At 69.5% G+C, this 54865-nt stretch carries 59 protein-coding genes, 1 tRNA gene and 2 pseudogenes (1 of these 62 cut by a window edge); 25 read left to right on the forward strand and 37 right to left on the reverse strand.

Going from position 1 to position 54865, the window contains the following annotated elements; all coding sequences use genetic code 11:
• Positions 1–242, reverse strand: a pseudogene (locus ATM97_RS16275) (hypothetical protein); the annotation flags it as partial.
• 71 nt (positions 243–313) lie between these two features.
• Here ATM97_RS16275 and ATM97_RS16280 point away from each other — a divergent pair.
• The gene (locus ATM97_RS16280) at positions 314–817 is read left to right on the forward strand and encodes a low molecular weight protein-tyrosine-phosphatase (RefSeq protein WP_218718870.1); all 504 of its coding nucleotides are present in this window, start codon (positions 314–316) and stop codon (positions 815–817) included.
• Positions 817–1686, forward strand: coding sequence for an SURF1 family protein (locus tag ATM97_RS16285; protein WP_218718871.1), 870 nt, complete (start codon positions 817–819; stop codon positions 1684–1686). The genes ATM97_RS16280 and ATM97_RS16285 overlap by 1 nt, the downstream gene beginning before the upstream one ends.
• 10 nt (positions 1687–1696) lie before the next feature.
• Here the strand turns inward: ATM97_RS16285 and ATM97_RS16290 are convergent, their stop codons facing one another.
• The gene (locus ATM97_RS16290; protein ID WP_218718872.1) at positions 1697–2248 is read right to left on the reverse strand and encodes a dihydrofolate reductase family protein; all 552 of its coding nucleotides are present in this window, start codon (positions 2246–2248) and stop codon (positions 1697–1699) included.
• A 55-nt stretch (positions 2249–2303) separates the two neighbouring features.
• Positions 2304–3203, reverse strand: a complete 900-nt coding sequence (locus tag ATM97_RS16295) for a cobalamin biosynthesis protein (protein ID WP_374104869.1) — start codon at positions 3201–3203, stop codon at positions 2304–2306.
• 150 nt (positions 3204–3353) lie between these two features.
• Here ATM97_RS16295 and sigJ point away from each other — a divergent pair, with 150 nt between their 5' ends.
• A complete protein-coding gene (gene sigJ / locus ATM97_RS16300) occupies positions 3354–4292 on the forward strand; it encodes an RNA polymerase sigma factor SigJ (RefSeq protein WP_218718874.1) in 939 nt (312 codons plus the stop codon).
• A gap of 14 nt (positions 4293–4306) precedes the next feature.
• Here sigJ and ald read toward each other — a convergent pair whose 3' ends face one another.
• Positions 4307–5419, reverse strand: coding sequence for an alanine dehydrogenase (gene ald, locus ATM97_RS16305; protein ID WP_218718875.1), 1113 nt, complete (start codon positions 5417–5419; stop codon positions 4307–4309).
• Positions 5420–5500: 81 nt separating this feature from the next.
• Between ald and ATM97_RS16310 the strand changes: the two genes are divergently transcribed.
• Positions 5501–6121 carry a hypothetical protein gene (locus ATM97_RS16310; protein WP_218718876.1) on the forward strand — a complete coding sequence of 207 codons (621 nt, stop codon included), beginning with the start codon at positions 5501–5503 and terminating at the stop codon, positions 6119–6121.
• A gap of 41 nt (positions 6122–6162) precedes the next feature.
• On the opposite strand, the gene ATM97_RS16315 is transcribed toward ATM97_RS16310, so the two are convergent.
• A complete protein-coding gene (locus tag ATM97_RS16315) occupies positions 6163–6933 on the reverse strand; it encodes an MBL fold metallo-hydrolase (protein ID WP_218718877.1) in 771 nt (256 codons plus the stop codon).
• A 71-nt stretch (positions 6934–7004) separates the two neighbouring features.
• On the opposite strand from ATM97_RS16315, the gene ATM97_RS16320 reads away from it, so the two are divergent.
• Together ATM97_RS16320 and ATM97_RS16325 are read left to right on the forward strand one after the other, a co-directional pair.
• Positions 7005–7961, forward strand: a complete 957-nt coding sequence (locus tag ATM97_RS16320) for a GlxA family transcriptional regulator (protein ID WP_218718878.1) — start codon at positions 7005–7007, stop codon at positions 7959–7961.
• 7 nt (positions 7962–7968) lie between these two features.
• The gene (locus tag ATM97_RS16325; protein ID WP_218718879.1) at positions 7969–8484 is read left to right on the forward strand and encodes a gamma carbonic anhydrase family protein; all 516 of its coding nucleotides are present in this window, start codon (positions 7969–7971) and stop codon (positions 8482–8484) included.
• 4 nt (positions 8485–8488) lie between these two features.
• On the opposite strand, the gene ATM97_RS16330 is transcribed toward ATM97_RS16325, so the two are convergent.
• On the reverse strand, positions 8489–8815 hold the full coding sequence (locus ATM97_RS16330) for a hypothetical protein (protein ID WP_218718880.1): 327 nt from the start codon (positions 8813–8815) through the stop codon (positions 8489–8491).
• Between ATM97_RS16330 and ATM97_RS16335 the strand changes: the two genes are divergently transcribed.
• Positions 8796–9419, forward strand: coding sequence for a TetR/AcrR family transcriptional regulator (locus ATM97_RS16335; protein WP_218718881.1), 624 nt, complete (start codon positions 8796–8798; stop codon positions 9417–9419). The two genes, ATM97_RS16330 and ATM97_RS16335, sit on opposite strands and share 20 nt — an antisense overlap.
• Here the strand turns inward: ATM97_RS16335 and ATM97_RS16340 are convergent.
• Both ATM97_RS16340 and ATM97_RS16345 read right to left on the reverse strand, forming a co-directional pair.
• Positions 9413–11266: an Eco57I restriction-modification methylase domain-containing protein gene (locus tag ATM97_RS16340; protein ID WP_218718882.1), complete on the reverse strand. Its 1854-nt coding sequence runs from the start codon at positions 11264–11266 to the stop codon at positions 9413–9415. The genes ATM97_RS16335 and ATM97_RS16340 overlap by 7 nt on opposite strands.
• A gap of 204 nt (positions 11267–11470) precedes the next feature.
• On the reverse strand, positions 11471–11632 hold the full coding sequence (locus ATM97_RS16345; protein WP_218718883.1) for a hypothetical protein: 162 nt from the start codon (positions 11630–11632) through the stop codon (positions 11471–11473).
• Between the two features lie 266 nt (positions 11633–11898).
• Here ATM97_RS16345 and ATM97_RS16350 point away from each other — a divergent pair, with 266 nt between their 5' ends.
• Positions 11899–12594 carry a nitroreductase gene (locus ATM97_RS16350; protein ID WP_218718884.1) on the forward strand — a complete coding sequence of 232 codons (696 nt, stop codon included), beginning with the start codon at positions 11899–11901 and terminating at the stop codon, positions 12592–12594.
• 88 nt (positions 12595–12682) lie between these two features.
• Here ATM97_RS16350 and ATM97_RS16355 read toward each other — a convergent pair whose 3' ends face one another.
• A complete protein-coding gene (locus ATM97_RS16355; RefSeq protein WP_218718885.1) occupies positions 12683–13147 on the reverse strand; it encodes a helix-turn-helix domain-containing protein in 465 nt (154 codons plus the stop codon).
• A gap of 456 nt (positions 13148–13603) precedes the next feature.
• On the opposite strand from ATM97_RS16355, the gene ATM97_RS16360 reads away from it, so the two are divergent.
• Positions 13604–14002, forward strand: a complete 399-nt coding sequence (locus tag ATM97_RS16360; RefSeq protein WP_218718886.1) for a DUF4279 domain-containing protein — start codon at positions 13604–13606, stop codon at positions 14000–14002.
• 75 nt (positions 14003–14077) lie between these two features.
• Here the strand turns inward: ATM97_RS16360 and ATM97_RS16365 are convergent, their stop codons facing one another.
• The 6 genes from ATM97_RS16365 to aceE form a co-directional block, all read right to left on the reverse strand.
• Entirely contained in the window at positions 14078–15508 is a 1431-nt protein-coding gene (locus ATM97_RS16365; protein WP_218718887.1) for an acyl-CoA carboxylase subunit beta, read from the reverse strand.
• Positions 15509–15713: 205 nt separating this feature from the next.
• Complete coding sequence (locus ATM97_RS16370; protein WP_218718888.1) at positions 15714–16964, reverse strand: KasA/KasB family beta-ketoacyl-ACP synthase; 1251 nt, start codon at positions 16962–16964, stop codon at positions 15714–15716.
• A 10-nt stretch (positions 16965–16974) separates the two neighbouring features.
• A complete protein-coding gene (gene acpM / locus ATM97_RS16375; RefSeq protein WP_019046010.1) occupies positions 16975–17274 on the reverse strand; it encodes a meromycolate extension acyl carrier protein AcpM in 300 nt (99 codons plus the stop codon).
• A gap of 81 nt (positions 17275–17355) precedes the next feature.
• On the reverse strand, positions 17356–18270 hold the full coding sequence (locus tag ATM97_RS16380; RefSeq protein WP_218718889.1) for an ACP S-malonyltransferase: 915 nt from the start codon (positions 18268–18270) through the stop codon (positions 17356–17358).
• Between the two features lie 127 nt (positions 18271–18397).
• The gene (locus ATM97_RS16385) at positions 18398–19699 is read right to left on the reverse strand and encodes a CdaR family transcriptional regulator (protein ID WP_218718966.1); all 1302 of its coding nucleotides are present in this window, start codon (positions 19697–19699) and stop codon (positions 18398–18400) included.
• Between the two features lie 44 nt (positions 19700–19743).
• On the reverse strand, positions 19744–22527 hold the full coding sequence (gene aceE, locus ATM97_RS16390) for a pyruvate dehydrogenase (acetyl-transferring), homodimeric type (RefSeq protein ID WP_374104870.1): 2784 nt from the start codon (positions 22525–22527) through the stop codon (positions 19744–19746).
• Positions 22528–23019: 492 nt separating this feature from the next.
• Here aceE and ATM97_RS16395 point away from each other — a divergent pair, with 492 nt between their 5' ends.
• The 6 genes from ATM97_RS16395 (at position 23020) to ATM97_RS16420 (ending at position 26888) form a co-directional block, all read left to right on the forward strand.
• The gene (locus ATM97_RS16395; RefSeq protein WP_218718891.1) at positions 23020–23577 is read left to right on the forward strand and encodes a hypothetical protein; all 558 of its coding nucleotides are present in this window, start codon (positions 23020–23022) and stop codon (positions 23575–23577) included.
• 117 nt (positions 23578–23694) lie between these two features.
• Positions 23695–24117 carry a DUF3052 domain-containing protein gene (locus ATM97_RS16400; protein ID WP_218718892.1) on the forward strand — a complete coding sequence of 141 codons (423 nt, stop codon included), beginning with the start codon at positions 23695–23697 and terminating at the stop codon, positions 24115–24117.
• 73 nt (positions 24118–24190) lie between these two features.
• Positions 24191–24655: a peroxiredoxin gene (locus ATM97_RS16405; protein ID WP_218718893.1), complete on the forward strand. Its 465-nt coding sequence runs from the start codon at positions 24191–24193 to the stop codon at positions 24653–24655.
• Positions 24656–24687: 32 nt separating this feature from the next.
• A tRNA-Val gene (locus ATM97_RS16410) sits at positions 24688–24759 on the forward strand.
• A 580-nt stretch (positions 24760–25339) separates the two neighbouring features.
• Entirely contained in the window at positions 25340–26161 is an 822-nt protein-coding gene (locus ATM97_RS16415; protein ID WP_218718894.1) for a hypothetical protein, read from the forward strand.
• Positions 26162–26273: 112 nt separating this feature from the next.
• Positions 26274–26888 carry a histidine phosphatase family protein gene (locus ATM97_RS16420; RefSeq protein WP_308248515.1) on the forward strand — a complete coding sequence of 205 codons (615 nt, stop codon included), beginning with the start codon at positions 26274–26276 and terminating at the stop codon, positions 26886–26888.
• An 80-nt stretch (positions 26889–26968) separates the two neighbouring features.
• Here the strand turns inward: ATM97_RS16420 and ATM97_RS16425 are convergent, their stop codons facing one another.
• The 5 genes and pseudogenes from ATM97_RS16425 to ATM97_RS16445 form a co-directional block, all read right to left on the reverse strand.
• Entirely contained in the window at positions 26969–27259 is a 291-nt protein-coding gene (locus tag ATM97_RS16425) for a hypothetical protein (RefSeq protein WP_218718896.1), read from the reverse strand.
• Entirely contained in the window at positions 27240–27818 is a 579-nt protein-coding gene (locus ATM97_RS16430) for an RNA polymerase sigma factor (RefSeq protein ID WP_218718897.1), read from the reverse strand. The genes ATM97_RS16425 and ATM97_RS16430 overlap by 20 nt, the downstream gene beginning before the upstream one ends.
• Before the next feature lie 151 nt (positions 27819–27969).
• Complete coding sequence (locus tag ATM97_RS16435; RefSeq protein WP_218718898.1) at positions 27970–28770, reverse strand: class I SAM-dependent methyltransferase; 801 nt, start codon at positions 28768–28770, stop codon at positions 27970–27972.
• 218 nt (positions 28771–28988) lie between these two features.
• On the reverse strand, positions 28989–29564 hold the full coding sequence (locus tag ATM97_RS16440; protein WP_218718967.1) for a hypothetical protein: 576 nt from the start codon (positions 29562–29564) through the stop codon (positions 28989–28991).
• Between the two features lie 189 nt (positions 29565–29753).
• Positions 29754–29888 (reverse strand): annotated as a pseudogene (locus tag ATM97_RS16445) (NAD(P)-binding protein); the annotation flags it as partial.
• A 230-nt stretch (positions 29889–30118) separates the two neighbouring features.
• Between ATM97_RS16445 and ATM97_RS16450 the strand changes: the two are divergent.
• On the forward strand, positions 30119–31024 hold the full coding sequence (locus ATM97_RS16450) for an ADP-ribosylglycohydrolase family protein (RefSeq protein WP_218718899.1): 906 nt from the start codon (positions 30119–30121) through the stop codon (positions 31022–31024).
• A gap of 3 nt (positions 31025–31027) precedes the next feature.
• Here ATM97_RS16450 and ATM97_RS16455 read toward each other — a convergent pair whose 3' ends face one another.
• Positions 31028–31369, reverse strand: a complete 342-nt coding sequence (locus ATM97_RS16455; protein ID WP_218718900.1) for a DUF4377 domain-containing protein — start codon at positions 31367–31369, stop codon at positions 31028–31030.
• A gap of 173 nt (positions 31370–31542) precedes the next feature.
• Between ATM97_RS16455 and ATM97_RS16460 the strand changes: the two genes are divergently transcribed.
• Together ATM97_RS16460 and ATM97_RS16465 are read left to right on the forward strand one after the other, a co-directional pair.
• Positions 31543–32358, forward strand: a complete 816-nt coding sequence (locus ATM97_RS16460) for an SDR family oxidoreductase (protein ID WP_218718901.1) — start codon at positions 31543–31545, stop codon at positions 32356–32358.
• A gap of 144 nt (positions 32359–32502) precedes the next feature.
• A complete protein-coding gene (locus ATM97_RS16465; RefSeq protein WP_308248506.1) occupies positions 32503–33081 on the forward strand; it encodes a GNAT family N-acetyltransferase in 579 nt (192 codons plus the stop codon).
• A 24-nt stretch (positions 33082–33105) separates the two neighbouring features.
• On the opposite strand, the gene ATM97_RS16470 is transcribed toward ATM97_RS16465, so the two are convergent.
• The 3 genes from ATM97_RS16470 to ATM97_RS16480 form a co-directional block, all read right to left on the reverse strand.
• Complete coding sequence (locus tag ATM97_RS16470; RefSeq protein ID WP_218718902.1) at positions 33106–33474, reverse strand: hypothetical protein; 369 nt, start codon at positions 33472–33474, stop codon at positions 33106–33108.
• Positions 33475–33519: 45 nt separating this feature from the next.
• On the reverse strand, positions 33520–34059 hold the full coding sequence (locus ATM97_RS16475) for a DUF3145 domain-containing protein (RefSeq protein ID WP_218718903.1): 540 nt from the start codon (positions 34057–34059) through the stop codon (positions 33520–33522).
• 101 nt (positions 34060–34160) lie between these two features.
• Positions 34161–34976, reverse strand: coding sequence for a serine hydrolase (locus tag ATM97_RS16480; RefSeq protein WP_218718904.1), 816 nt, complete (start codon positions 34974–34976; stop codon positions 34161–34163).
• 38 nt (positions 34977–35014) lie between these two features.
• Between ATM97_RS16480 and ATM97_RS16485 the strand changes: the two genes are divergently transcribed.
• On the forward strand, positions 35015–36211 hold the full coding sequence (locus ATM97_RS16485; protein ID WP_218718905.1) for a serine hydrolase domain-containing protein: 1197 nt from the start codon (positions 35015–35017) through the stop codon (positions 36209–36211).
• A 48-nt stretch (positions 36212–36259) separates the two neighbouring features.
• Here ATM97_RS16485 and aztD read toward each other — a convergent pair whose 3' ends face one another.
• The 3 genes from aztD to aztB form a co-directional block, all read right to left on the reverse strand.
• Positions 36260–37426, reverse strand: coding sequence for a zinc metallochaperone AztD (aztD, locus tag ATM97_RS16490; RefSeq protein ID WP_218718906.1), 1167 nt, complete (start codon positions 37424–37426; stop codon positions 36260–36262).
• 26 nt (positions 37427–37452) lie between these two features.
• Positions 37453–38358, reverse strand: a complete 906-nt coding sequence (aztC, locus tag ATM97_RS16495) for a zinc ABC transporter substrate-binding protein AztC (protein WP_374104871.1) — start codon at positions 38356–38358, stop codon at positions 37453–37455.
• Between the two features lie 128 nt (positions 38359–38486).
• Positions 38487–40667, reverse strand: coding sequence for a zinc ABC transporter permease AztB (gene aztB / locus ATM97_RS16500; RefSeq protein WP_308248507.1), 2181 nt, complete (start codon positions 40665–40667; stop codon positions 38487–38489).
• On the opposite strand from aztB, the gene aztA reads away from it, so the two are divergent.
• Together aztA and ATM97_RS16510 are read left to right on the forward strand one after the other, a co-directional pair.
• Positions 40629–41303: a zinc ABC transporter ATP-binding protein AztA gene (gene aztA, locus ATM97_RS16505; RefSeq protein ID WP_218718907.1), complete on the forward strand. Its 675-nt coding sequence runs from the start codon at positions 40629–40631 to the stop codon at positions 41301–41303. The genes aztB and aztA overlap by 39 nt on opposite strands.
• Positions 41304–41352: 49 nt before the next feature.
• Entirely contained in the window at positions 41353–41709 is a 357-nt protein-coding gene (locus tag ATM97_RS16510) for an iron chaperone (protein ID WP_218718908.1), read from the forward strand.
• Position 41710: 1 nt separating this feature from the next.
• Here ATM97_RS16510 and ATM97_RS16515 read toward each other — a convergent pair whose 3' ends face one another.
• The 3 genes from ATM97_RS16515 to ATM97_RS16525 form a co-directional block, all read right to left on the reverse strand.
• Positions 41711–42841 (reverse strand): NDMA-dependent alcohol dehydrogenase, encoded by a 1131-nt coding sequence (locus ATM97_RS16515; protein ID WP_218718909.1) that lies wholly within the window; start codon positions 42839–42841, stop codon positions 41711–41713.
• A gap of 105 nt (positions 42842–42946) precedes the next feature.
• The gene (locus tag ATM97_RS16520; protein WP_218718910.1) at positions 42947–43471 is read right to left on the reverse strand and encodes a DinB family protein; all 525 of its coding nucleotides are present in this window, start codon (positions 43469–43471) and stop codon (positions 42947–42949) included.
• Between the two features lie 70 nt (positions 43472–43541).
• On the reverse strand, positions 43542–44606 hold the full coding sequence (locus ATM97_RS16525) for a phosphotransferase family protein (protein ID WP_374104872.1): 1065 nt from the start codon (positions 44604–44606) through the stop codon (positions 43542–43544).
• Positions 44607–44655: 49 nt separating this feature from the next.
• Here ATM97_RS16525 and pabB point away from each other — a divergent pair, with 49 nt between their 5' ends.
• A complete protein-coding gene (gene pabB / locus ATM97_RS16530; RefSeq protein ID WP_218718911.1) occupies positions 44656–46704 on the forward strand; it encodes an aminodeoxychorismate synthase component I in 2049 nt (682 codons plus the stop codon).
• On the opposite strand, the gene ATM97_RS16535 is transcribed toward pabB, so the two are convergent.
• Positions 46701–47189 (reverse strand): hypothetical protein, encoded by a 489-nt coding sequence (locus ATM97_RS16535; RefSeq protein WP_218718912.1) that lies wholly within the window; start codon positions 47187–47189, stop codon positions 46701–46703. The genes pabB and ATM97_RS16535 overlap by 4 nt on opposite strands.
• Positions 47190–47441: 252 nt before the next feature.
• Between ATM97_RS16535 and ATM97_RS16540 the strand changes: the two genes are divergently transcribed.
• Entirely contained in the window at positions 47442–49220 is a 1779-nt protein-coding gene (locus tag ATM97_RS16540; RefSeq protein WP_218718913.1) for a TerD family protein, read from the forward strand.
• Here ATM97_RS16540 and ATM97_RS16545 read toward each other — a convergent pair.
• Positions 49217–49507: a hypothetical protein gene (locus ATM97_RS16545; protein ID WP_110040221.1), complete on the reverse strand. Its 291-nt coding sequence runs from the start codon at positions 49505–49507 to the stop codon at positions 49217–49219. The two genes, ATM97_RS16540 and ATM97_RS16545, sit on opposite strands and share 4 nt — an antisense overlap.
• A 205-nt stretch (positions 49508–49712) precedes the next feature.
• Here ATM97_RS16545 and ATM97_RS16550 point away from each other — a divergent pair, with 205 nt between their 5' ends.
• Positions 49713–49985 carry a hypothetical protein gene (locus tag ATM97_RS16550; protein ID WP_110040220.1) on the forward strand — a complete coding sequence of 91 codons (273 nt, stop codon included), beginning with the start codon at positions 49713–49715 and terminating at the stop codon, positions 49983–49985.
• A gap of 166 nt (positions 49986–50151) precedes the next feature.
• On the opposite strand, the gene ATM97_RS16555 is transcribed toward ATM97_RS16550, so the two are convergent.
• On the reverse strand, positions 50152–50640 hold the full coding sequence (locus ATM97_RS16555) for an FBP domain-containing protein (RefSeq protein WP_218718914.1): 489 nt from the start codon (positions 50638–50640) through the stop codon (positions 50152–50154).
• A gap of 288 nt (positions 50641–50928) precedes the next feature.
• Between ATM97_RS16555 and ATM97_RS16560 the strand changes: the two genes are divergently transcribed.
• Positions 50929–51255, forward strand: coding sequence for a putative quinol monooxygenase (locus ATM97_RS16560; protein ID WP_218718915.1), 327 nt, complete (start codon positions 50929–50931; stop codon positions 51253–51255).
• A 69-nt stretch (positions 51256–51324) separates the two neighbouring features.
• Here the strand turns inward: ATM97_RS16560 and ATM97_RS16565 are convergent, their stop codons facing one another.
• From ATM97_RS16565 to ATM97_RS16580, 4 genes are all read right to left on the reverse strand, one after another.
• A complete protein-coding gene (locus ATM97_RS16565; protein WP_308248508.1) occupies positions 51325–52575 on the reverse strand; it encodes a VWA domain-containing protein in 1251 nt (416 codons plus the stop codon).
• A gap of 87 nt (positions 52576–52662) precedes the next feature.
• Positions 52663–52926, reverse strand: a complete 264-nt coding sequence (locus ATM97_RS16570) for a hypothetical protein (protein ID WP_218718916.1) — start codon at positions 52924–52926, stop codon at positions 52663–52665.
• A gap of 435 nt (positions 52927–53361) precedes the next feature.
• Complete coding sequence (locus ATM97_RS16575; RefSeq protein ID WP_218718917.1) at positions 53362–53982, reverse strand: response regulator transcription factor; 621 nt, start codon at positions 53980–53982, stop codon at positions 53362–53364.
• Positions 53979–54865, reverse strand: partial view of a histidine kinase gene (locus tag ATM97_RS16580; protein WP_308248509.1) — the 3' portion only. Its footprint extends 256 nt past the window's final position; only the last 887 of its 1143 coding nucleotides appear in the window; the start codon falls outside the window, past its right edge; its stop codon occupies positions 53979–53981. Before ATM97_RS16580 ends, ATM97_RS16575 begins: the two co-directional genes overlap by 4 nt.

The raw sequence follows: 54865 nt of genomic DNA on the forward strand, positions 1-54865 counted from the left end.
AGCAGGGCGAAGCCCTCGGCGGCGCCGGCGAGCAGCAGGACCTCGTCGGGGCGGCGGCCGTGGCGGGCGGCGACGGCGGCGCGGGCGGCGGCCTCGTCCTCGGCGCTCGGGTAGCGGCCCAGGTCGTCCAGGCGGGCGGCGAGGCGGTCGCGCAACCAGGCGGGCGGGGCGGTGCCGCGCACGTTCACCGCGAAATCGAGCATGCCAGGGCGCGCGTCCACGTCGCCGTGGTGGCGCAGCATCGCGGAGTCGACGGAGTCCTGGAACACAACTGAACACCCTACGTGGCGGCGATTCGGCGGCACGGGCGACAATGGCAGGCGTGGGTCAGCTGCACGTGTCATTCATTTGCACAGGAAACATCTGCCGGTCGCCGATGGCGGCGAAGATGTTCGAAGCGCACCTGTACCGTGCCGGTCTCGCGAACCGGGTACGGGTGACCAGCGCGGGCACCGGATCGTGGCATGTCGGCGATCCGGCCGATCCGCGTACCGAGACGACGCTGCGCCGGGCGGGCTACCCCACCGAGCACACCGCGGCCACCTTCGGTCCCGAGCATCGCGACGCCGACCTGATCGTCGCCCTGGACACCGGGCACGACCGGGAGCTGGCCCAGCGCGGCGTCGCCACCGACCAGCGCAGGCTGCTGCGCAGCTTCGACCCGGCCGCCGACGGCCGTGACGTGCCCGACCCGTACTACGGCGACCAGACCGATTTCGACCTGGTCCGCGACCAGATCGAAGCCGCCATCCCCGGCCTGCTCGACTGGGTGCACGCCGAACTCGACGCCCGCGCCACCGCCGACGCGCACCGCTGATGCGCAAACTCACCTTCCTGCTGCGCCCGAGCTGGCTCATCCTCGCGGTGATCGTCGTGGCGTTCGCCTATCTGTGCTTCACCGTGCTCGCGCCGTGGCAGCTGGGCAAGAACACCAGCACCGAGCACCGCAACCAGCTGATCGCCGACTCCGTGCAGGCCGATCCGGTGACCGTCGACAGCGTCCTCGACGGCGACCCGAGCGCGCACACCGAATGGCGCAAGGTCACCGCGAGCGGCACGTATGTCCCGGAGTCGACCGTCCTGGTCCGGTTGCGTCATCTCGACGGCGCCCCCGGCTACGCCGTGCTCAACGCGTTCCGCCTCGACGACGGCCGCACCCTGCTGGTCGACCGTGGCCTGGTCGCCGCCGTCGACGGCACCCGTCCCCCGGCGATCGCCGCGCCGCCGACCGGCCCGCAGCGGCTCGAGGCCCGGGTGCGCGCCTCCGAAGGCGTCGTCGCGGACAAGCCGCCGAGCACCCAGGACGGCTATCGCCAGGTCTACACCGTCGACACCGGGCAGGAATCCACCGTCCTCGGCACCGCGCTGACGCCCATCCCCACCGGCACGGACAAGGGCGGCTACCTCCAGCTCGCCGCGGGCCAGCCCGGCGCCTTCACCCCCAGCCCGCTCCCCCAGCTCGACGCGGGCCCGTACCTGTCCTACGGCCTGCAGTGGCTGGCGTTCGGCATCATGGCCCCGCTCGGCCTCGGCTATTTCGTCGTCGCCGAACTGCGCGCGCGCCGTCGCGACCGCGCGCAAGCGCCCGCGGCACCCGAGTCCGCGACCGTCTCGACCGAGCCGAGCACGCAGGCCGCGCCCACCACCGAGGCCCGTCTGGCCGACCGCTACGGCCGCAACCGCTGAGTTCCGCGTCTCATTCGGCGAGGTAGCGCAGCAGCACCGCGGTCGCGAAGTGCCGCGTCTCCACCAGCCGGAGCCCGATGCGCTGATCCAGCGCGGGGAACATCGGCGTGCCGCCGCCCAGCAGCACGGGCGAGATGTACACCTGGTACTCGTCGATGAGCCCGTGCGGGATCAGCGAGGACGCCAGGCTCGCGCCACCGACCTCCATCACGCCGTCACCGTCGGCCTTGAGCCTGCGGACCTCCTCGACCGCGTTCGCCGCGACCAGCCTGCTGTTCCACCGGACCTCGGTGAGCGTGCGGGAGAACACGACCTTGGGTTTCTCCGTCCAGAGCCGGCCGAAGTCCCGTTGGATCGGCGGGGCGTCCTCGGGGACGTGCGGCCAGTAGTCGGCCATCAGCTCGTACAGCCGACGGCCGTTCAGCACGATCTCGAGATCGCGGAACCGATCGTTGTGGAACTGGTGCAGTTCGTCGTCGGGTTCGGTCCAATCGATGTTGCCGTCGCGGTCGTTGACGTAGCCGTCCAGGGACACGCCGAATCCATAGATCAGTTTCCTCATGCGGGGTAGACCTCCTCCACGCTCGAAACTCATCGGTCCAGCGAGAGATAGCAGGCTAACCGCGACGCGCGCGCCGCAACACTCCGGCGACCGCCACCGCGACCACCAGTGACCCCAGCTGCACCGCCTCGGACATGCGCACCGCGCGCCGCAGATCGGCGGTGCTCGGCGCGGGCCCGTCGCCGAGCGTCGGCCGCAGTTCGGCACCATGCCGGTACTGGGTGCGGCCGCCGAGCCGGACGCCGAGGGCCCCGGCCATGGACGCTTCCACCACGCCCGCGTTCGGGCTCGGATGCTTGCTCGCGTCGCGCCGCCAGGCCCGCCATGCGGCGGCGGGCGTGCCCCCGACCAGCGGGGCGAGTGCGGCGGTGAGCAACCCGGTCGCCCGGGCGGGCACCACGTTCGCCAGGTCGTCGGTTCGCGCGGCGGCCCAGCCGAACCGCAGGTAGCGCTCGTTGCGGTAGCCGATCATCGCGTCGAGCGTGTTGACCGCCCGGTACCCGAGCAGTCCGGGCACCCCGGCGACAGCGCCCCACAGCAGTGGCGCGACGGTCGCGTCGGAGGTGTTCTCGGCCACCGACTCCAGCGCGGCCCTGGCCAGCCCGTCCGCGTCCAGGACCGACGGGTCGCGTCCGCACAGCGACGGCAGCAGTTGCCTGGCCCCGTCGATGTCGCCGGCGTCGAGCCGCTCGGCCATCGCGTGCCCGGCACGCGCCAGACTGCGCCCGCCCAGCGCGGTCCAGGTCGCCAGCGCGGTGGCGACCACGCCGCCCCGTGCCGCGAGCACCCCGAAACCCAGCACCGAACCCACCGCGACCACCTCGTGGACCACCCCGGCCCGCCGCTCGTCGGCGTAGGTCACCTGTTCCAACGCCGCTGCCGCGGAGCCGAATCCGGCTACCGGATGCCACCGGCGCGGATCGGCGAACACCCGATCGAGCGCGAACCCCAGCATCAGCCCGACCGCGGTCGATGTCCCCTTCTGCACCCGGCCGAGGGTAGTCGACCGCGGGAATGTCACACCCGTGCCCGCTGGTTCGTCCTCTCTGCGACACCCTCATACACTCGCCCGGACCCGGGCCAGACGACCGAACGGCGAACCACGATGACCGACGTACCCTCGCAGATCGACCAGGCACAGCTGGCCCGCCGTTTCGAAGAACACCGCCCCTACCTGCGCCGACTCGCCTACAGCACGCTCGGCAGCCTCACCGACGCCGAGGACGTCGTGCAGGACGCGTGGCTGCGCCTGCAGCGCCACCACGAGGCGGGCAGGGCGGGCGAGATCGACAACCTGCGCGCCTGGCTCACCACGGTCACCGGTCGGCTGGCGCTGGATCAGCTCGGCTCGGCGCGCGCCCGTCGCGAGCAGTACGTCGGCGAATGGCTGCCCGAGCCGGAGGTCACCACCTGGGACGACCCCGCCGACCGCATCTCCCAGGACGAGCGGGTCACCACCGCGCTGCTGGTGGTGCTGGAATCGCTGTCGCCCGCCGAGCGCACCGCGTTCGTCCTGCAGGACGTCTTCGGCATGACCGGTCCCGAGGTCGCCGAGGTCGTCGGGCGCACCCCGGCCGCGGTCCGCCAGCTCGCCTCGCGCGCCCGCAAGCACGTCGAATCCGGGACCCCGCGGTTCCCGGCGTCACCGGCCGAACAGGAGAAGGTCGTCTCGGCGTTCGCGCTGGCCTGGCGTTCGGGTGATCTGAGCTCGCTGCTCGGCGTGCTCGACGAGAACGTGGTGCTCACCGCCGACGGGGGCGGCAAGGTGCCCGCCGTCCGCCAGCCGCTGCGCGGCGCCGAGCTCATCGCCAAGGCCCTGCTCGGCTGGTACCACGCGCCGTCGGCGTCCGGCGCCTGGGGCCGCGCGGTCCTGGTCAACGGGGTGCCCGGCCTGGTCGTCTTCGACGGCGCCAACACCGGCGTGTTCTCGTTCGTCGTCGACGCAGGCCGCATCGTCGCGATCAATATCGTCCGCAACCCCGACAAGCTCCACGATCTGCCCACCGATGGCGAGCCGGACTGGTACCTGGGCGCGGGCGATTAGCACGCGATCAGGCCTCACGCACTCAGCGAATACCCGTGCGCAGCGGCAACTTCGGCGGAGAGCAGTTTTCCGTCGACGGCAGTGAGACCGGCCGCCAGGCCGGGGTCGGCGGTGCACGCGCCGCGCCAGCCCTTGTCGGCGATCGCGAGCGCGTAGGGCAGGGTGGCGTTGGTGAGGGCGACCGTGGAGGTGTGCGGCACGGCGCCGGGCATGTTCGCGACGCAGTAGAACAGCGAATCCGCCACGGGGAAGGTCGGATCGGCGTGCGTCGTCGGCCGGGTGGAGGCGAAGCAGCCACCCTGGTCGACGGCGATGTCGACGAGCACCGAACCCGGCCGCATCCCGGCGACGAGCTCGTCGGACACCAGCTTCGGCGCCTTGGCGCCGGGCACCAGCACCGAGCCGATCACCAGATCCGCGGCGAGCACGGCCTTTTCGATCTCCAGCGCGTGCGAGGCGAGGGTGCCGACCCGGCCGCCGAAGCGGGCGTCGAGCTCGCGCAGGCGCGCCAGGTTGGTATCGAGCACGCTCACTCGCGCGCCCATCCCGACCGCGACGCTCGCCGCGTTGGTGCCGGCCACCCCGCCACCGAGCACCACCACATCGGCGGGACGGACGCCGGGCACGCCGCCGAGCAGCACGCCCTCGCCACCCATCGGCGCCATCAGGTGATACGCGCCGACCTGGGTGCCGAGCTTGCCCGCCACCTCGCTCATCGGCGCGAGCAGCGGCAGCGAACCGTCGGCGGCCCGCACGGTTTCGTAGGCGATGGCGGTGATCCCGGAGTCCAGGATCGCGTCGGTGCATTCCTTCGACGCGGCCAGGTGCAGATAGGTGAACAGCACCTGGTCGCGCCGCATCCGCAAATACTCCTGCGCGATGGGCTCTTTCACCTTGAGGATCAGCCCGGCCGTGGCCCAGAGCGTATCGGCGTCGGGCACGATCCGGGCGCCGGCGGCGAGATAGTCCTCGTCGCCGAAGCCCGATCCGGTTCCGGCACCGGCCTGCACGAGCACCTCGTGCCCGTGCGCGGTCAGTTCGGTGGCACCGGCCGGGGTGAGCGCCACCCGGAACTCCTGCGGTTTGACCTCCGCCGGCACACCCACCGTTCCGCCTGTTCCCGTCATTGCGCCAGCTTAGGACGCCCACCGACGGGAATCAGGGGGTTACCGGTCGTGTGTCGTCGCTAGGCGGGCGGCGCCGTCGCGGTGGTCGTCACCGCCGGGTCGGGCGCGGCCGTGGCCGAGGTGGTCGCCGGGGCCGTGGTGGTCGCCTCCGGCGTCGTCGCCGGGGGCGAGGTGGTGGTCGGGGTGGGAGCGACCGTGGTCGTCACGGGCGGCACGGTCGTGCCGCACTGGTCGTGCTGGGGGCCGCAGCTGTCGATGCCGCAGATCGGAACGCCCGGCGGGCATCCTTCCGTCGTCATGCCGCATTCGGTGGGGCCGCAGCTGTCGGTCCCGCAGTCCGGTCCCGGCACACAGTTGTGGCCCGGCGGGATGGTCGGCTCGGTGCCGCCCGGCGCGGCTGTCGGCGCGTTCGTCGCGGGTCCCGGCGGGGAATCGTGGCTCGGTCCCGAGGTGCCGCCGTCACCCGGGTTCGCCGAGGGCGGGGTCGAGCTCGTCGCCGCAGTGGTCGCGGTGACCGAGGTCTTCGACGCGGTGGTCGTGGCGGGTCGGTCCGAGCCGGACCCGTTCGACGAACACGCCGACAACGCCAGCACCAACGCGACCAGGGCCAGCAGTAACCGCACCATCGTGCGCGATCGGCTGCCCATCCGTGTGTTCGGCAAGTCTGCTCCTGCGATCGTGGGAAAAACCCGCGCCCGATGATTCGGGCGCGGGTGACGGAAATCGGTGCCGGGTACGGTCGCTCAGACCGCGAAGACCTCGCCCCGCACCGGAATCCGGAGCTGCGCGGCGCGATCGGCGTAGGCGAAGGTGCGCTCAAGGTAGTCCAGCGACTCGCTGAAGTGACCCCAGCCCTCCGCGTGCACCGCCACCACGACGGCGTCACCGAGGACGGCGGCGGCCTCGACGGCGGTCCTGGCGTTGAGCGTGACGTCGCTGTCGCCGAACCGGCCGACATTGGCGGCGCCGATATTGAGCACCGCGACGTCGATCCGCCCGATCCGCTCGACGATCCGCCCGACCAGCTCCACCGACGCGTTGTCACCGGAGACATAGACCGTCGGCTCGCCCGCCGCGCGCAGCACGAACCCGGTCACCACACCGCTGAGCGGCTCGCAGCCCTCGGGACCGTGCAGCGCGGGCACCGCGGTGACCTCGACCTCGCCGATCGTCACGACCTCCCACGGCACCAGCCCGCGCACGCCCGCGATCCGGCCGGCGGCGTCCGGGGTGGAGAGCACGGTCGCGACGTCGGCCAGCAGGGCGCGGCCCGCGGTATCGAGGTTGTCGGCGTGCTGATCGTGCGAGAGCAGCACGACGTCGATCGCGCCGATCGACTCCACCGGCACCGCGGGGCCGCTGAGCTTGTGCAGCGTGATCGGGCCGGGGTAGTCGCCGGGCTCGTCGAAGGTCGGGTCGGTGAGCCAGGTCAGGCCGCCGTACCGGAAGCGCAGGGTCGGACCACCGATGTGCAGGACGTCGAGCAGGGTGGGGCGGGTGATCGTCTCGGTCATGTCGACAACTGTCGCCGACCGCGACACCCCACGACAGTGGCCTCCAGGCCGACCATCGCTAAGATCGGGCCATGCGTTCGGTGGCGGTCGTCGCGTTCGACGGGATCAGTCCCTTCCACCTGTCGGTGCCGACCCTGGTGCTCGGCCGCTCCGGCACCGGTGTCGACGACGCGTCGCCCTACGACGTACGGGTCTGCACCGAACATCCCGGAACCCTGTCCACCGCAGCCGGTTTCGACATCACCGTGCACCACGGCCTGGACACCGTCGCCGGCGCCGACATGGTGGTCTTCCCCGGCTGGCATCGCGACCTGGAGGTCTCCCCCGCGCTCAACGACGCCGTGCACACCGCGCACGCGAACGGCGCCCGGCTGGTCGGTCTGTGCCTGGGCTCGTGGGCGATCGCGGCGACCGGCCTGGCCGACGGCCGCGAACTCACCACGCACTGGGCCGCCGCCGAGGCGATGGCCCGCGCCTATCCGCGGGTACGGGTGCGCGCGGACACGCTCTGGACCGATCTCGGCGACGTGATCACCTCCGCGGGCGTGGCCGCCGCGCTGGACTGCTGCCTGCACATCGTGCGCGGCGATCTCGGCGCCCGCGCCGCCACCGATCTGGCTCGCGCGCTGGTCACCGCGCCGCACCGCAACGGCTCGCAGGCGCAGTTCATCCCGGTCGCGGTCCCCGCCGAGGACAGCGACGACCCGATCGAGCACGCCATGATGTGGGCGCGCACGCACCTCGAGACCGGCATCGACCTCGATCTCTGGTCGCGCGAGGCGCTCATGTCGCGACGCACCTTCACCCGCCGGTTCCGCGAGCGCACCGGCACCAGCCCGCAGCAATGGCTGTTGCAGCAGCGCACCGACCATGCCCGGCTGCTGCTGGAATCGACCGACGAGACCGTCGACCGGATCGCGCGCGACACCGGTTTCGGCAGTGCCGTGAGCCTGCGGCACCATTTCCATCGCATGCTCGGCACCAGTCCGGCGGCCCACCGCGCCCAGTTCCGCGGCGCGGCGCAATAATCACCGCATGATCATCAAGGTGTCCGGGTTCGCGCCGGAAATCGACGACACTGCCTGGATCGCGCCGAACGCGACCGTCATCGGCCGGGTGCGCCTGGCCGCCGAGGTCGGCATCTGGTATTCGGCGGTACTGCGCGGCGACCTCGAACAGCTCACCGTTGGCGCGCGCACCAATATCCAGGACGGCTGCGTGCTGCACGCCGACCCCGGTTTCCCGCTCACCGTCGGCAGCGGAGTCTCGGTGGGGCACAACGCGATCCTGCACGGCTGCACCGTCGGCGACGACGTCCTGGTCGGCATGGGCGCCACCGTGCTCAACGGCGCGGTGATCGGCGCGGGCAGCCTGATCGCGGCCAATGCCCTGATCCCGGAGGGCGCCCAGATTCCACCCGGTTCGCTGGTCGCCGGCGTGCCCGGCAAGGTGCGCCGCGAGCTCACCGAGGCCCAGCTGGACGGGATCAAGCTCAATGCCGCCGTGTACCTCCACAATCTGGCGACTCATCGCGACGCCGAGGTGTTGTGACACGTCACACTGAGCAAGTGACCAGTAGGGATACCTGATAACATTTGCCCTGCGTATTGCGTCCGGCCATGAGTGTGGCGGCCGGCACCGGGTACGCGAGGTAGGAGGTATCACGGTGGCATACGTGCAGTCCGGTGTGCACCGAGCGGGGGGACGGCTCAGCGTGGCCGATATTGCCGCCCAGCCGGGCGGAATCGAGGCACTCCAGTGCCGGGTCCACGAACTCCGCTCCCGCGGCGTCCATTTCGCGGCGAACGCGATCGAACAAGAGATGGCCGCACTGGATCTGTCCCCACAGGGATAATGGGGCCATGCCCACTGTCTCGTCCATCCTCGCGCGGATACTGGAAAAGCCCGTCACCGACGGGGAGAAGCTGCTCGACAGCGCGCTGTCGGCGTTTCTCGATTTCGGGATCAAACGCACGAGCATGGGCGAGATCGCCCGGCGGGCGGGGATCAGTCCGGCCACCCTGTACCGGCGCTTCGAATCCAAGAACGACCTGGTCGAAGCGGTCGGGGTGCGGGAGGCGCAACGCTATGTGGCCGAGATCGATGAGCGGGTACGGGCGGTCACCGAGCCGGGCGAACAGCTCGTGGAGATCTTCGTCGCGTTCGTGACGACCCTGGCGGGCAACGAACTACTACGCAGGCTGCTCAGCACCGAGCCGGAGGCCATCCTGCCCAAGCTCACCACCGAAGCAGGCCCGATCCTCGCGGTCGGCCGCGGATATCTCGCCGACAAACTGCGCGAACTCCAGGCAGGCGCGACGGTGCCCGACTTCGAACCCGATCTCGTCGCCGAGATCATGGCCCGGCTCGCGCTGTCGCTGGCGCTCACCCCCGACGGCCTCATCCCGCTCGACGACCCGGCCGCGGGCCGCGACTTCGCCCGCCGCACCCTGCTGCCGATGGTCGGCATCCGCGTCGCTCACTGAGCGGGCACGCCGAACGCGGCGGCCACCGCCTCGTCGATGCCCGCCGCCGCCGCGGGGACCCCGTCCTCGAGCACGCCACGCACCCGGCCGACGATCGCTGCCGCGGCCGGGTCCGCCGGATCGGGCAGCGGCAGCCGGGCCACGTACTGGGTGATCCAGCGCCGTCGGCCCGAATACAGCCGGTTGCCGCACACCGCGTCGTAGAACCGCAGTCCCAACGCCGAATTCGCCACGCCCATCAGCAGATACGCGAGTTCGGTCGCCTGCTCGCCGATGCCGAGATCGGTGAGCGAGATCCAGTAGCAGTCCCCGTTGACCACCGCGCCGGAACGGTCCAGCGCGAACCGCGGCCGCTCACTGATATCCGGGAACACCAGTTTCGGCGCACCCCACAGGTGCGGTCGCTGCGGCACCCAGATCTCGAACCACTTCCGCCCGCCGTCGAGCACATACCGGCGACCGGCGAGCACCTCCTCGTGCGACCGCAGATACTCGGCGGCACCGGGGAATTCGGCGAGATCGATGGGCGTGCGGCGCGGCTGCCCGAGATCGTAGGGATAGAGCACCCTGGTGCCGCGATCCCGCCCGATCCGCCACGGTTGCAGATCGTGGTGAGTGATCAACTGCCGCAACAGTTCCGGCTCCGGCCTCGGATCCATCTGATCCCAGTGGTCGGAGATGAACACCCGGTCCGCGGTGGTCTTGATGCCGACGCGGATGCGGGCGGTGTCGCCGAAGGTGCGCCACGTGCGCTCGGCGATGCGGCCGAGCCAGCGGTCGACAACGGGGCGCGACATGCGCCAGGCGGTATCGCCCGGGGCCACGACACTCGACCGGTCGAGCTCGCCGGATCGACTCCGCGCTCCGGCGCGCCGGTCGGGGTCCGGTGGCGCCGGTCCCCGACGACCGCTCCGGAGTGCCGAGGGCGCCCCCACCTCCATGGAGCCCACGCCGGGTCGAACGCTCGGTCCGCCGCGCCCGATCGATGTGTTGTCCGCGGACGGCGCCGACATCCGAGCACCGACCGGGCCGGTGGACAGCACACCCACCTCGACCGCGAACACCCGCCCGCCCGCGCCGACCACGCAGGCCGCGTCCCCGGCCAGCGCGTCGAACAGGTCGGTCGCGCAATCGGGTTCGGCCCCGAGCTCCTCGTAGACCGAGACGTACCGGCAGTCGCACTCCTGGGGCGCGCGCGTGGCGACGGTGACGGCGGGCAGCACCGCGGCCGCGAAGAGCTTGGTGTCACCGAGGTCGTAGAGCTCGGCGGGATGCAGTTCGCTGGTGAGGATCCGGCGCAGATTCGCCCCGGCCCTGGTGGTGAGAAATCGGTTGGCGCACAGCAATCCGAGCACGCCGTCGGCGGCGAGCAGCCGGGGTGTGATCGCCACGAACGGATGGGTGAGGTCGATGCGCCCGCGCAGCCCGAACCGCTTGCTCAGCAGCTGTGCGGTCGACCCGCCGAGCTGCTGGGTCCGCACGTACGGCGGATTGCTGATGACGAGATCGAAGGAACCGTCCGCGATCCGGGTCGACGCGGCGAGGAAATCCCCGGCTCGGCAATCGATCTCGACCCCCTCGGCGGCGGCGCGCGCTGCGGTGTCGCCGACCGCACGCCGGTCCAGGTCATAGCCGGTCAGCCGTGCCGTGACGCCGGACGACGCCAGCTCGCGATGTACCGCCAGCAGCAGCTCGCCGTCACCGCAGGCCGGATCGAGCACCCGGAGCTCGCCGGTGCGCGGTGCGTGCAGCAGCGCCCGTCGCGCCAGGAACCGCGCGAGCGCGGGCGGGGTGTAGTGCCTGCCGTGCCGTTTGCGCTCCTGGGCGTCCCGGGCCTGCGAAGCCATGCGCTCGATTCTGCCCCGGGAGGCCGGTGTCGTGCCGTAGGCGCGAGGCCGCGGACCGGTATCCGAGCGAAAAACCGATCGTTACCTGACGAAACATCATTTCGTCCGGCAAACAGTGGCTCGTGCCACCGATTTTGGGGTTACGCCCGGCCATGACCCACTCCGAGCTCACCTGGGACGAGGCCCGGCTGGCAGGCCACGCGGCTAGTGGTCGGCATGGAGCCCGGGGGGCACCGATTCCGGCCCGAGCTCGGTCACCGCGGAGACCTGGTTCGCCGAACCGGCGGACCCTGCGACGCCGGCCAGCGGCGGCGGATCGTTCACCGTCGCCAGCGCGCTCGACGCCAACGGCGCGTACACCGACACGATCCGGTCCGGCTGGTACGTCTTCTACAAGTGCGCCTGAATTGGGACCAGGGGCTGGCCAATCACGTGCGGTTCGCCGAGATCGGCGGCGCGGGATCGGCATCGGCGTCGCTTTCCGGGTGCTCTCCCGACCTCGCGCCTGAGCGCACCGCCGAACCCGCTCGTACCTGTCTTCGTAGGTGCCGGCGGGTTCCGCGTCGCACGCCCGGCTGCTAACGTGGTCTCAAAATGAGACTAGTTCTCCGGATCGACCGAGGAGCCGCGCCATGGCGCCGACCGACCACGACAACGGCGACTTCGCCGCCCTGCAGCGCCTCGCCGACGAGCGCTGGACCTGCAGGCAGTTCCTGCCCGACGAGGTCGACCGCGCGACCATCGACCAGTTGCTGAGCCTGGGCGCGCGCACCCCGTCGTGGTGCAACACCCAGCCGTGGCAAGTCGTCGTCACCGCGGGCGAGGGCACCGAGAGCTTCCGCAAGGCGTTGCTCACCCACATCCAGACCAGCGGCGCCGCACCGGATTTCGAATTTCCCGCGCAGTACGCCGGTGTCTATCGGGAGCGCAGGCGCGCGTGCGGCTTCCAGCTCTACGACAGCCTCGGCATCGCCAAGGGCGACCACGAGAACACCATGCGCCAGATGGTGCGCAACTTCGAGTTCTTCGACGCACCCCACGTCGCCGTCGTCACCTCCGAAGCCGACCTGGGCACCTACGGCGCCGTCGACTGCGGCCTCTGGCTCCAGAGCTTCCTCCTCGGCGCCCAGGCCCTCGGCCTCGGCGCCGCCCCCCAGGCCGCCCTGGCCTCCTACTCCCCCTTCATCCGCGAGTACTTCGGCCTCCCGGACCACCGCAAGGTCGTCTTCGGCGTCTCCTTCGGTCACCCCGACCGCACCCACCCCATCAACACCTTCCGCACCACCCGCGCCGCCCTCCCCGACCAGGTCACCTGGCACACCAGCTGACCTCGCTCGAGATCACCACGCGCTGGGGCGACCGGTTCTCTGCCGATGGCACCCCAGAGCATGGTGCGCGTTTGTCCAGGTGATGGCGTCAGGCGGGCCGGGCGGTGGAGGTGATGCCGGGGCCCGGTTCGGGGACGATGTCGCGGGCGGTGACCTCGGCGGCGCACTCGTCGCAGCTGAGGTGGACGTGGGCCTCGCCGGTGCAGCCACGGTGACGGTATTCGACCGGGGGGCCGTCGGGGGCCATGTAGGTGTCGCCCCAGTCGCGGATGGCCATCAGGATCGGATAGATGGCGTGCCCCTTCTCGGTCAGGCGGTATTCCTCGTAGGCGCCGTCCTCGGCGGGCCGCTTCACCAGGATCTCGTGCTCGATCAGCCGGTCGAGACGGTCCTGGAGCCGACCGCGCGAAATCCCGAGCGCGCTCTGGAAGGCGTTGAAGCGCCGGATCCCGGTGAAGCAGTACTTGAGGATCAGCAAGGTCCAGCGATCCCCGAAGATCACCAACGGCCGCGTGATCGAGCACGGGACCTCGGCGAGTTCTTCGTAGCGCACCCTGCCATTATGCGCGCCCGTTCCCCGAACGCGCGGCGGCGGATTGATGAGGTCTCGTTCGCGAAGTGATGCGTCTGGACACCGTCCAGCACAGTCGAACTCGGAAAGGTCTGCGCACCGGGCGCTTCGTCCGGATACGGATGCCCCTCCCGCGGCCACGGTCCCGGACCGTGCACAGCGGCGAGTGCGAGCGCATGAGCGAGATACGTGGTCTGGTCAGCATCGGGAACCGGCCACGCGCCGGGTTCACCGGCAGGGGCGCCCAGCGCCCTTTCCACGAGAATCCTTCACGGCCACACCGTAACCGACTCCCTGCGCCACTTCGCCTGGTCGACAGCGGTCCGGCGCCCGAATTCGTGCGCGCGAAAATCGTTCGGCAACCGGCCGGCCGCGTGGTGGGATCTCGCGGTGATCAAGATCCGACGGTGTTCCTACTTCGCGCTGTACAGCGAGACGATGACCGCGGCCGATATGACCGTTCACCTGAGCATGGAGCCGGACGAGATCCGGGTGCTGGGAAGCAGGTCCGCGGAGCATCGCCTTCCCCGGTCTCACAGCTGGCAGATCCACCGGCACAGCCCCGAGAGCATCGACGAACAGATCGAGTACCTGATCGACCGGCTGACACCGGTACTCCCCCGCCTGCTCTCCCTGATCGACCGGCCGGATGTCGGCGCGAGTATGCAGGTCGTGCGCCATTACGACGATCCCGATGGTGTCCATGGTGCACCCGGCGGCACAAGTCTGGCCGATGTCCACAACTGGCCGCGTCCACTGGGTTGGCACCTCACGACGGCCGTGCTCGAATTCCTGGTGGCGACCGGAGCCGAGCTCGATATCGATGAATACAACTGAGGTGGGCGTGAAACGGCCGTCGGCTCGTCCTGATGCAGGACGAGCCGACGGGCGGGTAGGACTACCGCGCTGGGGTCAGAGCGGGATGTTCTTGTGGTGGCTCTTGCGGGCCGGGGCCGAGGCCAGGGCCGCGGCGATGATGCTGCGGGTCTTGGCGGGGTCGATGACCTCGTCGACGACGCCGATGGCCACGGCGCGTTCGACACCGCCGGCGATCTGCTCGTGCTCGGCGGTCAGGCGCTCGTGGAGGGCTTCGCGCTCGTCCTCGGGGGCGGCCGCGAGTGCCTTCTTGTGCAGGATGCCGACCGCGGCCTTGGCGCCCATGACGGCGACTTCGGAACCGGGCCAGGCGTACACGGCGGTGGCGCCCAGGGAGCGGGCGTTCATCGCGATGTAGGCGCCGCCGTAGATCTTGCGGGTCACCAGGGTGACGCGCGGGACGCGGGCCTCGGCGAAGGCGTGCAGCAGCTTCGCGCCGCGGCGGACCACGCCCTCGAGTTCCTGGCCGACGCCGGGCAGGTAGCCGGGGACGTCGGTGACCACGATCAGCGGGATGCCGAACGCGTCGCACAGGCGCACGAAACGCGAAGCCTTCTCGGCGCTTTCGGAGTTCAGGCAGCCGCCGAGGCGCAGCGGGTTGTTGGCGAGCACGCCGACGGTGCGGCCGCCGAGACGGCCGAGGCCGACGACCATGCTGCGGGCGTAACCACCCTGCAGTTCCTCGAAGGAGGATTCGCCGTCGACGTTGTCGAGCAGCTCGTGGATGATCGGCTTCACGTCGTAGGCGCGCTTGGCCGAGGCGGGCAGCATCGCCTTCAGGTCGACGTCACCGTGCTCGGCGACGGCCTGATCGAATTCGCCCTGCTCGGCGAACATCGAGACCAGCCGGCGAGCGCGATGCATGGCATCGGCCTCGTCGTCGGCGGCGATGTGGCACACGCCCGACTTCTTGAAGTGTGTGGTGGGACCACCGAGGGTCTCCATGTCGACGTTCTCGCCGGTCACCGAACGCACCACGTCCGGACCGGTGACGAAGACACGGCCCTCGGGCGCCATGATGACGATGTCGGTGAGCGCGGGGCCGTACGCGGCGCCACCGGCGGCGAAGCCGAGCACCACGGAAATCTGGGGAACCAGGCCGGACGCGCGGACCATGGCCTCGAAGACCAGGCCTACCGCGTGCAGGGCCTCGACGCCCTCGGCCAGGCGTGCGCCACCGGAGTGCCACAGGCCGACGACCGGGAGGCCGGAATCGATGGCGGTGTCGATCGCGTCGACGATGTGCTTGCAGCCCTCGACGCCCATCGCGCCGCCCATGACGGTGGCATCCGAGCAGTAGGCCACGGTGCGGACACCGTCGACCTCGCCGATCGCGGCCAGCACACCGGACTTGTCCCGCGGGTGCAGCGGAAGCACCGTGCCGGGATCGAAGAACCGCTGCAGGCGGCCGAGCGGGTCGCGCGGATCGGTCGTCGTGTCGTGAAACGCGGGAGCAATGATGGTCATCGCGTTCGTCTCCTGCCTTCGAAGAAGAGTTGCCGCTGCGGCGGCTGCGTATGGCGAACCGCCGGTGGGGTCGAACCATTTAGTTGGCGCGAACCCCACCGGGGATCGTGAATGCAGTCGATCGGTGCGGCTGTATCAACCAGCCCGACCTGGAGGGCCTACGTGGTGACGCAAGCTGCCTCCTTCGGCCCTTGACCAGGTCGAGCTATGCCCGACCGAAGGCGAGCGCGACGTTGTGCCCACCGAATCCGAAGGAGTTGTTGATCGCGTACTCGATTTCCTGGTGACGGGCCTGCCCGTGCACCACGTCGAGATCGATCTCCGGATCCTGGTTGTCCAGGTTCAGCGTCGGCGGAACGACGCCGTCCCTGATGGCGAGCACGGTGAGCACGGACTCGAGGGCACCGACGGCGCCGATCGAGTGGCCCAGTGCCGACTTCGGCGCGTAGACCGAAGCGTGGTTGCCCACGGCCAGGTTGATCGCGTTGGCCTCGGCGGTGTCGCCGATGGGGGTCGCGGTCGCGTGGGCGTTGATGTGGGTGATGTCCTGCTTGGTCAGACCGGCGGTCTGGATCGCGCGGGTCATCGCCCTGGCCGCACCGGTGCCCGCGGGATCGGGGGCGACCAGGTGGAAGCCGTCGGACGTGATGCCCGCACCCAGCAGTCGAGCGTGGATGGTGGCACCGCGAGCCTTGGCGTGCTCCTCGGTCTCGATGACCATCAGCGCGCCCGCTTCGCCGAAGACGAAGCCGTCACGATCCTTGTCGAACGGACGCGAGGCGCCCTTCGGATCGTCGTTGCGAGTACTCATCGCGCGCATCATGGAGAACGCGGCGATCGGCACCGAGTCGATGAAGCCCTCGACGCCACCGGTGACGACGATGTCGGCGTCACCCATCACGATCATCCGCCACGCGTTGGCGATGGCCTCCGAACCCGACGAGCACGCCGAGACCGGAGTGACCACTCCCGCCCTGGCCTTCAGCTCGAGACCGACGACGGCCGACGGACCGTTCGGCATGACCATCTGAACAGCCAGCGGCGAGATCTTGCGATAGCCGCCGTTCTTCAGCTTGTCGACCGAGTCGATCAGCGCGTCGCCACCACCGAGACCGGTGCCGATCGCGACGCCCAGGCGGTCGGGGTCGACCTCCGGGCTGCCCGCGTTCTTCCACACCTCGCGACCGAGGACGGTCGCCAGGCGCTCGACATACGCCATCCGGCGGATCTCGACCCGGCTCAGCAGGGTGTCGGGGCTGACTTTCAGGTGACCGCCGATACGCACCGGCAGGTCGTATTCCTCGATGAAGGAATCCTCGAGAACGTCGATTCCGCTCTCACCGTTGAGGAGTCCCTTCCACGTCGCATCGACATCACCCGCGATCGACGTGGTCGCCGCCATGCTGGTGACGACGACGTTGGGGAAATTCCCGTTCAAGGTGGAAGGAGTGGTCACTGGTTCAGCCCTACTCGGCGTCGAACTTGGCCTTGAGCTCCGCGGCGGCGTCGGAGTTCTCCGCCTCGAGCTTCTGGATGTAGGAGACAGCGTCACCCACGGTCTTCAGGCTGGCAAGGTCCTCGTCGGGGATCTTGACGCCGTACTTGTCCTCGGTCTGCACAGCGATCTCGACCATGGACAGCGAGTCGATGTCCAGGTCGTCGACGAAGGACTTCTCGATGGTCACCTCGGAGGGTTCGATACCCGTAACCTCTTCGATGATCTTGCCGAGTTCTTCGACGATCTGTTCCTGGGTCAGAGCGGCCACTTTGGTGGCTCCCTTCTTGTTCTCATTTGTAGGGGTCTTGTACGGCCGGCACTTCGTCGTGCGCGACCGCCGGGGGGAAAGCTAGCCGGAGATGGTCAGTTCGACCAACGCGGGGAGGTCTTCCGGAGTCTTCAGGGCCAGGTTGGGCGTGCCCTTCAGCTCCCGCTTGGCGATACCGACGAGGGTGCCCGCCGGCGGCAGTTCGGCCACCGCCGAGACGCCCGCCTCGCGAACGGTCTCGGTGCACAGGTCCCAGCGCACGGGGCGAGTGACCTGGGCGGCGAGCTTGTCGATCGCGTCGGCGCCCGAGGTGACCGGCTTGCCGTCGAAGTTCGACAGCAGCGTCCGGATCGGGTCGCTCGGCGAGATCTGAGCGATGGCATCGGCGACAGCAGCCTGGGCCGGGGCCATGAAAACGGTGTGGAACGCACCGGCGACGGGCAATGCGCGGACCCGTGCCTTCTCCGGCGGGTTCGCGGCGAGCTCCGCCAGAGCTTCCAAGCGACCCGCCGCCACGATCTGGCCGACCGCGTTGCGGTTGGCCGGGACGAGATCGAGCTCGGCGAGCCGTGCGAGCACGGTGGCTTCGTCACCACCGAGCACAGCGGACATACCGGTCGGCTCCTGCGCGCACGCCTTGGCCATCTCCCGGCCGCGGATGGCGGCCAGGGTGACCGCTTCGTCGGCAGTGATGACGCCGGCGACAGCGGCCGCGGCGAATTCGCCGACCGAGTGTCCGGCGACGATGGTATCCGCCGGAATCGCCTCGGGGGCGATTTCGGCGAACGCGAGCAGTGCGGCCGCGACGACGAGCGGCTGGGTCACCGCCGTGTCGACGATCTCCTCGGCCGTCGCGGTGGTACCGAGACGGACCAGGTCGAGGCCGGCGGCCTTCGACCACAGCTCGAGGCGGTCGGTCGCACCGGGGAGGGCGAGCCAGGGCGCGAGCATGCCGGGTGTCTGGGACCCCTGTCCAGGGGTGAACAACGCGATCACTCCCTAAGAAAACACTGTGACCCCCGCCGCACGAGATGTCGGCGCGAATGAAGCTTTCGAACGGGTTTTGTAGGGGTCCCACAAAATCCGAGGTGGAGTGTCCCGATCGACCGATTCCCCGATCTCGTTACAGGGGGTCGTAGCCCACTGGGGTAGGCGGTGTTTCTGTGACGGAGGGTGACGATTCGTTATGCGTTCGTGTCAAACGGCCCACGGTGGCCGCGATTCGGAGCACATACGCGTCTCGGGGATTCATGGGATCACGTCCGGTGATCTCGCCGATTCGTTTGAGACGGTACCGAACGGTATTTGGATGGACGTACAGCTGACGCGCGCACGTTTCTACTGCTCCACCACAATCCAGATAGGCGTCGAGTGTGTCGGATAACGAAGATCCGGCAGCAGCCAACGGGAGCACAAGATACTCGTTCAGCGCCTCGATCGCAGCTCTATCGCCCAGCAGGGCGCGTTCGGGGAGCAATTCCGAGGCGTGAACGGGCCTTGGCGCGGCGCGCCAGCCCACCACGGCCTCCATTCCGGCCAGCGCCTCGATCGCGCTGGCGTGCGCGGCGCCCAGCGTCCGCATGGTCGGGCCGATCACCACCGGGCCGTCGGAGAAGACGTCGGCCAGCAGATCGGACAGGAAGGGCGAGCCGATCCCGGCGTCGCCGAGATGCCCGCTGACCACCATCACCAGCCGCGCGCCCTGCACGACCGCCAGCGCGGCCCTGCCGTGCCGGGTCGCGATGGTGTGCACCGCGCCGACCGTCGACACGCCCTGATCGGCGGGCGGCGTACCGACGAGCACCGTGGCGGGCGCGGTGGCGTCCCAGTTCAACGTGGCGGCCCGGGAGAGCATGTCGGGACCGGTGTCGCCGCGGACGACCGCGTCGACCACCAGCGCCTCCAGGCGGGTGTCCCACGCGCCGCGCGACTCCGCGGCGCTGGCGTACACCGAGGCGGCCGCGAAACCGAGCTCACGCCCGTATCGCAGCACCGCCTCGGTGAGCGCGACCAACTGCCGGTCGTTGCGCGCCAGCGCGGGCAGCCACTGCTCGAAGAAGTCCATGGCCACCCGGACCATGTCCACGGTCTGGCGCAGCGTCAGCCGCCGCGCCAGATCCTGCGGAATCACCTGGAACGCGTCCAGGCTGAAGCGGATATCGGAATCGGGATCCTGCAACCACTCCAGGAAGTTCACGACCGCCGTCTGCACCAGCATCTGGACGCCCGCGCGCTGCGCGGCGTCCAGATCGGCGAAGAACGGCAGCCGGTCCTGCATCGACCCCACCGCCTCGGTCGACAGCCGGCCCGAGAACTGCTTGACCCGCTTGAGCAGCGTGTCGGGCAGCGGATCACGGGTCTGCCGATTCGGGGACAGTGCCCCGGTCGGCAGGTAGACCTCGTGTTCGCTGGTGCCCTCGGTGATCCGACGGGGCCGCGGCGGTTTGCGCTCCACAGTCCAATAGTCCGCTACGCGAGTTCCTCGGCCGCGTCCGCACTGGGCTTCGGCGCGGCGGAGACGTCGTCGATGCGGTATTTCGCCGCCGCCTCGACCGCCTTCGCCTTGTCCAGCGTGCCGTCCTTGACCAGGCCCTCGAGCACCGCGACCACGATCGACTGCGCGTCGACGTTGAACACCCGGCGGGCGGCCGGGCGGGTGTCGGAGAAGCCGAACCCGTCGGTGCCCAGGGTGATGTAGTCGCCGGGCACCCACTGCCGGATCTGATCGGAGACCGCGCGCATCCAGTCCGTGGCGGCCACGACCGGGCCCTGCGTCGGCGCGAGCGCCTGGGTGACGTAGGGCACGCCCGGATCGGTGTCGGGGTGCTTGAGCGCCTGGATCTCCTTGTCCAGCGCCTCCCTGCGCAGCTCGCCGAACGAGGTGACCGACCACACGTCGGCGGCCACGCCCCACTCCTGCGCCAGGATCTCCTGGGCGCGCAGACCGTCGGGCACGGTCACGCCGGAGACGAGGATCTGGGCGCGGATGCTGCCCTCACCACCCCGCTGGTACAGGTACAGACCCTTGAGCAGACCGGCCACGTCGAGGTCGTCCGGCTCGGCGGGCTGCTGGTAGGGCTCGTTGTACAGGGTGATGTAGTAGAAGATGTTCTCCCCGGCGAAGGCGCCGCTCTCCGGCGGATTCGTGCCGGGCAGCGGGCTGGTGTCGGGGGTCGTTCCGCCGTACATCCGGCGCAGGCCGTCGCGCATGATGTGCGCGATCTCGAACGAGAACGCCGGGTCGTAGGTCACCACGGCCGGATTGGTCGACGCCAGCAGCAGCGACTGCCCGTCGTTGTGTTGCAGGCCCTCGCCGGTCAGCGTGGTGCGGCCCGCGGTGGCACCGAGGACGAAACCGCGCGCCAGCTGGTCGGCGGCGGCCCAGAAGCTGTCGCCGGTGCGCTGGAACCCGAACATCGAATAGAAGATGTAGAGCGGGATCATCGGCTCGCCGTGGGTGGCGTAGGAGGTGCCCGCCGCGGTGAAGGTCGCGGTGGAACCGGCCTCGTTGATGCCCTCGTGCATGATCTGGCCGACGGTGCTCTCCTTGTAGGCGAGCATCAGCTCCGCGTCGACCGAGGTGTAGAGCTGGCCGTTGCGGTTGTAGATCTTCAGCGTGGGGAACCACGAGTCCATGCCGAAGGTGCGGGCCTCGTCCGGGATGATCGGCACGATGCGCTTGCCGATCTCCTTGTCGCGCAGCAGTTCCTTGACCAGGCGCACCAGCGCCATGGTGGTGGCGACCTTCTGCTTACCCGAGCCCTTGCGCACCGAGCGATACGCCTCGTCGCCGGGCAGCGTCAGCGGCTTGGCGGCCGAGCGGCGCTCCGGCACGAAACCACCGAGCGACTGACGCCGGCTCAGCATGTACTGGATGGCCGGGTTGTCCATGCCGGGGTGGTAGTACGGCGGCAGGTACGGATCTTTCTCCAGCTCGGCGTCCGTGATCGGGATGCGCTGCAGATCGCGGAAGTCCTTGAGGTCCTGCAACGCCAGCTTCTTCATCTGGTGGGTGGCGTTGCGGCCCTCGAAGTGCTTGCCGAGGGTGTAGCCCTTGATCGTCTTGGCCAGGATCACCGTCGGCTGACCCTTGTGCGCCATCGCGGCCGCGTAGGCCGCGTAGACCTTGCGGTAGTCGTGACCGCCACGCTTGAGGTTCCAGATGTCGCTGTCGGACATGTTCTGGACCAGCGCCTTGGTCCGCGGGTCGCGACCGAAGAAGTGGTCGCGCACGTAGGCGCCGTCGTTGGCCTTGTACGTCTGGAAGTCACCGTCGGGGGTGGTGTTCATCAGGTTCACCAGCGCGCCGTCGCGGTCGGCGCCCAGCAGCGCGTCCCACTCGCGGCCCCAGACCACCTTGATGACGTTCCAGCCCGCGCCGCGGAAGAACGACTCCAGCTCCTGGATGATCTTGCCGTTGCCGCGCACCGGCCCGTCGAGCCGCTGCAGATTGCAGTTGATCACGAAGGTCAGGTTGTCGAGCGCCTCGTTGGCGGCCACCTGGATCAGGCCGCGCGACTCGGGCTCGTCCATCTCGCCGTCGCCGAGGAAGGCCCAGACATGCTGGTCGGAGGTGTCCTTGATACCGCGGTCGTGCAGGTAGTGGTTGAACCGCGCCTGGTAGATCGCGTTCATCGGGCCCAGGCCCATCGACACCGTCGGGAACTCCCAGAAGTCCGGCATCAACCGCGGGTGCGGGTAGGACGGCAGGCCGTGGCCCGGTCCGCCGTGGCTGTATTCCTGTCGGAAACCGTCGAGCCGGTCGGTGCTCAGGCGGCCCTCGAGGAAGGCGCGGGCGTAGATGCCGGGCGAGGCGTGGCCCTGGATGTAGATGTGGTCGCCGCCGCCGGGATGGTCCTTGCCGCGGAAGAAGTGGTTGAAGCCCACCTCGTAGAGCGCCGCCGACGACGCGTAGGTGGAGATGTGGCCGCCGACGCCGATGCCGGGGCGCTGCGCGCGGTGCACCATGATCGCGGCGTTCCACCGGATCCAGGCGCGGTAGCGGCGCTCGACCTCCTCGTCGCCGGGGAACCAGGGCTCGTTCTCGGTGGGGATCGTGTTGACGTAGTCGGTGGAGGTGAGCGCGGGGATCGAGACGCGACGCTCGCCGGCGCGCTCGAGCAGTCGCAGCATCAGGTACCGGGCGCGGCCCGGCCCTTCGCGGTCGAGCATGTCGTCGAAGGATTCCAGCCATTCGCTGGTCTCCTCGGGGTCGATATCCGGAAGATACGACGCCACTCCCTCGCGGATCACCCGAACCCGCTCACCGGTAGGTCTGGTGGCGGACTCGGCGCCTGCGGCGGGTGCCGCCGCGGCGGGATCGTTCGCGGAATTCGCTGACACAGAGTGGATCAGGTCGGTCAAATCTGCTCCTCGTACTGGGGGCTGAACTGCTTGTTGGCGTCGCTATCCCCGGGCCTGCCCGCTTGGTGTGCGGGCCACCCGTCACGAAAGTTTCGGGCGCACCTTTCATCCTTGCCGAAAAGGCAGCCCGGGTCATCCCTCCCGAGCAGGTACTGCCCGGTATTTCGCTGGACCACAGCCTGACGCTCCCCCAGCGGCCCGTGCCCCGGGCGACAGCGGCGCGAAACCGGCCGCCGCACCACCTCGCGGACACCCCTCATTCATATCACTTCCCTATGGATTCCGGACCGGCCGAAGTCGCAGCGCAGCGCCGATCCACGTGTCCGCGGAATCCACTAAGTTCTGCAGGGGAAGCAACCGAGTGAGAGGGATCGGGGAACGATGAGGCTGCTGGACGTGCGCCGGCTCGGGCTGGTCTGTGCCGCTGTCGCCGTGACCGCGGGCATGGTCGTGGCCGGCTGCGCCGAACAGGTGCCCGGCGCCGCGACCACCGATCCCGCCGAGGTCGCCGCGTACAAGACCTCCGCCGCCGCGTCCGCCTCGGCGGCCGCCGCCGCCAAGGCCGCCGCCGCGCAGACCAAGGCGATCAGCGACAACTGCACCCAGTTCCCGACCACGACCGGTGCGGGCGTCACCGCCTTCAACGAGTTCGTCACCGCCCACGACCGCAACGCTCCCGACTACGCCGACAAGCGCGAGGCGGCGGCCACCACCCTCGACAACGCCGCGACCAAGGTCGAGTCCGGCGTCACCGCCGCGGCGGGGGCGATGCCCACCGATCTCGCCGAGAAGTTCACCGCCTACGTCGTCGCCGCGCGCGAACTGTCGGCGGAGACCAGAAAAATGACCTACAGCTCCCAGGTGACCCGGCTCAACGACGCCAGTCGCAAGATCAACCAGGCCCGCACCGCGGTCCACGACGCCTGCCCGAGCCGCTGAATTCGTCCCGCCGACACGCGGCATACGGTCCCAATTCACCCGATCGGCTTGCGCTGCGGCCGATAACCATGTTCGCTTGCACCTATCTACTGTCGGCAGTTTAGGGAGGACACCACCGTGGTCGCCGCGGCGGACGCGCAGAACTACGCTCAGAAGCTTGGCATTTCTCACGGCTTGGTCGTTCAGGAATTGGGCTGGGACGAGGACACCGACGACGACTTGCGCGCCGAGATCGAGGAGGTCAGCGGCGGCGAGATGGTCGACGAGGACTCCGACGAGGTCGTGGACGCCGTCCTGTTGTGGTGGCGAGAAGGTGACGGCGATCTGGCCGACGAGCTGATGGATGCCATCAGCCCGCTGGCCGACGAAGGCTTCATCTGGGTCCTCACCCCCAAGACCGGTCAACCGGGCCATGTCGATCCGAGCGAGATCGCCGAAGCCGCGCCCACGGCCGGCCTGACCCAGACATCCACTATCAGCCTCGGCAGCTGGACGGGCTCGCGCCTGGTCCAGCCGAAGGCACCGTCCAAACAGCGCTGAATCCGCCGTTCGCTAAGGTCTCAGCCGGACGAGAACGCTCGGCTGAGACCCGACACGACGGAGGATTCGCTGTATGCCGCTAGAGGTTGGCACTCTCGCGCCGGACTTCACGCTCAAGGACCAGAACAACCAGCCTGTCTCGCTGTCGGATTACCGCGGCAAGAAGAACGTCCTGCTGGTGTTCTATCCGCTCGCCTTCACCGGCATCTGCCAGGGCGAGCTGTGCAAAGTGCGTGACGAACTGCCCAAGTTCCAGAACGACGACGCCGAGATCCTCGCGATCTCCGTCGGACCCCCGCCCACCCACAAGATCTGGGCCGCCGAACAGGGCTACCTGTTCCCGCTGCTGTCCGATTTCTGGCCGCACGGCGCCGTCACCCAGGCCTACGACGTCTTCAACGAGAAGTCCGGTTACCCCAACCGCGGCACCTTCGTCGTCGACAAGTCCGGTTACATCACTTTCGCGGAGATGAACGGGCCCGGAGAGGCCCGTGACCAGGCGGCTTGGGAGAAAGCGCTCGCCGCGCTAGATTCATAAACCGTCACCGCCGGTTCCCGCCGGCGGTGCCAGGGCGTATAGCTCAGCGGTAGAGCACTGGTTTTACACACCAGCGGTCGGGGGTTCGATCCCCTCTGCGCCCACAGAAGATGTTGCAGGTAGACGATCCGCTCGCGGCTTGCGACGTATGCCCCACGTCGCCCACGTGGGGCAGAGAACCCCAACTTTACGCGCTGCTCCTAGAACTCCGGGTCCACAGTCCGTAGCAAACGAGCAGGTCGCTTATCCGCTGTTGGTCGCGCCAGACCTGCGGATCGTCCGGGTCAAGGCCAGCGGCGATAAGAGCTTCACGGTCGACAGCGTCCATTCCCATGCTCAGGTTGGACGGCGCTCATGCCTGGACGGTTGCGGCGGCGATCTGACTGTCCACTGTTTGACGTCACCGCGGAGTCAGCGCCCGTGGCGAACACCACTGCTCGACATCGAGGCGGCCGCGCCCGTTCGCAGTCGCCACGCTGCATGAAACTCTCGCAATCCAAGCGCCGCGGACGGGGCTTCTTGGCCGGGCGCCGCAGCCACTTCGCGGCCTGTACACGTTCCGATGCCCTACACGGACCGATTCGATCAATGCGGGAAGTGCCAGCAGAGCCACGCTTGTCGCGCGCTGCGAGTCGCAGACCGAACCGATTGGTCATCGTGAGGTTCTGTGGTCAAAATGACGTTGTGGACCTTGCTGGAACGCAGACCGGTGAACACGTACTCCTCGCCGCAGTCGCCCACGCGCGCACAGAGTTCGGCGAGAATTTGGCAGCGTGCTACGCCATCGGAAGCCTCGCCCATGGCGGCTTCGCACCGCTCGTCAGCGACGTCGACCTCGTAACCGTGCTGAACGATGGCGATGCAGAGGTAAAAGAAGGAATTCTCCGTGTCACCGATGCCGTCCGGCAGCAGTTCGAAAGCCCACTGGCGCAGCGACTGTCCGTCTTCTGGTCCGACTGGTCCGGCGTTCGATCCGGCGCCGGCCCGACACATCGACTCCCCGCGATCGACCGCCTGGACCTGCTGGAGTCGGGCCGATTGCTGTATGGCCAGGACAATCGTCAACCGGCCACCGTGCCCACCCATAACGAATTGATCACCGACTCGGCAGAATTTGCGCTGAGCAAGATCGACGAAAGCTACCGCGCGGATCTGCACCATCCGTCGCGACTTGTCGCCGCAGGCACACGCGCGGTCACCAAGAAGACACTGTTCCCGGTCAGGTTCCTCTACACCCTCGCTACCAGCAAGATCGGCCGCAACCAGGACGCGATCGAATGGTACCGAGGGCGGTCCTATCAACTGGTGCAAGCGGCAGCTCGGTGGCGAAACGAGGGGCTCGACGCAACCGCTGATGCACTGCTCGCCGTCCATCTGAACGAGTTGTATATCGAATTCGTCGACGCCTACATCGACGCCGCCACAACTCTGAACCAAGCCGACTACACGCTGCGACTCATCCAGCTCCGTGGATACCTTGTGAAGGAAGCCGAGAATGGTCGGTGACCGATTCCTGCATGACACTCGGCGTCCCACCGCAATCGCCAGACACGAACCGCGCCACACTGCGGTCGGCTTGACTTTCCCACTCCCCACCTATGTGCGCACCGTCTACGTCGTGACGCATCCGGAAGCGACGCACCACGTCGACCATCTGGTGGGCGGCTGGTACGACTCCGCGCTCACCCCCGCCGGACTGCGTGACGCCGAAGCGATCGCCGCCGCCGTCCGCGCGCGCATCCCCGCCGACGCCGAGGTCGAGTTGTACTCCTCCGATCTCCGACGCACCGCGCAGACCGCCGGTGCCCTCGCCGCGTGGCTGGGAGTCGTTGCGACCCTGGACGACCGACTCCGCGAGAAGTCCTACGGCGAAGCGGGCGGGCGCCCCCAGCGATGGCTCGACGACCGCTTCCGTCCACCCCCACCCGTCGGCGACCGCATGAACCACGACGAGGGCATCCCCGGCGCCGAAACCAAAGCCGCTCTCGCCCACCGCATCTACACCGTCATGGACGACATCCTCACCAGCGACTGCCGCCACCAGGTCATCGTCACCCACGGCGGCGCACTGACTTTCGTCCTCACGTCCTGGATCCGCATGCCCCTCGAGTCAGCGGGCTACGCCCACTTCCACGCCACCCCCGGCGGCATCACCGAACTCCGCGAAGACCCCTACTTCCACAACCGCCGAATCCACACCCTCGACGACACCCGCCATCTCGCCCCGCGATGAGCAGGGGCGGATCAGGCGCCGGGCAGGGGGCAGCGTGCCCCGCGGTGATGGTGTGGGGCACGCTGCGATCCGGTGCGGGACTACGAGGCGACCTTGTCGCGGTCGGCGACGGTGAGGGTGCAGACGCCCCCTTCGCAGGAGCGCCGCAGCTTGCCTCGGGACAGGGTCTGCATCAGGCCGATCGCCCAGCAGGTCGGGCAGCCGCGGAGGGCGAACAGGCCGACGGGCAGGAGCAGGAGGCTGAGCAGGCCGGTGATCGGGATGAGGGCGACGGAGCCGGTCAGGGCGAGGAAGCCCAGGGCGCCGCGCAGTAGGTGGACGGGCACCGAGGAGCTCGCGTAGTCGGGCGTGTCAGGTTTCGTTCCGGTCATCGTGTCCTCCTGGATCCGGGTGGGTGACGGTGTTCAGGGATTCCCGGACGGTCGCGCGGGCGCGGTGCAGGCGGGATTTCATGGCGGCCGTGCTGAGGCCGAGGGCGTCGGCGACCATCCGCCCGCTGTAGCCCTGGATGTCGCGCATGATCAGCACTTGGCGCTGATCGGCGGGCAAGGCGGCGACCGCGGCCGCGACCCGGCCCGCTTCCAGGCGCTGTAACACCTCGTCCTCGGCGGAGGCGACCGCGGCGATCTCCGGCGACACCGGCGTACGGTCCCGCATCCCCTTGCGTGCCCGTCGCAGGCACTCGTTGCGCACGATGCGGAACATCCACGACGCGAGCGCCCCGGAGGCCCGCAGCATCCCGATCTTGCGATACAGGATGATCAGCGCCTCCTGCGCCGCGTCCTCCGCGTCCTCCGGGGTGGCGCACAGAGATCGCGCGAAGCGCTGGATGTTGGGGTGCGAGCCCGACACCAGCGCCGCGATCGAATCGACGTCACCGCCCTGCGCGGCGACGATCAGCTGATGGCCGGGCCAGCTCGCCTCAGCCACGCCCGGCTCGTTTGCGCCGCACGACGACCATGCATGTGCACAGCGCCACCAAGCCGATGACGATACCGATTCCGATGAGCACGACTACCTCCGTTTCCGTCCCGACAGTGTGTCGGGACATGGATAAGAGGCGCACACCGCGCAAAAGGATTCAGAATCCCGCTCGCGGAGGCCGACGGGCGGTGACCAGCCACGCGCGCGAGTCGAAGTACACGCCGTCCCCGGAGTGATGCGCGTCGAGCAGTGCCCGCAGCCGCTCCTGCGCCGCCTCGGCGCCCTCGACCCCCAGCCCGGCGATGATGTCGCGGAACTCCACCAGCCGCAGCACATTGTCGAAGGCGGCCGCGCTGTCCCGGCCGTAGTAGACGGGCTCGTGGACCTCGGCGAACGCGATATCGGTGAATCCGGCCGCAGCCAGGACGGCTTCGGTGACGGCCGGATCGGCGAGTGCGAACGCGCCGGGCCCGTCGCCGGCGATCGCCGCCTCGGTGGTGAGGGTCTCGCGGATCACCGACGTCCACTCGTTGCGGTCGCGTCCCTGCCACACCAGCAGCACGAGCCGTCCCGAGGGACGCAGCGCGCGACCGATATTGGTGAACGCGGCCACCGGGTCGGCGAAGAACATCGTGCCGAACCTGCTGATGCACACGTCGAAATGCCCCGGCGGGAAGGGATGTGTCTGGGCGTCCGCCAGCTGGTAGCTCACATTGGCGAGGTCGACGCTGAGCCGACGAGCGTGTTCGAGCATCCGCTCCGAGACGTCGACGCCGACCACCGTCCCCTCGGCGGCGGCGCGTGCCGCTTCCCGCGTGGTCTGCCCCGCACCGCACCCGATATCGAGCACCCGGTCGTGCACCCGCACCCGGGCGGCGGCCCGGAAGTGGGCGTTGTGCAGACGCAATTCCGCGTCGTAGTCGAATACCTCGGCAGGCTTGTCCTCTGGTGCTGTCACCGGATCCCCTCCACACTCGACCGGACCGTCGCGCACCCGGTCCGCCGTCTGCGACGCGACCGGCTGTCGAGTCGCCCCCGCCCCAGCGTAGAGCGTCGGATCGGTCTCGCACGGCAGCGACGTCGAACGGGCTCGCGTTCCCCGGACGCGAGTCGGTGCGTGATCCGTCGAGATCGGCGACGCGGTGGCCGGGCCTGCCCGGCCACCGCATCCGTTCACTAAGGCGTCGAGTAGCCGATGAGGGCGCCGATGCCCGCACCGATCGGCACGGTGACCAACGCGCCGACACCACCCAGGAAGAACCCGAGGACCGCACCGATGCCCGCGCCGATCAGGGCGCCGATGCCGGCGTTGTGCTGCTTGCGGGCGAGGGTGTCACTTGCCTCGTCGACGAAGGACGCCAGGTTGTCGGTGACGAAAGCCGGTGCGGCGACCGGCCGTAACGTGACCGACTGCCCGTCGGCGGCGATGCCCGCGGCCAGGTCGACCTCGCCGGCGCCGGTGACGAGGCGAGTCGGCACGGCGGCGACCACCCGGCCCGCCCGATCGGTGAGCGTGACCGCGCCCCCGGCGAGCTGGAACCTGCCGTCGGCGACGGTGGCGGTGAGTCCGGAGCCGTCGGCGAGCGGACTCGCCGTGAACGCCACTCCCCCTTCGACGCCCTGGACGGTCGGAACGGCTGCTGCTGGTCCGGCGTGCGCGGTGGTGGCCGCGAGGCCGAGAGCCCCTACCGCGAGAACGGCGACCGTGCCGAATCGTCGTGCGCTGGAACTCGTTCGAGACGAGAAAAACATCTTGCCCCTCCAGTCTGCCCGCCCAGATCGGCGGAACATCCTCTGCTGGACCGGATCTCGATCCGCCGACATTTTCGCATCGTTAACGATCAAGTGGAACCCCACCTGCGGTGATACCGGAAAAACATCACCGGATCGGCCCGAATTCAGGTGAGGTTGTGTTCGTAGGCGAATGCGGCGGCGGCGGTCCGCGAAGTCGTCGCCGATGCGGTCGCCGCGATCGACGATGAGGAACGGCTGTCGCGCCCTCCGCAGCGCGCTACCAGTCGCCAACCCGGCTTGACCTGCGCCGATGATGAGGGTGTCGATGTATTGGATGGTCATGATGGTGTCCTTTCGTCCTGGATTCCGACGCTAGGGAGCCACCCGCCGCCGCCGCATCGGCCGGATCACCCATTCGCCGGATGCTCGGTCTGGGTCGTTTCACGCACACGCTTTCCGCCGCGCGCCGCAGGCCCGCCTACAGTCGTGGACGGCACCCACCGCGCGGAAGGACTGGTCGAGAGATGGCTGTGTGGCGGCGTTCCGGCGCTCGGGAACGCCGACGGGAACTGATGCGCGACGCGTTGGACGGTCTGTCCGTCGGCGACGCGCTGGGCGCGCAGTTCTTTCTCATGGGTCAGTCGATTCCGGAGCTGCGGGCGGGACGGCCGCCGGCGGGACCGTGGGTCTGGACCGACGACACCGAGATGGCGGCCTGCCTGGTGGCCGAGCTGCACGTGCGCGACGAGGTCGACCAGGATCGGCTGGCCGCGGTCTTCGCGCGGCGCTGTGATCCAGCGCGCGACTACGGCCACGCGACGGTGACGACGCTGCGGCGTATCCGCGAGGGCGCGCATTGGCGGGCGGCGGCCGGCGCCTCGTTCGGCGGGCAGGGATCGTGCGGCAACGGCGCGGCGATGCGGGTCGCGCCGCTGGGCGCGTTCTACGCGCAGGAGCCGGAACGGATTGTCGCCGAGGCGATTCGGTCGGCGCAGGTGACACATCTGCATCCGGAGGGTGTGACCGGCGCGGTGGCGGTGGCAGTGGCGGCGGGCGAGGCGGCACGAGCACGGTCGACCGGAATGCGGCCCGGCCCAAGGGAATTCCTCGCGACGGTACTCGAGCGCCTCGAACCCGGCGAGACGACCCGGGCGCTGCACCGAGCCCGTGCGCTGCTCGGTGTTTCCGTCGCGGACGCGGTGCGCGAGCTGGGCAACGGCTCGCGGGTGACAGCGCAGGACACGGTGCCGTTCGCGCTGTGGGCCGCGGCGACGCATCTGGCGAACTATCCCGCGGCGATCACCGCCTGTATCGAAGCGGACGGCGATCGGGACACCACCGGCGCGATCGTGGGCGGGATCGTGGCCGCCTACACCGGAATCGGCGACCGACCCGGGGTGATCGGGGTGCCGCCCGCGTGGCGGTCGGCACGGGAACCGTTGCCCGCCTGGCTGGATCCGCGCGGGCGCGGGCGGTGAGGATCAGACAGGCGTCTTCGCGTCGACCCGGACCAGGTCGTAGCGGCGGCTGGAATGGTCCGCGGGCGGGTCGTCGACGGGTGTGACCCGCACGGTCAGCTCGTAGTCGTAGCCGGGCTCGTAGGTGAACCCGGCGATGCCCTCGGAGAACAGCTGCCAGCGCTCGTCGGGCGAATACCGGATCTGCAGACAGCGCATCGGCGCGACGCCGACGCAGTCGACCTGCTCGGGCGCGACGAACATCCGGACGGTCTCGTCCCTCACCGCGGGCTGCTCTTCGGCGGGACTCCCACAGCCGAGGACACCGACGGCGAGCATCGCGCCGAGCGGGAGGAGTCGTCGCATCAGGGTGTCCTTCGGCCGCCGGGATCAGGTGTCCCGTCAGGGTAGCTGATCGGTAACCATGACTCGGGCGGACGAGCGCGACCGACGGCGAGAAGGCCGAAAATCGGTACGTGCCGCCGACGAATTCCGTTGGCAGAATGGGTTCCTCATCGAGTAGTACCGGAGGGAAATACATGACCATCCTGGTAACCGGGGCCACCGCGAACATCGGCCGCAAGGTCGTCGACCACCTGCTCGCCGCGGGACACACCGATGTCCGAGCGCTCACCACCAACCCGCGCAAGGCCGCGCTGCCCGCCGGCGTGCAGGTGGTCGAGGGCTATCTCCGTCGACCCGAAACGCTGCCCGCGGCGTTCGAGGGAGTGCAGCGGATGTACCTGGCGCCCACCCCGGACAATGCCGCCGAGGTCCTGGCCCTGGCCCGCGCGGCGGGCATCGAGCACGTCGTCGATCTGTCGGGCGAACCGGAGAGTTGGTGGGGCACGGTGTGCACGGCCGTCGAGGACAGCGGCCTGGCCTGGACCCACCTGTGGCCGGCCGACTTCATGGAGAACACGCTCACGTGGTCGCAGCAGATCCGCGACACCGCCACCATCCGCGAGCCGTACCCCGACGCCGCGACGGCCCCGATCGCCATGGACGACATCGCCGCCGTCGCCGCCACCGCCCTGCTCTCCGATTCCCACCGGGGCCGCGCCTACCCCCTGGCGGGCCCCGAGGTCCTCACCCGCACCGCCCTCGTCGCCCACCTCGCCGCCGCCCTGGACCGCGACCTCACCTTCCGGCAGTCCACCCGCGAGGAGACCATCACCGCCCTCACCCCCACCATGGGCGACAACACCATCTGGTACGTCGACAACGTCCTCACCGGCTACACCCCCGACCCCACCACCCTTCCCCTCACCAGCGTCCCCGACATCACCGGCCGGCCCGCCACCACCTTCGCCCAGTGGGCCACCACCAACGCCCCCCGCTTCCGCACTCCCTGACCCAGGTCATCCGGTCCGCGCGCGTCGCTCGCCGAGCCGCCGACCGCCATACCGGGACAACCCGGCGACCCATCTCGCCGGCCACATCGTCATAGGTGTCGAATTGCGTTGCGTGAGTCCCGATCCGTGGACGACCATCGGAGCGTGGACACCGAACATCCCCCGGCGCTGCGGACCGGGATCGTGCCGCCCGATCGGGTCGAGGTCGGGGATCTGGTGATGCGGCGGTGGCAGGTCGGGGATATGGCCGCCAAGTTCGCGGCGATCAGCGCGTCGTTCGAGCAGTTGCATCACTGGATGGAGTGGGCGGCGCAGCCGCCGGACTTCGAGGAGATGGCCGCGACGCACGCGCGGTTGTCGGCCTGGCCGACACCCGACGGCGGGTTCAACTACGGCGTCTTCGATCGCACGGGCACGGTGCTCGGAGTGGTGGGTCTGCACGATCGGGTCGGGCCCGCCACGCTGGAGATCGGCTACTGGTGCCACTCCGAGCACGTCGGCCGCGGGGTGATCACCCGCACGGCAGGCGCGCTGACCACCGTCGCGTTGAGCCTCCCCGGCATCGACCGCGTCGAAATCCATTGCGACGCGGCCAATCTCCGCAGCGCCGCTGTGGCCCGCCGCCTCGGCTACCGACTCGAGAGCACCGGCCCACGCGCCGTGTGCACGCCCGGCGAATCGGGTCGCGGGATGCGCTGGGTCATGGACCGCGCCACACCGTAGCGCCCGCGGTGTGGCGTGGGCGGATCAGGCGCGCCCGAGCCACTCCTTCACCAGCTTGGCACCGTCCGTCTTGCACATGGCCTGCACGATCTTGTAGTTGCTCGGATTCACGAGCGTCTTGTACCCGAGCTGGTCCGCCAGCGCGGGCAGCGTCGATTTCTGGGTCGGATCGTCGAGCGCCAGGAACTGCGCGCAGGTCATCGTCGTCAGATCTCCGGCGGGCACCGGCGCGCCGGACGTGCTCGCCTTGGTCGAGGGTGCCGCGGTCGACGCCGCCGCGCTCGACGATGCCGGTGTCGCCGTCCCCGCCGTATTCCCCGAACATCCCGTCAGCGCCAGCACGGCACCGACAACCACGATCGCCCACCCGAATGTCCCGCCCCCACGTGTCATACCGACGAAGGTAGCAGCGTCGAGGTCCGCGCGAGGATCGAGTGCTCAGCCCACGTCGCGGCGCAGCCAGGTGACTTCGGCGCCGACGCAATCGGTGCCCTGCCGGAACGCCTCGAGGTCCTCGTCCCACGCGGTGCCCAGGGCGCGGTCGATCTCGGCGGACAGGTCGTAGGTGCTGCCGTGGCCGCCGAGTTCTCGCGCGGCCTGGAGTAAGGCACGTAATCGCATCTCGCCGAGCATCACATCGCCGTTGGCGCCGGTGGAGCCGTGCCACAGGCCCAGCGCGGGGACGAAGCTGTAGCGTTCGCCGTCGACGCCTTCGCTGGGGTCCTCGGTCACCTCGAAGCGCAGAACCGGCCAGGCGCGCAATGATTGGGCAATCCGCGATGCCGTGCCGACGGGACCGATCCAATCGCTGCTGGCGCGCAGTTGTCCGTCGGCCGGTTGCGCGGTCCAGCGCAATTTCGCGGGCGAGGAGAGCGCGGTGGACAGTGCCCATTCGACGTGCGGGCACAACGCGGCGGGCGATGAGTGGATGTAGACCACACCCGCCGTCGCATCAGCGAACTGACTCGATGCGCGCACTGCACAACACCTCCAGCCTCGACAAGGAGCGTCTTCCCCAACGACCCGTCGGACTGGCGTGGCCCGAGTGTACTGAAGTGTTCGGTGTTACGGGTGTTACTTCACAGCGTGTTGTGTGTCTCTGCGATCACGGAATCGCTGAATTTCGGCCACGCCGCTCGAGCCCAGTCGCCGAAATTCTCGTCGCTCAGGGCGATCGTCGCCACCCCTATTTCCGGGTCCACCCACAGGAAGGTGCCGGACTGCCCGAAGTGTCCGTAGGTCCGCCCGGAATTGACGGATCCGGTCCAGTGCGGGGATTTCCCGTCGCGGATTTCGAATCCCAATCCCCAGTCGTTGGGTCGCTGGGAGCCGAATCCGGGCAGCACTCCGTCCCGGCCCGGGAATTGCACCGAGGTCGCGTCGGCGAGAGTTTGCTCCGATATCAATTGAGGTGTCAGCAACTCGGCGGCGAATCGAACCAGGTCGTCCACGGAGGCCTGCGCCGCGTGCCCGGCGGAACCGTGGAGAACGGCGGTGCGCATTCCGAGCGGTTCGAAGACCGCCTCGTGCAGATACTGCGGGAAAGCGATGCCGGTGCTCTCGGTGAGGAAGTCGGCGAGCAGTTCGAAGCCCGCGCTGGAGTAGATGCGCCGGGCGCCGGGCGCGGCGATGACCTCGGGGGTGGCGAAGGCGACACCGGAGGTGTGGGCGAGCAGATGACGCACGGTCGATCCGGGCGGCCCGGCGGGCTGATCGAGTTCGACCGCGCCTTCCTCGAGCGCGACGAGCGTGGCGTAGGCGACCAGGGGCTTGGTGACCGAGGCGAGCCGGAACACCCGCGCGGTGTCGCCGGTGGTCGACACGCCGCTCGCGGTGAGGACCGCGGCGGCGGCGTTGGCGACCGGCCAGTGCTGGATCTGCTCGAACGAACGCATATCGGCAGCGTACGAGACGCCGCTACGATCGAGTCACCATGAGTCCCGCACCATCGATCCACGGCGACGTGGCGGCCGGTTTCGGCCCCGTCGCCGACGCCTTCCGCCGCAACTTCACCCAGCACGGGGAAATCGGTGCCGCCGTGGCCGTCTACGCAGGTGGCGAGCCCCTGGTCGACCTGTGGGCCGGCCATCGCGACCGCAGGCGCGAGGTGGCCTGGGAGCGCGACACCATCGTGCCGGTGTTCTCCTCGTCGAAGGGGATGTCGGCGTTCACGATCGCCACGGCCGTCTCGCGCGGCCTGCTCGACTACGAGCAGCCGGTGGCGAAGTACTGGCCGGAGTTCGCCGCCAACGGCAAGGACGAGATCACCGTCCGGCAGCTGATCGACCATCAGGCCGGGCTGTCCGGGCTGGACCGAATCGTGAAATTGCGTGAGCTCACCGACCGCGACGCGCTCGGCGCGCTGCTGGCCGAGCAGAAGCCGGCGTGGCAGCCCGGCACCCGGCACGGCTACCACGCCCTGACCCTCGGGCTCTACCAGAGCGAGCTGCTGCGCCGTGTCGATCCGGCGGGCCGCAGCCTGGGCCGGTTCTTCGCCGAGGAGATCGCGGCTCCGGTCGAGGCCGACCTGTTCATCGGACTCCCCGAGACCGAGCCGATGGAGCGCGTCGCGGAGCTGTCGGCGACGAAGGGCCTCGACATCCTGCGCTACGAGCTCGCCGACATTCCCGTGCGGATCGGCGCCGAGGTCTACGCCAAGCGGGGGCTTTCCTATGCGGCGCTGACCAATCCGCGCCCCGGCGCGCCGGCCCGCGCCGCCCGCCGGGAATTCCTGGAGATCGAGTGGCCCGGCATGAACGGCGTGGGCAACGCCCGCGCGCTGGCTCGCGTCTACGGCGCGGCGGCCGGGCGCACCGGTGCCCTGCCGATCAGCGACCCGGTCCTCGACCTGCTGGGCGCGGCCGACACCGCCGACGACGTTCCCGCCGCCGACCTGGTGCTGCACACCAAGAGCCGCTATCACCTCGGCTTCCGCAAGTCGCGCGGCAGTTTCCGCTTCGGCTCGGACAAACGCGCCTACGGCACCACGGGATTGGGCGGCTCGTTCGGCTTCGCCGACCCGACGACGGGTCTGGGCTTCGGCTACAGCATGAACCGGCTCGGCATGGCGATCCTCGACGACGTGCGCAGCCGGAACCTGCGCGAGGCCGTCGTGCGCTGCGCTGGCTGACCTCGGCGCGCACCGGGGCAGTTCCCACCGGTGCGCGCCGACGGCCGATCAGTGTCCGGCGACGCCGCTGATCTCGTTCGGCGCCGACGCCAACGTCACGCTAGCCGTGACCTTTCCGTCCGCCAGGTCCACCCGATGCACCTGCTTGGTCGCCGGGTCCGAGACGTAGGCGATCGAACCACGCACGAACAGCGCGGGCCGGGCGTCCTGCCAGTCCAGCGGTTCCTGCCAGCTGCCGAGCACCGGAATGGTCCGGGTGACGGTGCCCGCGACCGGGTCGATGACGTGGATCTTGCCGTCGGTGCCGAGCACCAGCGCCTCGCCCTGCGGGCCGCGACCCAGCGAGCGGAAGGTGTAGCTGGTGCCGATATCGATCAGGCGCAGGGTGCCGTCGGCGGTGTTCACCAGCGAGATGCGCTGCGGCCGTTCCAGTTCGGCGTCCTTGTCGACCTTGTAGTCGCCGAGCACGATCGGCGAGACCGCGCTGCCGGACATGTTGCCGATCCGGCCGTACGGATCCGGGCTGGCGACCTTGGTGAACGTCCCGTCGCGGTAGACGACGGCACCGGTCTGGCAGCCGATCACCACCGCCTCGTGCTGGGCGGTCGCCTCACCGTGCACGCCAGGGCAGTCCTCGTTCCTGGTGATTTCCTTGCGGTTCCGGTCGAGCGCGACGGCGCCGACCCGCTTGTCCTCGGTGCCGAGGGTCACCACCAGCTCGCCGTTGGTCAGCTGGATCGCGACGCCGTGGTGGGGCGCGGCCGCCCGGTAGACCTCGGTCTTCGGCGTGCCCTGCGCGAGTTGGTCGGAGTCGAAGACGGTGACCTCGCCCGACCCGTCGGCGAACAGCACGGTCTTGCCCGCATGCCGCACCACATGGCCGGGCTTGCTCGCGGGGAATTCGGTGCCGGTGAATTCCCGGTCGTAGGCATCGAAGACGCGGAATCCCGCCTTGGTCGACACCATGAGGTGGTCCTCGTCGCCCGCCGGGTTGAGCCGGTTGTATCCGTCGAGCTTCACCTCGCCCTGCTGAGTCAGGGTGGCGCCGTCGAGGACGTAGATGCCGCCGTTGTAGGTGAGCGCGATCGGTTCCGCGCCCGGCGTGTGCTCGTGGTCGTGGGCGGCGTCGTCCGTGCCGCACCCGCTGAGCGCGACCACCGAGGCGAAGACCCCGGACAGGGCCACCAGCGTGGTGGTCCGTGACCGACTGTGCATGTGCTGCTCCATTTCTCCTGCGTGAACTACGTTGTGGGCCCGGCCAGACCACGGGCGATGGCCTCGGTGTTGGCGCGGGCCATCTCCAGATAGGTGGCCGCGCCGCCACCGGGCGCGGTGAGCGATTCGGTGTGCAGCGCGATCACCTGCACGTGCAGACCGGTGTGCTCGGCGAGGACGCGCGAGAGCCGATCGGGCTGGGCGGAATCGGCGAAGATCGCGCCGACGCCCGCGGCCCGGATCGCGGCGGCGAGTTCGTCGAGATCGGCGGCGCTGGGTGCGGCCAGCGTGGTGCCGCTGGGGATTACCGCGCCGATCACCCGGAACCCGAATCGCTGTGCGAGATAGCCGAAGACGTGGTGGTCGGTGACCAACTGCCTGCGTTCGGCGGGGATCACGGCGAACCGGTCGACCATCCACCGGTCGAGCCGATCGAGTTCGGCGAGGTAGCGGTCGGTGTTCGCGCGCACCGCGGCGGCGTCGATGTCGTCGACCCGCGCGAGGACTTCCGCGCTGATCGCCTCGACGGCCTTGCGGACCCGCTGCGGGTCGGTCCAGAAGTGGGGGTCGGGCTTGCCCGCCGACTCGTCGGAGGTGTAGGCGAGCGGGTCCACCCGCTCGGCCACCGCCACCGTGGGGACCCCCGCCTCGGCCGCCGCCCGCACGTGCCGGGCCACTCCTTCCTCGAGGCCGAGCCCGTTGTGCACGACCAGCGCCGACCGCTCGATGTCGGCCGCCTGCCGGGCCGAGATCGCGAACGAATGCGGATCGGCGCCGGCCTGCATGAGCACCGTGACCGGCACGGCGTCACCGACGACCGCCCTGGTCAGGTCGCCGAGGATATTGGTCGTCACGACGATGCCGGATCGGTCGCTGTCGGTCGAGCAGGCGCTGACCAGCGCGGTCAGCACGGCCACGACGAGGGCCACCACCAGCGCGGTCGGCCGTGACCTCCGCCCCTCCGGGCGACGGCGCCGGACGCCGATCAGCAACTGCCGCCGCGCAGCCCGGTCACCGTCGCGGGAGCGGAGTTCGCCTGTCGGCCGAGCCCGATTCGCGTTCACAGTCCGGTCTCCACGATCAGCGTCGGTGCGATCTCCACGGGGAGGGTGCGCGCCAGGCGGAGGTTGTCGTTGTAGGCGATCTCCGACACCGTGCGCGCGCGAACGTCGTTGACGTAGGCGCGATTCGGATCCACGTGGATCGTGGCCGTCTCGACCGCGCCGTCGGTCAGCTGGAGCTGCGCTGTCTGCGCGCCGGTCACCGGATCGATGCCGTGTAGGACGCCGTCGCGGGTGAGCACCAGCAGCGACGCGCCTTCGCCCGCGGTGTTCACCGCCACCGCGTCGGCGATCGGCGTCAGCGTCCAGGACTTCGCCCTGATGTCGAGCGTCCAGACACCGGTACGACCGGCGAGCGCGGTCAGCGTGGTGCTCCCCGGCCGATGGGTGAAGGCGGTGGCGCGCTCGGCGGACGACGCCGGGTACGGGATCTTCTCGCTGACGAACGCACCGTCGCGTCGGGCCACCACGAGCGCGCCGTCAGCACAACCGAACACGACCCCGCGCCTGGTCACCGCCTGTCCGCGCGGCTGCGCGCACGTCGCGGGCTGCGCTTCCCCGGCCGTGCCGTCGCGCCCGCGCACCTCCACGCGTCCCGCGCGGTCGACGACGATCAACCGCTCCCCGTACGGCACCGCGACACCCGGGATCGGTCGCGGCTCGCCCACCGTCCCCTCGCCCAGCGCGACACGATCGAACACGATCGTGTCGCCGCCGTCCGAAACGACCGCTGTGACAACAGGATCGCTGTGCGCCGAGAGCACCGCACCGCTCGACCGGGGCGCACCGCCGGGCTCGGCCGGTGTCTTCGGTCCGGCCGCGCCGCTCGGCTCGCCGGCACCGGTCGCCGCCGGGAAGTCGGTCGACCCGACCACACGGATCGGCGCGCTGTAGTAGTGCCGATGATCGCCGTGATCGACCGTCCACGCCCCGCTGTCGACGATCGACAGCCGACCACCGGCGGCGACGAAACCGAATCGGCCGTCTCCGGCGAGTCGGACGCCGTTCGCGTCAGAACCAGTCGAATGTGTTTGCGGCGAATGGGTTTCCTTCGCGTCGAGGGCGGTCACCTGTTCGGTGAGCAGATCGACGACCCGCACCTCCCCCGTCCCCGCGTCGGCCACGATCACCCGCGTCTGCGGCTCGGCCATCTCCTCGGCTCCCGCGACGAACCCGTGCGGCGTCTCCTCCACCACCGCGGACTCCCCCGACCCACAGCCGACCAGTGGCACCACGGCGAGCGCGGCCACCGCGGCGGCACCGAGCCGACGCGCGCCGAAGCGGTCCCGCAGCGCGGCGACGATCGCCGAGAGGAAGAACGAGCCGACCGCGACGGCGGCGATCGTCGCGCCCGCCGCGGTCTCCGCGTGCCACGAGACGAGCAATCCGACGGCGGTCGAAGCCGCACCGATCAGCGCCGCGCCCATCATGACCACCGGAATCCGGTCCGACCAGTACAGCGCCGCGGCCGGTGGCGCGATGAGCAGGCCGAACACCAGCAGCGTGCCGACAACGTGGAACGACGCCACGATCGCCAGCGTCACCAGCCCGACCAGGGCCACCTGCGCGAGTTTCGGCTGCAACCCGAGCGTATGGGCTTTGCGCGGATCGAAGGTCGAGGCGACGAACGCGCGGTGCCCGAGTACCGCCACGATGAGCGCGATCACCAACGCCGCACCGAGGTACACCAGGTCTACGGCCCGCACCGCCAGCACGTCACCGAACAGGAACCCGGTCAGGTCCACGGCGAACGATTGCGAGCGCGACACGATGATCACTCCCGTGGCGAGCATGCCGACGAACAGCAGCCCGATGGCGGTATCGGGTGCGAATCGTTTGCTGCGTCCCAGCGCCGACACCCCGAAAGCCATGGCGGCGCAACTGATCGCGGCCCCGAGCAGCAGGTTGCCACCGAGCAGGGCCGCGACCGCGACGCCGGGCAGCATACCGTGCGACATCGCGTCACCGAGAAAAGCCATGCCGCGCACCACCACCCAGGTTCCGGCGAGGGCGCACACGCACGACACGAGCAGCCCACCCCACAGCGCGCGTTGCACGAAGGCCACCTCGAACGGGGCGAACAGCCAATCCATAGCGCGGAACGATATACTGAAAATGATTATCGTTTCAATTGAGGTGAGATGCAGCACACAGAGGACAGCGCGATCGAGATCGAGCATCTGACGGCGGGCTACGGCGCCACACCGGTGCTGTGCGAAGTGTCGGCGAGCATTCCGCGCGGCCGGGTGACAGCGATCGGCGGACCCAACGGTTCGGGGAAATCGACACTGCTGGGCGTCCTGGCGGGCATTGTGCCGATCCAGGCGGGCCGGGTGACGCGCGACACCACGCGACGACCGGCAATCGTGGTGCAGCACACCGCGATTCCGCCGACACTGCCGCTGACCGTCTGGGACACGGTGGCCATGGGCCGGTGGGCGCATCGCGGACCGTGGCGACGCCTCACCCGCGCGGACCGGGCGATCACGGACTCCTGCTTGGAGCGGATGGATCTCACCGCGTTGGCAGCGCGGCGGCTCGACACCCTCTCGGGCGGACAACGCCAGCGCGCCCTGCTCGCCCAGGCACTGGCCCAGGAGTCCGATCTACTGCTGCTCGACGAACCGGCGACCGGCCTCGACGCGGCCTCGCAAGCCACTATCGCCCTGGTCATCACCGAGGTCAGCGCGGCCGGGGTCACCGTCGTCCAGGCCACCCACGATCCGTCGGAGGCGGCCAGGGCCGATCATCTGCTGGTGCTCGCCGAGGGGCGGATCACCGCGGGTCGCCCTCGCGAGGTGGACGCCCGGTCGTAGAATCGCCGGGCATCCGCTCCACCCGCTCGCCCGCGCAGCAGGAGGAATCATGGCCGCGACACCGATCTCCGTGGACGCCTACCTGGCCGATCAGCCGGCGGCCCAGCGCGCCGCGCTCCAGCGGATCCGCGAGACGATTCATCGCGTGCTGCCGGAAACGGGCGAGAAGATCAGTTACGCCATCCCGGCCGTCACCCTCGACGGCCGGGCGTTCATGTCCTTCGCCGGATGGAAGGAACATGTGAGCGTGTACCCCATCCCGGACGGGGACGAGGCGTTCGACCGTGCCATCGAGCCCTACACCGCGGGCCGTGGCACCCTGAAATTCCCGCTCGGGGAACCGATTCCGTACGACCTGATCGCGCAGGTCGCGGTTCGGCTCGCCGAGCGGGAACGGCGGCGCTGACTTACCAGTCGGCTTCGGTGAAGCGGATGATGCCGCGAATGTTCTTGCCGTCCAGCATGTCCTGGTAGCCCTGGTTGATCTCCTCGAGCGAGTAGCTGCGGGTGACCATGTCGTCGAGGTTGAGCTGACCCGACTTGTAGAGCGACAGCAGGCGCGGGGCGTCCTGGCGGGCGTTGCCGCCGCCGAAGATGCAGCCCTTCACCGTCTTCTGCAGCATGGACAGCAGGAAGCTGTTCATCTTCACGTCGCCGGCGTCCATGCGACCCATCGAGGTGACGACCAGGGTGCCGGCCTTGCCGGTCAGGATCAGGCCCTCTTCGATGTAGTCGCCGTGCATCTCACCCATGGTGAGGATGACCTTCTCGGCCATCCGGCCCTCGGTGGCCTCGATCATCGGCATGATCGCGGCGGCCATGCTCTCGTAGGTGTGGGTCGCGCCGAACTTCTGCGCCTGCTCGCGCTTCCACGGGTTCGGGTCGATGGCGATGACCTTCGACGCGCCGGAGAGCACCGCGCCCTGCAGCGCGCTCATGCCGACGCCGCCGATGCCCGCGATCACCACGGTCTCGCCCGGCTTCACCTCGGCGACGTGGGTCGAGGAGCCGAAGCCGGTCGGCACGCCGCAGCCCACGAGGCAGGCGACCTCGAACGGGATGGTCGGGTCGATCTTCACGACCGAGGTGTGGTGCACCGTCATGTACGGAGCGAAGGTGCCCAGCAGGCACATCGGGATGACGTTCTCGCCACGCGCCTGGATGCGGTAGGTGCCGTCCGAGATCGCCTGGCCCATCAGCAGACCGGCGCCCAGGTCGCACAGCGCCATGTTGCCCGCGACGCACGCGGGGCAGCGGCCACAGGCCGGGATGAACGACAGGATGACGTGGTCGCCCACGGCCAGGTCGCTGGGGCAGTTCGGGCCGAGCTTGGTGATGACACCCGCGCCCTCGTGGCCACCCATCACGGGGTAGCCCGGCATCGGCGTGGCGCCGGTGACGATGTGATGGTCGGAGTGGCACATGCCCGCCGTTTCCATCCGGATCTGCACTTCACCGGCGACGGGATCGCCGACCTCGATCTCCTCCACCGACCATTCCTGATCGATGCCCCACAGGATCGCGCCCTTCGTCTTCATGTCCGGTCGACCTCTCGCCAAGCTTGTGCCTCGTTGTGACTGCACTCACCCTAACGAAGAATCGGCCAATTCTGAAACACGTTCTAGAAATTATCCGAGAAATATCTATCCGCGCACGTCATGGACGTGATGGACGAGGTCGTGCAGGAAGTATCGAGCCAGCGACGTGACCGTGAACAGCGATCCGTCGCTGCGCGCGCCCCGCGCGCCGAGCCGATCGGCGGGCACCGCGGCGAAGGCGGCGGCGATCCGCTCGGCGGCCGTCGCGAGTTCGGTCGCCACCACCGCCGGGTCCTGCCGGTCGTAGCGGTCGGCGACGGCGGTCGCGTCCTGGTCCCAGTTCTCGAACCGCGCCGGCTCGGCGCCGTCGTCGGCGAGCATCAGTGCCAGCCGGGTGTCGAAGATCCGGCACACGTCGCGCACGTGGGCGCCGTATTCGAGCACCGACCAGGTCGCGTCGTCGGGGCGCACCCGCGCGTCGTCGCGTTCGAGAGCGGCACCGATGCGCGCCGCGCTGTCGACGGTCCGGTCGGGCACCGCCGCGTAGGCGATCGACTCGGCGTCGAAACCACAGTCGGGACAGGCGCGTTCGAGGACCCAGGTCCAGTTCTTGGCGTCGGGAACGATCATGTCCACAGCCTAGAATGTCCGCATCTTGCGATCCATCAATATTCCGCCAACCATCGGCGAGATCCGGGCATCACACGGTCAGCTGCCGGGCCTTCTCGAACAGTTCCAGGGTCACCGCGTGCAGGAAGTCACCGACCGACTTGGGCGCCTTGCCGGCGAAGGCGCGGGCGTGGGTGCCCTCGAGCACGATGCCGAGCTTGAAACAGGCCAGCACCTCGTACCAGGTCACCGCGCTCAGATCGCGCGCGGAGAACCGACCGTAGTGCTCGATCATCTCCTCGGGGGTGGGCAGACCGCCGACCGTGCCCAGGGTGCCCATCAGCCCGGCGCCGACGGTGCCCGGCACCGGCCGGGTCGCCAGCTGCCAGCCCAGGTCGAGCAGCGGGTCGCCGATGGTCGACATCTCCCAGTCCACCATCGCCGCCACCTGCGGGCTGTCGTAGTCGAACATCATGTTGGCCAGGTGACAGTCGCCGTGCATGATGCCCGGGGTCCAGGTGGTCGGGCGGTGGCGTTCGAGCCAGTCGCCGACCTGCTCGACGCCCGGAATCCGCGGCCCGGGGTAGCCCTCGTTGGCGGTGTAGGAGTCGAGTTCGCGCAGCCAGCGCGGCACCTGACGCTCCAGGAAACCCTCGGGCTTGCCGTAGTCGGCCAGGCCGAGCGCCTGATAGTCGAGCTCGCCGAGGCGGGCGATGGCCTCGACCGCGGACAGACCCATCTGCCTGCGGATCTCCGGGTCGTGCGCGTGCAGGTCGGGAAGTTCGGTCTGCGGGTTGAAGCCGTGGATCGGTTCCATCAGGTAGAACACCGCGCCGATCACCGTCTCGTCGTCACAGGCGGCGATCACCCGGGGCGAGCGCACCTCGGTGTCGTCGATCGCGCCGAGCAGCCGCGATTCGCGACGGATCACGTCGTTGCTCTTGGCGCGCAGATGCTTGGGTCCGCGGCGCAGCACGTACTCACGACCGCCACGGGTGAAGCGCAACATGATGTTCTGCGTGCCACCGCCGATCGAGCTGACCGCGCCGACCTCGCCGGCGGGCAGGCCACGCTCGTCCATCCATCGGCCGATCGCCGCGAAATCCGCGATCGCCGGGTCCACGTCGACCGGTTGCGAAACAGACATGGCGATCATTGTGCCCGAGGCGAGTCGTCCGTGGGCCCGGCGTAGGGTTTCTGCCACGATGCGCACGCTGTTGATCGACAACTACGACTCGTTCACCTACAACCTCTATCAGCTGATCAGCGAGGTCAACGGGAACGAGCCGATCGTCGTGCGCAACGACGAGGCCGCCGGGCCGGCGCTGGACGGTTTCGACAATGTGGTGATCTCGCCCGGCCCCGGCCGCCCCGATCGCGACCGCGACATGGGGATGTCGACGGCGGTGATCGCGGAGTCGACCCTGCCGCTGCTCGGCGTCTGCCTCGGTCACCAGGGCATCGTGGTCGGCGCGGGCGGCACGGTCGGCCGGGCGCCGCAAGCCCGGCACGGATTCCTCGATCGGGTCATGCACGACGATCGCGACCTGTTCGCCGGTCTGCCGCAGGACTTCACCGTCGTGCGGTATCACTCGCTGGCCGCGCAGGAGCCGCTGCCGCCGGCGCTCGAGGTGACCGCCTCGACCAGCGACGGCGTGATCATGGGGGTGCGCCATCGCGAGCGGCCGCAGTGGGGTGTGCAGTTCCATCCCGAGTCGGTGTCGAGTGAGTTCGGTGCGGCGCTGCTGCGCAACTTCGCCGATCTGACCAAGGCGCGCACGCACAACGGCGCGCCGGTCGTCGTGCGCGGACCGCGCGAGCAGCCGCGGCGCCCCGCTCTCGGACGTCGATTCCGGTTGCGGCACAGCGTGATCGAGCGAGCCATCGATACCGAGGCGATCTTCCTGCGCCGCTACGCCGAGTCACCGACCGCATTCTGGCTCGACAGCGAACACGTCGAGCCGGGCCTGGACCGGTTCTCCTTCCTGGGCGACGCGACGGGTCCGCACGCGGAGATCGTCGGGTACCGGGTGGGCGAGGGCGCCGTCACGGTGACGGACGCCGCGGGCGTCCGCACCGTCCCCGGGACCGTGCTGGACTATCTCGACCACGAGCTGCGGCACCGGCACTGTGATACCCCCGGCCTGCCGTTCGACTTCGCCGGCGGATACGTCGGCTATCTCGGCTACGAGATCAAGGCCGACTGCGGCGCGAGCGCGGTCCACCGCTCCCCCACCCCGGATGCCCAGTGGATCTTCGCCGACCGGCTGATCGTCGTCGACCACGAAGCCGGCCACACGCATCTGCTCGCCCTCACCGAGCACGACCCCGCCTCGGCGGATCGCTGGCTGGCCGAGACCGCCGCGGCCCTGGCCGATCTGCCGACCTGGGTCAATCCGGCCGACCTGCCCGTGCCCGCCGATCCGGACGCCGTACCGGCGCACCTGGTGCGTGGGCGCGAGCGCTACCTGGCCGATATCGCGGTCTGCCAGGAGCGGCTGCACGCGGGCGAGTCCTACGAGATCTGCCTGACCGACACGGTGGCCGTCGCCGCGGCCCCCGACGACGGGCTCGCCTTCTACCGACGGCTACGCCGCTGCAATCCGGCGCCGTATGCCGCGTATCTGCGGTTCGACGGGCTCGATGTCGCCTGTTCGTCGCCGGAGCGGTTCCTCAAGATCGACCGCGACCGGGTGGTGGAGAGCAAGCCGATCAAGGGCACCGCGCCGCGCGGGCGGACCGTCGCCGAGGACGAACATCTACGGCTGTCGCTGGCCGACGATCCGAAGACCAGAGCCGAGAACCTGATGATCGTAGACCTGCTACGCAACGATCTGGGGCGGGTCTGCGAGGTCGGCTCGGTGCACGTGCCGGAGCTGATGGCCACCGAAACCTATTCCACCCTGCACCAATTGGTGTCGACGGTGCGGGGGACGCTGCGCCCCGACGCCGGAGTGATCGACTGTCTGCGGGCCTGCTTCCCCGGCGGCTCGATGACCGGCGCGCCCAAGCTGCGCACCATGGAGATCCTCGACGAGCTGGAAACGCAGGCGCGCGGGATCTATTCGGGCACGATCGGCTTCCTCGGCCTGGGCGGCACGGCCGACCTGAACATCGTCATCCGCACGGCCGTGCGCTTCGACGACGAGTGGCGCATCGGCGCGGGCGGCGCGATCGTCCTCGATTCCGACGCCGAGGACGAGTACGCGGAGATGGTGCTCAAGGCCGCCGCGACCTTCCGTGCGCTGGCCTAGCGACGCGGACGCTTGCCCTTGCCGAGGTCCGGCGGCGGTTCCTCGCCGGCCCGGCCGGTGATCCGGCCGAGCAGCCCGACGCCCGGCAGTTTCGCCAGCGCGCCGAAGAGATCCTCGCCCAGTGAGATCATCGCCTCGAGCCTGGGCAGCAGCCGATCGTAGGTGGCGAAGACCGGGTCGGCCAGCGCCAGGGTGCGGTCGAGCCGGTCGATGGTGCTGTTGAGCCGGTCGACCGCGATCGAGAGGTTCTCCACCAGATCCGGCAGCTGGGCGGCCAGCTGGGCCGAGGCCGGGGGCAGCCGCACCGCCGCGTCGAAGGCGTATCCCGCCGTCTGCTGCGCCGCATCGATGGCCTGTCCCGCCGCCGTCTGCGCCGCCCCCACCGCGGCCTGCGCCGCCGAGAGCAGGTCGGCCCCCGGCACCTTGCGCCCCTGCGGCTCCGGCGTGGGCTCCACAGCGCGTCCCCGCTTCTTCGGGTTCGTCATGCCACCACTGTGCCGCACCGAGCACGCCCACGCAGGGATGCGCCCCGCCCGTGTCTGCGGGCCACTGCCCATAACCGTCGCCCCAACTCGCCCGCAGTCGGCCGTCGCGGCCGTCCCGACGATCAGGCGCCGTGGCGCAAGCGACGAAGGAGCAAACCACGGCGGCCGATCGGCGGGACCAACGGGCCGCGACCTCGAGCGCGCCGGCGCTCCAACAACCCTGTCGGTGGGGCATGACATCATGCGAGCACCATGGAACTCCGCAAGGGCGCGCACGCGCCGGTCCCGACATCGCTTCTCGCCGTGGTCCTTTCATGGCGGTCGGCGCATGCCGTCGACGCGCACGCGCTGCTGGTCACCGAGTCGGGGCTGGTGCGCGGCGACCGGGATTTCGTGTTCTTCAACGCCCCTCGGCACGCCTCGCAGGCGGTGACGCTGGATCAGGAGCCCGCGCCGGGCACCGCGCGGCTGAGTGTGTCGCTGCCGCGGACCGAGGCGGAGGTGGCGCGCATCGTCGTCAGCGCCTCGCTCGACGAGGGCACCTTCGATCAGCTGACCGAGCTGACGCTCACCGTGCACGCCGCCGACGGGCCGGTGGCCCGGTTCGCGCTGGACGGCATCGAGGACGTGCAGGCGATGATGTTCGGCGAGTTCTACCGGCGCGACGGGCAGTGGCGGTTCCGGGCGATCGGGCAGGGCTGGTCGGGTGGACTGGCCGGGCTGGCCACCGAATTCGGCGTCACCGTGGACGAACCGGGCGCGGATCGCGCGGCGGCGCGGCCCGCGCCGGCGATGTCCGCCCGCGTCGCCGATCGGGCGGAGTTCGCCCACGGCGCGGAGGGCGACGCCCCGGCGTATCCCGACGACGCGCGCATCGATCCGGCCGAACCCGGGCGTGCCGGACGCGCACAGTCGCGCCCGCCCGCGCTCACCCGCCGTGTCATCGATGTCCCGCCACCGCCACCGCAGGACCCGGAGCTCGCCGACTGGCATCCCGACCCACAGGTCCCCGACCAGTTGCGCTGGTGGGACGGCCACGAATGGACCACCAGCACCCGCAGGCACGTGCAGGACAACCGCGCCCGCTGCCCCCGCTGCGACACCCCGTTGCGCCGCAAACTCTTCGGTGGGCACGGCCAGTGCCGGTCGTGCGCGGGCGAGATCGAGGAGTTCCTCACCCACTGGCGCACCCGCGCCCGCCGGGTGCTCACCGGCCCCGGCACCCTGTCCGAGGACTGGATCGAGGTCTGGGCGGCCCTGCGCTACCAGCGCATCGACGAGGAGCGCGGACGCGCGGTACTGCGCGATGCCGGACTGACCCAGGTGGAGCGGATGGTCGCGTTCGCCTTCGCCGACGGCGAGGTGTTCGCCGACGAGCTCGACGCGTTCGAGCACGTGGTGAGCGAGCTGGCGCTGTCGGGCCCGCTGGTCGAGGACCTGCGGCGCCGGATGCACCGGGGCCGCACCCTGTCGCGGCTGCGCGCGGGCGAACTGCCCACCATCGATACGCCGGGCCTGCACCTGGATCCCGAGGAACGGGTGCACCTGGACCTGCCCGCCGTGCACATCAGGATGCTGGCGCGCGGCCCGCGCAACACCGAGGGCCGGTTGATCGGCAGCTCCAAGAAGCTGCGGTTCGTCGGCGACGGTACCGGCATCGAACTGCCGTGGAACCGGGTCGTCTCCGTGCATCCCGAACACGGCACCGTGGTGCTGGCCGCGACCTCGGCACGCGGCGGCGCCACCTTCGGCGTCACCGATCCCGACTATGTGGCGGCCGCCCTGGAAGGCGCGCTGCGCGTGGCGAAACGCCTGGTCCTGACGCCGGGTCAACGGGACAGCCGCAGCATCCCGCAGGACGTGAAAGCCCAGGTGTGGCAGCGCGACGGTGGTCGCTGCGTCGAATGCGGCGACGGCCACTACCTGGAGTTCGATCACATCATCCCGCTCAGCCGCGGTGGTGCGACGAGCGCGGCGAACCTGCAGATCCTGTGCCGGGCCTGCAACCGCGCCAAGGGCGCTCGGATCTAGCCGAGAATCGCGTTCATGATCGTGCCGCCGCTGGTGGCCACCACGCCGCCGATCATCGCGCCGGCGATCATCTTCGGCGACTCCATCGCGCTGCCGTTCCACTTCTCCCAGGCGAACTTGCCACCCGCCACGGTGATCGCCAGCACGCCCGACAAGATCATGAACCAGGTCAGGTACTGGACCATCTGCATGATCTTGTCCGACAGCGGCGGCGCCTCGGGCGTGGGGTTGCCGACCTGCGCGAACGTCGTGACAGTCTCGGCCATCGACGTCAGAATGATGCTCATAGCCTGCTCCCCTTTTCGCGTGATGCGAACTGCGTTCCAGCACTGCCGTATTCGGACGAGTCCAGGATAGGGGCGCGAACCCCCAGCACGCCAACAAAACCGATCGGTCCGCTGCGGGTGGGCGGCTGCGGCACCCGATTCGACCGGATAACATCAGCGTCAGCAGTTCATCGCCGTTCCCCCCGAGTACCGAGTGAGAGCAAACATGATTCTGGCCGCCGTCACCGATACCCTGGCGCAGATCGGCAATCCGACTCCCGAAGCACCCCCGATGTCGGACAAGATCTTGCAGCTGGTGCGCTACTTCACCTGGTTCATCCTGCTGTCGGGCGTCATCGCCATCACCTACGCCGGCGGCAAGTTCGCCTGGGAGAAGTGGACCGGTGGCGGACTCGAGTCGCCGAAGATGATCGCGGGCGCGATGATCGGCGGCGCGGTCGCCACCAGCGCGGGCACGATCATGAACGCCATGCTCTGACCCCTGTCCGCTCGGCGCGGTCCGGACAACTCCGGGCCACCTCGACCGGCAAGGCATCGCGACCCGAGTTCTCTTGTTCGGCAAGAGAACTCGGGTCGTCTGGCGTGCGAGGTCTCGAGTGTCGGCACATGGCAGCTACCTCCTTTCGTGCGCTGGGGCCGCGCGGCTAGGCGGCGAGGCGGTCCAGGAAGGCGAACAGGTTCTCGCGGACCCGCTGCGCCTTCTCCTCCGGCGTCAGATCCTCGCGATACCGGCTGCCCAGCGCGGGCCGCTTCTTGTTGCGGGCATACAGCGAGCAGGCCAGATCGGTGCAGATGTAGCTGCCGATCGTATTACCGCGCCGTCCCGATTCCCCGGCCTTGTTCGCGGTCATCAGCGAGACGCCGCCGCCGGTGTGGGTGGTCAGGCAGAACGCGCACATCTGCGTCTTGCCCGATCCGCCGGTCTCGTGCCGCAGGGCGACGCTGACCAGCTCGCCGTCGCGCGGGACCGACAGATAGCAACGACCTGGGTACGAGGGATCGGTCCAGCCGAGGAAGTCGAGGTCGTCCCAGGGACGAGCGTCGAGGTCGCGCGGCACGGACAGGCGTTTGGCGTCGCCCTTCGAACAGTTGACGAACGACGACCTGATGTCGCGTTCGGTGACGGGCTCCATGGGGTGTCCTTTCGGTGTGGTGGTCACAAACGATAGACACGCTAACGATGTGCGCCGCGGGCGACAACAGATTTTCGGCCGGGTCCTGCACACGGGTGGATTCGTTCCGGTGCGCCGGGCCGCCGTGCGGATGACCTCGATCTCAGGTGCGGTGAGGTATCGGCACGATCGGCGGATTCGCCCTGACGGCGCTGGTGCGGGTCGGACACGACGTGCGCGTCAAGGCTTGGCCGATCGATGTCGCCTACCCTCGCCGTGTCCGGATATCCAGGCCGAAAGGAAGTTCCCATGATCTTCATCGTCGTCAAGTTCACGGTCGCCGACGACTACGTCGACGACTGGTTGACCCGCACCGCGCCGTTCACCGAGGCCACTCGCGCAGAGCCGGGGAACCTGTGGTTCGAATGGCACCGCAGCGTGGACGATCCCGCCGAATTCGTCCTCATCGAAGCGTTCCGGGATGAGAAGGCCGGCGCCGACCACGTCGGCTCCGACCACTTCCACGAGGGATTGGCGGCGATGCGCCCGGCGTTGCGGGAAACACCACGGATTCTGCACACCGCATTGCCCGAGACGGATTGGGCGCGGATGGGTGAACTCGACATCGACGCCTGAGCGTTCGTCGAGGGCGGTGAGCGTGCGAATCGCCAGCGTCGAAGCGGGCACGGGGCGATCCAGCGGTGGCTAGCCGATGATGCCCGCGGTGCGGGCGGCGCGGAGCCAGTCCGGGAATTCGCCGAGCAGACGGCGGTAGAGTTCGGCGTCGTCGACCTGGTCGATGTCGTCGAGGGCGAAGAAGCCGGCGTTGTCGACGATGCGGCCGTCGAGTTCGTCGAGGGTGCGCAGGACGCCGAAGTTGGCTTTGCCGAGGCCGATGAATTGCCAGAAGGCGGGCAGGGCCGCGGCTTCGCGCATGAGGGCGGCGATTTCGCGTTTCTTGGCGAAACCGCCGTCGGTGAAGAACAGGACCAGGGTGGGGGCGGCGCCGGCGGTGAGGGTGTCGATGACGGCGCGCATCACCGGGAGCTCGTCGTTGCGGCCGCCGATGCTGTCGTAGTCGATGCCGTCGTGGGTGCCGGTCAGGTGCAGGTAGGTCTGCGCCCAGTGCTCACCACCGGCGACCGTGATGTCGGGCACTTTGGCGAAGGTCAGCGCGTAGAGGTAGGCCTCGAGGGAGCCGTCGTCGTCGAGCTGGGTGGCCACCGGGATCATTCGCTCCACCACACGGTGGACGGTGCCGCCGCGGTACAGCTTCTGCATGCTGCCGGTCTTGTCGATGACCAGCACGACCCGCGCCCGCGTGCCGAACGCGCTCTTGTCGACGAGTACCTTCGCGACCTCGCGTTTGCGCAGGTCCAGCTTCTCGCGCTGCTCGAACGACAGGGCCGCCTCGCCGGGCACGGTCCGCACCTCCCACCGGTCCGAGGCCGGTGCCGCCACCTCGGGCTCGTCGTCCACGCTGACCCCGTGATCGGTGACCAGGTCGGCGAACCCGCCGGCGTACCCCTGCCCGACAGCGCGCACCTTCCACTGCTCACCGCGCCGGTACAGCTCCAGCGCGATCACCACCGACTCCCGGTCGAGACCCTCGATCACATACTCGTACAACGGGTTCCCGGCCGCATCGGCCACCGACGCCACCGGCGCGACGGCCGCGCCGAGCGTATCCCCTTCGGCCGCGACGGTGATCACCGCGCGAATCTGTTCGATGTCGGCGGGCACGGTCGCGAACGTCACCACCAGTTCCGACCCGTCGAGCCGAACCCCCGGCGCCTCGGGCTGATTGAAGAACACGAAATCGGCGTCCGAGCGCACCTTCCCGGCCGCGGTCACCAGCAGCGCGGACAGATCCGCGGGCACACCGCCCCGCACGGTCAGCATCACCTTCGGCTGCGCCAACCCCGCGTTCTGCCCCTTCACCAGCCCAGCAGCCACCGCCACTCCTTCTCCGTCGGCCGTTCTGCCCTCACCCTAAGGGCAGTGACCCCGGTGGGCAGCGGATCCCGGGACGAGGCCCCACTGTCAGCAGCGTTGGTACCTTCGCGCGAAATGCGCCGACTCCGGCGAGGTATCGCGGTCGAGTTCGAGACAGCCGCCGACCAGCACGCGGATATCGGAGGTTGTGCGCCGAACGACCCGGTAGTCGACCACCGCGTCCGGCCGGGCCAGCAACGGAAGGTGTCGTTCGGCGAGCTGCCGTAACCGGGCGGCGGCGAATTCCTCGGTATCAGGCGGGAACACCGTGACTTTCATCGTGCGACCCGCCGTGTCGGGCAGGTCGATCACCGACACCTCGACGATGGCCGGGGTGGGTGGATCGGTCAGGAGCCGCTCCCACAGCGCGAGTTCGCTCTCGGACGGAAAGCGGGGCGGCGGTCTCGGAGCAGGCCGGACTCCAGCTTCGAATAGCTCTGCTCGAACCGCCGATCCCCGAAGTAGGAGTCCGATCCTCGGCCGAGGTCGATCAGGGTCGTATCGCCGTGATACCGCGGCGGTACTTGCACCGCGCCCGTGACCCGGACGACCGATGCCGCCTCGGGCGGAGTGGCCTCGTCGTCGAGTCGCACCTCGAGCTTGGAGATGTAGTACGAGTTGTCGCCGTAGAACAGCCGCCATCATCGACGCCATGGTCGGCACAGTGAAGCGCATGTCATTCGTCCTGCCGGCCATAGGTACGAGTTTCGGGTCGAGCGGCGACGGCATCGACTGTAGGGGCGCGTCCTAGATCCAGCCCTTCTCCCTCGCTTTGAGGGCGGCCTCGTAGCGGTTGGCGACGCCGAGTTTGCTCATCGCCGAGGACAGGTAGTTGCGGGTGGTGCCCGGCGAGAGGTGCGCGCGGCGGGCGATGTCGTCGACGGAGGCGCCGTCGGCGGCGAATTCCAGGACGTCGGCCTCGCGGGCGGTGAGGACGGTGTCGCCGGCGCTGATGGCCTCGGCCGCCAGCTCCGGGTCGACGTAGCGGCCGCCGCGGTGGACGGTGCGAATCACCTCGGCCAGGGTCGCCGCCGAGGTCGTCTTGGGCAGGAAGCCGCGAACACCGGCGGCGAGTGCGCGTTTGAGATATCCGGGCCTGCCGTGGCTGGTGACGATCAGCGTGCCCGCGCCCGGGGTGATCCGCTGCAACTCGACGGCGGTGTCGACGCCGTCGATCCCCGGCATCTGCAGGTCGATGACGGCCACCGCCATCGGTGCGGCCGCCTCGGCGCGACGCCGCCACAGGTCGACCAGTTCGGCGCCGGAACCCACGTGCGCGACGACCTCCAGGTCGGCTTCCAGGTCGAGCATCGTCGCCAGCGCGGCGCGGATGAGGGTCTCGTCGTCGGCGAGGTAGACCGGAATCACAGCTTCTCCCAATGGATTTCGAGGGTGAACTCGGTGTCGGTGGCGGTGACGTCGAGCCGCGCGCCGACCGCCGCGAGCCGTTCGGTCAGGCCGCGCAGCCCGGATCGCTCGCCGATGGTGCCGTGCGGTCGGTCGTTGCGCAGCGACATGCCCCCGCTGCCGAGCGCCAGGGTCGCCAGCGTCGCCGCCGAGTGTTCGACGATGTTGGTCGTCCCCTCGCGGACCACCCAAGCCGCGACATCGTGGAATCGTCGGGGCACCTTGGCGGCGTCACCCTCGACGACGAGTTCGCAACCCACCGCCGACAACAGCGACCGCGCCCCGGCCACCTCGCCGCGCAGGTCGATATTGCGGTAGCCGCGCACCAGCGTGCGCATCTGGCCCATCGACTCCACCGCGAGCCCGCGCACCGCCTCCATCTCCGCGACCGCCCGCTCCTGGTCGCCGGCACGCGAGAGCGCCACGGCCAGTTCGCTTTTCACCGCGATCGCGGAGAACCCACGACCGACCACATCGTGCAGGTCGCGCGCGAAGCGCAGGCGTTCCTCGGCGACCTGGAGCTCGGCCTCGACGAGTTTGGCGCGGTCGAGCTCGTCGATGATGCCCAGGGCCCACACCGTCAGCAGCGTCATGCCGACGGCGAAGATCCCGCTGATCAGCAGTACCGCCGCGGTCCGCACCCCGCCTTCCGGCGACGGCGCGAAGACCAGCCCGGTGACGAGGCTCAGGCCGACCATGATCCACCACTTGTGCCGGGTGAACGGAACGACCGCGAACAGCGCGAACAGCGCCGCGAACACTCCGCTCAGGCGAGCGACGGCGACGATCGATTCGGCGGTGGCCAGCTGCGAAACGACCGCGCCACCGACCCACAGCGCGGCCA

The organism is Nocardia sp. MH4, from assembly GCF_019266065.1.
Taxonomy (GTDB): Bacteria; Actinomycetota; Actinomycetes; order Mycobacteriales; family Mycobacteriaceae; genus Nocardia; species Nocardia canadensis.

Bases quoted from the DNA above. Each gene is read 5' to 3' on its own strand.
- ATM97_RS16280 (WP_218718870.1), top strand. From the start codon at position 314: ATGGCAGGCGTGGGTCAGCTGCACGTGTCATTCATTTGCACAGGAAAC.
- ATM97_RS16285 (WP_218718871.1), top strand. From the start codon at position 817: ATGCGCAAACTCACCTTCCTGCTGCGCCCGAGCTGGCTCATCCTCGCG.
- ATM97_RS16290 (WP_218718872.1), bottom strand. From the start codon at position 2,248: ATGAGGAAACTGATCTATGGATTCGGCGTGTCCCTGGACGGCTACGTC.
- ATM97_RS16295 (WP_374104869.1), bottom strand. From the start codon at position 3,203: ATGCTGGGGTTCGCGCTCGATCGGGTGTTCGCCGATCCGCGCCGGTGG.
- sigJ (WP_218718874.1), top strand. From the start codon at position 3,354: ATGACCGACGTACCCTCGCAGATCGACCAGGCACAGCTGGCCCGCCGT.
- ald (WP_218718875.1), bottom strand. From the start codon at position 5,419: ATGACGGGAACAGGCGGAACGGTGGGTGTGCCGGCGGAGGTCAAACCG.
- ATM97_RS16315 (WP_218718877.1), bottom strand. From the start codon at position 6,933: ATGACCGAGACGATCACCCGCCCCACCCTGCTCGACGTCCTGCACATC.
- ATM97_RS16320 (WP_218718878.1), top strand. From the start codon at position 7,005: ATGCGTTCGGTGGCGGTCGTCGCGTTCGACGGGATCAGTCCCTTCCAC.
- ATM97_RS16325 (WP_218718879.1), top strand. From the start codon at position 7,969: ATGATCATCAAGGTGTCCGGGTTCGCGCCGGAAATCGACGACACTGCC.
- ATM97_RS16335 (WP_218718881.1), top strand. From the start codon at position 8,796: ATGCCCACTGTCTCGTCCATCCTCGCGCGGATACTGGAAAAGCCCGTC.
- ATM97_RS16330 (WP_218718880.1), bottom strand. From the start codon at position 8,815: ATGGACGAGACAGTGGGCATGGCCCCATTATCCCTGTGGGGACAGATC.
- ATM97_RS16340 (WP_218718882.1), bottom strand. From the start codon at position 11,266: ATGGCTTCGCAGGCCCGGGACGCCCAGGAGCGCAAACGGCACGGCAGG.
- ATM97_RS16350 (WP_218718884.1), top strand. From the start codon at position 11,899: ATGGCGCCGACCGACCACGACAACGGCGACTTCGCCGCCCTGCAGCGC.
- ATM97_RS16360 (WP_218718886.1), top strand. From the start codon at position 13,604: ATGACCGCGGCCGATATGACCGTTCACCTGAGCATGGAGCCGGACGAG.
- ATM97_RS16365 (WP_218718887.1), bottom strand. From the start codon at position 15,508: ATGACCATCATTGCTCCCGCGTTTCACGACACGACGACCGATCCGCGC.
- ATM97_RS16395 (WP_218718891.1), top strand. From the start codon at position 23,020: ATGAGGCTGCTGGACGTGCGCCGGCTCGGGCTGGTCTGTGCCGCTGTC.
- ATM97_RS16405 (WP_218718893.1), top strand. From the start codon at position 24,191: ATGCCGCTAGAGGTTGGCACTCTCGCGCCGGACTTCACGCTCAAGGAC.
- ATM97_RS16425 (WP_218718896.1), bottom strand. From the start codon at position 27,259: ATGACCGGAACGAAACCTGACACGCCCGACTACGCGAGCTCCTCGGTG.
- ATM97_RS16440 (WP_218718967.1), bottom strand. From the start codon at position 29,564: ATGTTTTTCTCGTCTCGAACGAGTTCCAGCGCACGACGATTCGGCACG.
- ATM97_RS16450 (WP_218718899.1), top strand. From the start codon at position 30,119: ATGCGCGACGCGTTGGACGGTCTGTCCGTCGGCGACGCGCTGGGCGCG.
- ATM97_RS16455 (WP_218718900.1), bottom strand. From the start codon at position 31,369: ATGCGACGACTCCTCCCGCTCGGCGCGATGCTCGCCGTCGGTGTCCTC.
- ATM97_RS16460 (WP_218718901.1), top strand. From the start codon at position 31,543: ATGACCATCCTGGTAACCGGGGCCACCGCGAACATCGGCCGCAAGGTC.
- ATM97_RS16470 (WP_218718902.1), bottom strand. From the start codon at position 33,474: ATGACACGTGGGGGCGGGACATTCGGGTGGGCGATCGTGGTTGTCGGT.
- ATM97_RS16480 (WP_218718904.1), bottom strand. From the start codon at position 34,976: ATGCGTTCGTTCGAGCAGATCCAGCACTGGCCGGTCGCCAACGCCGCC.
- ATM97_RS16485 (WP_218718905.1), top strand. From the start codon at position 35,015: ATGAGTCCCGCACCATCGATCCACGGCGACGTGGCGGCCGGTTTCGGC.
- aztD (WP_218718906.1), bottom strand. From the start codon at position 37,426: ATGCACAGTCGGTCACGGACCACCACGCTGGTGGCCCTGTCCGGGGTC.
- aztA (WP_218718907.1), top strand. From the start codon at position 40,629: ATGCAGCACACAGAGGACAGCGCGATCGAGATCGAGCATCTGACGGCG.
- aztB (WP_308248507.1), bottom strand. From the start codon at position 40,667: ATGCTCGATCTCGATCGCGCTGTCCTCTGTGTGCTGCATCTCACCTCA.
- ATM97_RS16510 (WP_218718908.1), top strand. From the start codon at position 41,353: ATGGCCGCGACACCGATCTCCGTGGACGCCTACCTGGCCGATCAGCCG.
- ATM97_RS16515 (WP_218718909.1), bottom strand. From the start codon at position 42,841: ATGAAGACGAAGGGCGCGATCCTGTGGGGCATCGATCAGGAATGGTCG.
- ATM97_RS16520 (WP_218718910.1), bottom strand. From the start codon at position 43,471: ATGATCGTTCCCGACGCCAAGAACTGGACCTGGGTCCTCGAACGCGCC.
- ATM97_RS16525 (WP_374104872.1), bottom strand. From the start codon at position 44,606: ATGATCGCCATGTCTGTTTCGCAACCGGTCGACGTGGACCCGGCGATC.
- pabB (WP_218718911.1), top strand. From the start codon at position 44,656: ATGCGCACGCTGTTGATCGACAACTACGACTCGTTCACCTACAACCTC.
- ATM97_RS16535 (WP_218718912.1), bottom strand. From the start codon at position 47,189: ATGACGAACCCGAAGAAGCGGGGACGCGCTGTGGAGCCCACGCCGGAG.
- ATM97_RS16540 (WP_218718913.1), top strand. From the start codon at position 47,442: ATGGAACTCCGCAAGGGCGCGCACGCGCCGGTCCCGACATCGCTTCTC.
- ATM97_RS16545 (WP_110040221.1), bottom strand. From the start codon at position 49,507: ATGAGCATCATTCTGACGTCGATGGCCGAGACTGTCACGACGTTCGCG.
- ATM97_RS16550 (WP_110040220.1), top strand. From the start codon at position 49,713: ATGATTCTGGCCGCCGTCACCGATACCCTGGCGCAGATCGGCAATCCG.
- ATM97_RS16555 (WP_218718914.1), bottom strand. From the start codon at position 50,640: ATGGAGCCCGTCACCGAACGCGACATCAGGTCGTCGTTCGTCAACTGT.
- ATM97_RS16560 (WP_218718915.1), top strand. From the start codon at position 50,929: ATGATCTTCATCGTCGTCAAGTTCACGGTCGCCGACGACTACGTCGAC.